The 46,379-nt window shown below is 44.7% G+C and carries 39 protein-coding genes, 5 tRNA genes and 1 pseudogene; 27 read left to right on the forward strand and 18 right to left on the reverse strand.

What is annotated here, in order from left to right:
- Positions 1-6 precede the first annotated feature (6 nt).
- On the forward strand, positions 7-357 hold the full coding sequence (locus RTP55_RS02360; protein ID WP_076774942.1) for a septum formation initiator family protein: 351 nt from the start codon (positions 7-9) through the stop codon (positions 355-357).
- Between the two features lie 76 nt (positions 358-433).
- Positions 434-1,228 carry a 2-C-methyl-D-erythritol 4-phosphate cytidylyltransferase gene (ispD, locus tag RTP55_RS02365; protein ID WP_312383903.1) on the forward strand — a complete coding sequence of 265 codons (795 nt, stop codon included), beginning with the start codon at positions 434-436 and terminating at the stop codon, positions 1,226-1,228.
- Between the two features lie 184 nt (positions 1,229-1,412).
- Here ispD and RTP55_RS02370 read toward each other — a convergent pair.
- From RTP55_RS02370 to RTP55_RS02380, 3 genes are all read right to left on the reverse strand, one after another.
- Positions 1,413-1,488, reverse strand: a tRNA-Glu gene (locus RTP55_RS02370).
- Positions 1,489-1,736: 248 nt separating this feature from the next.
- Positions 1,737-1,922, reverse strand: a complete 186-nt coding sequence (locus RTP55_RS02375) for a hypothetical protein (RefSeq protein WP_062333798.1) — start codon at positions 1,920-1,922, stop codon at positions 1,737-1,739.
- Positions 1,923-1,948: 26 nt separating this feature from the next.
- A complete protein-coding gene (locus RTP55_RS02380; protein ID WP_007116099.1) occupies positions 1,949-2,137 on the reverse strand; it encodes a hypothetical protein in 189 nt (62 codons plus the stop codon).
- Positions 2,138-2,360: 223 nt separating this feature from the next.
- Here RTP55_RS02380 and speC point away from each other — a divergent pair, with 223 nt between their 5' ends.
- Together speC and RTP55_RS02390 are read left to right on the forward strand one after the other, a co-directional pair.
- Positions 2,361-4,514 (forward strand): ornithine decarboxylase, encoded by a 2,154-nt coding sequence (gene speC / locus RTP55_RS02385; RefSeq protein ID WP_312383906.1) that lies wholly within the window; start codon positions 2,361-2,363, stop codon positions 4,512-4,514.
- Between the two features lie 199 nt (positions 4,515-4,713).
- On the forward strand, positions 4,714-5,226 hold the full coding sequence (locus tag RTP55_RS02390; RefSeq protein WP_060996244.1) for a hypothetical protein: 513 nt from the start codon (positions 4,714-4,716) through the stop codon (positions 5,224-5,226).
- 1 nt (position 5,227) lies between these two features.
- On the opposite strand, the gene RTP55_RS02395 is transcribed toward RTP55_RS02390, so the two are convergent.
- From RTP55_RS02395 to RTP55_RS02405, 3 genes are all read right to left on the reverse strand, one after another.
- Positions 5,228-5,866, reverse strand: a complete 639-nt coding sequence (locus RTP55_RS02395) for an anthranilate synthase component II (RefSeq protein ID WP_062333807.1) — start codon at positions 5,864-5,866, stop codon at positions 5,228-5,230.
- A 126-nt stretch (positions 5,867-5,992) separates the two neighbouring features.
- Positions 5,993-7,405 (reverse strand): anthranilate synthase component I family protein, encoded by a 1,413-nt coding sequence (locus RTP55_RS02400; protein WP_409418400.1) that lies wholly within the window; start codon positions 7,403-7,405, stop codon positions 5,993-5,995.
- Positions 7,406-7,672: 267 nt separating this feature from the next.
- Positions 7,673-7,969, reverse strand: a complete 297-nt coding sequence (locus RTP55_RS02405) for a Trp family transcriptional regulator (RefSeq protein WP_007116094.1) — start codon at positions 7,967-7,969, stop codon at positions 7,673-7,675.
- Between the two features lie 459 nt (positions 7,970-8,428).
- Between RTP55_RS02405 and RTP55_RS02410 the strand changes: the two genes are divergently transcribed.
- Both RTP55_RS02410 and RTP55_RS02415 read left to right on the forward strand, forming a co-directional pair.
- Positions 8,429-10,405 (forward strand): oleate hydratase, encoded by a 1,977-nt coding sequence (locus RTP55_RS02410; RefSeq protein ID WP_312383909.1) that lies wholly within the window; start codon positions 8,429-8,431, stop codon positions 10,403-10,405.
- Between the two features lie 154 nt (positions 10,406-10,559).
- A complete protein-coding gene (locus RTP55_RS02415) occupies positions 10,560-11,198 on the forward strand; it encodes a glutathione S-transferase family protein (protein ID WP_201664729.1) in 639 nt (212 codons plus the stop codon).
- A 129-nt stretch (positions 11,199-11,327) separates the two neighbouring features.
- On the opposite strand, the gene RTP55_RS02420 is transcribed toward RTP55_RS02415, so the two are convergent.
- Entirely contained in the window at positions 11,328-12,296 is a 969-nt protein-coding gene (locus RTP55_RS02420) for a ketopantoate reductase family protein (protein WP_312383911.1), read from the reverse strand.
- 134 nt (positions 12,297-12,430) lie between these two features.
- Here RTP55_RS02420 and RTP55_RS02425 point away from each other — a divergent pair, with 134 nt between their 5' ends.
- The 4 genes from RTP55_RS02425 (at position 12,431) to rpmG (ending at position 13,982) form a co-directional block, all read left to right on the forward strand.
- Positions 12,431-12,553, forward strand: coding sequence for a hypothetical protein (locus RTP55_RS02425; protein ID WP_257619932.1), 123 nt, complete (start codon positions 12,431-12,433; stop codon positions 12,551-12,553).
- A complete protein-coding gene (bioD, locus tag RTP55_RS02430; RefSeq protein WP_312383913.1) occupies positions 12,553-13,254 on the forward strand; it encodes a dethiobiotin synthase in 702 nt (233 codons plus the stop codon). Before RTP55_RS02425 ends, bioD begins: the two co-directional genes overlap by 1 nt.
- 300 nt (positions 13,255-13,554) lie before the next feature.
- Positions 13,555-13,791: a 50S ribosomal protein L28 gene (gene rpmB, locus RTP55_RS02435; RefSeq protein ID WP_007116088.1), complete on the forward strand. Its 237-nt coding sequence runs from the start codon at positions 13,555-13,557 to the stop codon at positions 13,789-13,791.
- A gap of 35 nt (positions 13,792-13,826) precedes the next feature.
- Positions 13,827-13,982, forward strand: coding sequence for a 50S ribosomal protein L33 (gene rpmG / locus RTP55_RS02440; protein WP_007116087.1), 156 nt, complete (start codon positions 13,827-13,829; stop codon positions 13,980-13,982).
- A 213-nt stretch (positions 13,983-14,195) separates the two neighbouring features.
- On the opposite strand, the gene RTP55_RS02445 is transcribed toward rpmG, so the two are convergent.
- Positions 14,196-15,653 (reverse strand): C13 family peptidase, encoded by a 1,458-nt coding sequence (locus RTP55_RS02445; protein ID WP_312383916.1) that lies wholly within the window; start codon positions 15,651-15,653, stop codon positions 14,196-14,198.
- Between the two features lie 347 nt (positions 15,654-16,000).
- Here RTP55_RS02445 and nhaA point away from each other — a divergent pair, with 347 nt between their 5' ends.
- A complete protein-coding gene (gene nhaA / locus RTP55_RS02450; protein WP_409418404.1) occupies positions 16,001-17,218 on the forward strand; it encodes a Na+/H+ antiporter NhaA in 1,218 nt (405 codons plus the stop codon).
- A gap of 113 nt (positions 17,219-17,331) precedes the next feature.
- Positions 17,332-17,736 (forward strand): tellurite resistance TerB family protein, encoded by a 405-nt coding sequence (locus tag RTP55_RS02455; protein WP_157819355.1) that lies wholly within the window; start codon positions 17,332-17,334, stop codon positions 17,734-17,736.
- Between the two features lie 35 nt (positions 17,737-17,771).
- On the opposite strand, the gene RTP55_RS02460 is transcribed toward RTP55_RS02455, so the two are convergent.
- Positions 17,772-18,809 carry a LysR family transcriptional regulator gene (locus RTP55_RS02460; RefSeq protein ID WP_007116083.1) on the reverse strand — a complete coding sequence of 346 codons (1,038 nt, stop codon included), beginning with the start codon at positions 18,807-18,809 and terminating at the stop codon, positions 17,772-17,774.
- Positions 18,810-19,260: 451 nt separating this feature from the next.
- Between RTP55_RS02460 and RTP55_RS02465 the strand changes: the two genes are divergently transcribed.
- The gene (locus RTP55_RS02465) at positions 19,261-20,850 is read left to right on the forward strand and encodes an isocitrate lyase (protein ID WP_138018803.1); all 1,590 of its coding nucleotides are present in this window, start codon (positions 19,261-19,263) and stop codon (positions 20,848-20,850) included.
- 71 nt (positions 20,851-20,921) lie between these two features.
- Here RTP55_RS02465 and RTP55_RS02470 read toward each other — a convergent pair whose 3' ends face one another.
- From RTP55_RS02470 to uvrA, 3 genes are all read right to left on the reverse strand, one after another.
- On the reverse strand, positions 20,922-22,022 hold the full coding sequence (locus RTP55_RS02470) for a potassium channel family protein (protein ID WP_312383924.1): 1,101 nt from the start codon (positions 22,020-22,022) through the stop codon (positions 20,922-20,924).
- A gap of 394 nt (positions 22,023-22,416) precedes the next feature.
- On the reverse strand, positions 22,417-22,950 hold the full coding sequence (locus tag RTP55_RS02475) for a chalcone isomerase family protein (RefSeq protein WP_312383926.1): 534 nt from the start codon (positions 22,948-22,950) through the stop codon (positions 22,417-22,419).
- 216 nt (positions 22,951-23,166) lie between these two features.
- Positions 23,167-26,121 (reverse strand): excinuclease ABC subunit UvrA, encoded by a 2,955-nt coding sequence (uvrA, locus tag RTP55_RS02480; protein ID WP_312383928.1) that lies wholly within the window; start codon positions 26,119-26,121, stop codon positions 23,167-23,169.
- A gap of 435 nt (positions 26,122-26,556) precedes the next feature.
- Between uvrA and RTP55_RS02485 the strand changes: the two genes are divergently transcribed.
- The 3 genes from RTP55_RS02485 (at position 26,557) to ssb (ending at position 29,900) form a co-directional block, all read left to right on the forward strand.
- A complete protein-coding gene (locus RTP55_RS02485; protein WP_312383930.1) occupies positions 26,557-27,546 on the forward strand; it encodes a hypothetical protein in 990 nt (329 codons plus the stop codon).
- Between the two features lie 180 nt (positions 27,547-27,726).
- Positions 27,727-29,091, forward strand: coding sequence for an MFS transporter (locus RTP55_RS02490; protein ID WP_050325778.1), 1,365 nt, complete (start codon positions 27,727-27,729; stop codon positions 29,089-29,091).
- Positions 29,092-29,228: 137 nt separating this feature from the next.
- Positions 29,229-29,900 (forward strand): single-stranded DNA-binding protein, encoded by a 672-nt coding sequence (ssb, locus tag RTP55_RS02495; protein WP_050325777.1) that lies wholly within the window; start codon positions 29,229-29,231, stop codon positions 29,898-29,900.
- Positions 29,901-30,049: 149 nt separating this feature from the next.
- Here the strand turns inward: ssb and RTP55_RS02500 are convergent, their stop codons facing one another.
- On the reverse strand, positions 30,050-31,090 hold the full coding sequence (locus RTP55_RS02500) for an NADP(H)-dependent aldo-keto reductase (RefSeq protein WP_312383932.1): 1,041 nt from the start codon (positions 31,088-31,090) through the stop codon (positions 30,050-30,052).
- A gap of 384 nt (positions 31,091-31,474) precedes the next feature.
- Between RTP55_RS02500 and gspN the strand changes: the two genes are divergently transcribed.
- The 10 genes from gspN (at position 31,475) to rimI (ending at position 39,404) form a co-directional block, all read left to right on the forward strand.
- Positions 31,475-32,296 carry a type II secretion system protein N gene (gene gspN, locus RTP55_RS02505; RefSeq protein WP_312383934.1) on the forward strand — a complete coding sequence of 274 codons (822 nt, stop codon included), beginning with the start codon at positions 31,475-31,477 and terminating at the stop codon, positions 32,294-32,296.
- Between the two features lie 22 nt (positions 32,297-32,318).
- Complete coding sequence (locus tag RTP55_RS02510; RefSeq protein WP_312383936.1) at positions 32,319-33,332, forward strand: type II secretion system protein N; 1,014 nt, start codon at positions 32,319-32,321, stop codon at positions 33,330-33,332.
- A 134-nt stretch (positions 33,333-33,466) separates the two neighbouring features.
- Positions 33,467-35,857: a type II secretion system secretin GspD gene (gene gspD / locus RTP55_RS02515; RefSeq protein ID WP_409418405.1), complete on the forward strand. Its 2,391-nt coding sequence runs from the start codon at positions 33,467-33,469 to the stop codon at positions 35,855-35,857.
- 63 nt (positions 35,858-35,920) lie between these two features.
- Positions 35,921-36,772 carry an FHA domain-containing protein gene (locus RTP55_RS02520; protein WP_312383940.1) on the forward strand — a complete coding sequence of 284 codons (852 nt, stop codon included), beginning with the start codon at positions 35,921-35,923 and terminating at the stop codon, positions 36,770-36,772.
- A gap of 151 nt (positions 36,773-36,923) precedes the next feature.
- Positions 36,924-36,999 (forward strand) — tRNA-Thr (locus RTP55_RS02525).
- A 43-nt stretch (positions 37,000-37,042) separates the two neighbouring features.
- Positions 37,043-37,126, forward strand: a tRNA-Tyr gene (locus tag RTP55_RS02530).
- A gap of 75 nt (positions 37,127-37,201) precedes the next feature.
- Positions 37,202-37,275: transfer RNA gene (locus tag RTP55_RS02535), tRNA-Gly, on the forward strand.
- Positions 37,276-37,295: 20 nt separating this feature from the next.
- A tRNA-Thr gene (locus RTP55_RS02540) sits at positions 37,296-37,370 on the forward strand.
- A gap of 266 nt (positions 37,371-37,636) precedes the next feature.
- Positions 37,637-38,827 (forward strand): elongation factor Tu, encoded by a 1,191-nt coding sequence (gene tuf, locus RTP55_RS02545; RefSeq protein ID WP_007117403.1) that lies wholly within the window; start codon positions 37,637-37,639, stop codon positions 38,825-38,827.
- Positions 38,828-38,894: 67 nt separating this feature from the next.
- Positions 38,895-39,404 carry a ribosomal protein S18-alanine N-acetyltransferase gene (rimI, locus tag RTP55_RS02550; protein ID WP_312383942.1) on the forward strand — a complete coding sequence of 170 codons (510 nt, stop codon included), beginning with the start codon at positions 38,895-38,897 and terminating at the stop codon, positions 39,402-39,404.
- Here rimI and RTP55_RS02555 read toward each other — a convergent pair.
- The 3 genes from RTP55_RS02555 to trxB are packed head-to-tail and all read right to left on the reverse strand — an operon-like array spanning position 39,397 to position 42,048.
- Positions 39,397-40,215 carry an arginyltransferase gene (locus RTP55_RS02555; protein ID WP_312383946.1) on the reverse strand — a complete coding sequence of 273 codons (819 nt, stop codon included), beginning with the start codon at positions 40,213-40,215 and terminating at the stop codon, positions 39,397-39,399. The genes rimI and RTP55_RS02555 overlap by 8 nt on opposite strands.
- Positions 40,216-40,242: 27 nt before the next feature.
- A complete protein-coding gene (gene aat, locus RTP55_RS02560; RefSeq protein ID WP_282850297.1) occupies positions 40,243-41,034 on the reverse strand; it encodes a leucyl/phenylalanyl-tRNA--protein transferase in 792 nt (263 codons plus the stop codon).
- A 15-nt stretch (positions 41,035-41,049) separates the two neighbouring features.
- Positions 41,050-42,048 (reverse strand): thioredoxin-disulfide reductase, encoded by a 999-nt coding sequence (gene trxB, locus RTP55_RS02565; RefSeq protein ID WP_060996059.1) that lies wholly within the window; start codon positions 42,046-42,048, stop codon positions 41,050-41,052.
- A 453-nt stretch (positions 42,049-42,501) separates the two neighbouring features.
- Between trxB and RTP55_RS02570 the strand changes: the two genes are divergently transcribed.
- Positions 42,502-45,579, forward strand: coding sequence for a DNA translocase FtsK (locus RTP55_RS02570; RefSeq protein ID WP_312383952.1), 3,078 nt, complete (start codon positions 42,502-42,504; stop codon positions 45,577-45,579).
- A 72-nt stretch (positions 45,580-45,651) separates the two neighbouring features.
- Here RTP55_RS02570 and RTP55_RS02575 read toward each other — a convergent pair whose 3' ends face one another.
- Complete coding sequence (locus RTP55_RS02575; protein WP_312383954.1) at positions 45,652-46,017, reverse strand: RidA family protein; 366 nt, start codon at positions 46,015-46,017, stop codon at positions 45,652-45,654.
- 73 nt (positions 46,018-46,090) lie between these two features.
- A pseudogene (locus RTP55_RS02580) lies at positions 46,091-46,327 on the reverse strand (FAD-dependent oxidoreductase); the annotation flags it as partial.
- Between the last annotated feature and the right edge of the window lie 52 nt (positions 46,328-46,379).

Below are 46,379 nucleotides of genomic sequence, written 5' to 3' on the forward strand. Positions count from 1 at the left end.
GCTGTCATGACTTATTTGCGTCAACTGTTTATGATTATTTTTGCGGTGATTGTGTTGGTATGTCTACAATACCAGTATTGGTTTGGCACCAATGGTCGTGGCGATTTGGCAGCATTAAATAAACAAATCAGCGAACAGCAATCCATCAATACCGATCAGCAAAAAGCCAATGAGGTATTGCTTGCCGATGTCAAAGACTTAAAAAACGGACTTGAAGCAGTGGAAGAACATGCTCGCTCCGATTTAGGTTTAATCAAACAAGGTGAAACTTTTGTGCAAATGTCGACTGCTAGCAGTGTGTATAGTACCGATGTGGTCACACCGAATGCCCACAATACCGCCACGTCTCACCCATAAAAGCATAAAAACTGCCAAAGTTATATTTGTCTCAATTTTTACTGTCAACTGTTTACTTTATTGTTGAAAAGACGCCATGTCAGAACTTAACGCAATACCTGCCAATTTATCTAACAACTTTACGATTGACACCGTGGTCGTCGCTGCAGGCGTTGGCAAACGCTTTGGTAATCAGATGCCAAAACAGTACACCCATATTGGCAGTCAGACGGTGCTCCAACACAGCATAGCGGCGCTAAGCAAAGTCCACCAGCTAAGCAGTTGCTATTTGGTGATTTCTGAAGAAGATACGATTGCCAAAACACTTAACTTTAGCATGCCAATCGAGTGGGTGATAGGTGGCAAAGAGCGGATGAATTCGGTGTTTAACGCCGTGCAAACGATTTGGCGACAATATCAAAATCCGCTCAGTGACAAAGACTTCAGTGAAAAAGCTAGTCATCATGCGTATGATAATCATTGGGTGCTGATTCATGATGCTGCGCGTCCTTGTGTCAATCCGAGCGATATAGAAAAATTGATCACACAGACCACACAGCAATTTTCGCAACAGTCGGCGGGTGGCTTATTAGCAGTACCGGTGCGTGATACGGTCAAACAAATCATCCATTCACAAGACCAAGTGTTGGCACAAAAAACGCTTGATCGCAGTCAGTTGTGGCTAGCACAAACCCCGCAGATTTTTCCATTGCCAACACTGTATGATTATCTAATCCAAGCCATTGAGCAAACGATTGCGTTTACCGATGAAGCCAGTTTATTTGAGCATTTTGGCAAACAGCCGTTATTGGTGGAAGGCAGTCATAGCAATATCAAATTGACGTTTCCAGAGGATTTGCAGTTTGCGCAGGTGTATTTGGCAAAACCTTAGCAAAAATGGCTTTGCAACAAATTGAGGTTACCGCTAAAAACCGCATAAGAAAAGAAGCCCATAACAAAAAAAGCGCACGAGCAAAAAACGGCAATGAGAATTTATAAAGCCACAAAAACAAAAAAGCCATACTAAATTAGTATGGCTTTTTAACTGTATTTTCTAGTGGTAACACTAAAAAAATTGGCGTCCCCACGGGGATTCGAACCCCGGTTACCGCCGTGAAAGGGCGATGTCCTAGGCCTCTAGACGATGGGGACACTAGCACGCTTAGTTTATAGCGTGACCTCGACCGCTTTCACCGTTAATGTCGAAGTGGAGCGTATAATATATATTTTTATTTTTGCCGTCAACTGTTTTTTATGTATTTTTTTATATTTTTAACAATTAGCCCATCATACGTTGACCCATGATACTTGGTAAAGCGGCATGAAAAGCGCATTAGCCAACTAATGCGCTTAATTACAGTGTTTTCTAAAAAGTGTTGTCTAAAAATTTCACACCGTGCTTATGAGTGATTTTTCTGATGCGACTTAGGTGTTGTATGAGCACGCGTCGTATGAGATTGCGGCGGCAGCTTAGCGGCTTTATTTTTTAAGTGATAGCGAATCCAAAAATGGGTTACGATGCTAATCACAATCGATAAACTGATAAAACCTAAAATGGTCATCCAGATTTGACTATCTACTTGCATACTTGATCCTTGTGAGACAATCTAAGTTAACGCTGATTATCGATGCGCTGGCTATCAATACTTTGATTAGCTCCCATTGTTTGATTACGAATCGCATCATCGCGCTGTTTTTTCTTGAGTCGGAACGTTAGCCATAAATATGTTAATATGCCTAAGATTACGGCAGCAATCATATACATAATAATAGTAGTCCAAATACTGTTATCTACGCCCATGAAAGAGTCCTTTTTATTATTGTTAGCATTAGTGTAACAGGTTTTAACAGCTATTTTACGTCATTCACGTAATGATGTGTGGTAGCGATGTTACTGGCTATTTTCAAACACTGTAATAAGCGTCTACAAAAGTACTTTTTTTCACTTTTTCATATTTTTACGTTAAGATAATTGTCTAAAAAACGCTTTGGCAACTGACACGGTTGCAGCAAGGAAAATAATTATGAAAGTAGTCATCAGTGACGGCATCGAATACGCCCTAAATCTTAATTATCGTACCATCGATATTGAATCGACCGACTATACCAATATTGCAGCAATTGTGGTCACGATGACAGACTTGCCTCGTGTGTATCAAGATATTGAAGATTTGGGGTTTGCTATTCCGATATTTGTGGCGATTGAATATGGTGATGTAGTGCCTGATGAATGGCTACCCAATGTGTATGGTGTGCTAGAGCTGGCAGATGATCAAAAGTTTTATAACGGACAATTGGTCAATGCGGCGGCGGCGGATTACATCGCCACGCTCGATCCGCCTTTTTTCCAAGCCTTGATGGACTATACCGACTATGGCAATGCGGCGTTTGACTGTCCTGGGCACCAAGGCGGACAGTTTTTTCGTAAGCATCCTTCGGGCAGACGTTTTTATTTATACTTTGGGGAAACGCTGTTTCGTGCCGATTCCTGTAATGCCGATGTCCGTCTTGGCGATTTGCTAATTCATGAAGGCCCAGCGTTTGAGGCACAAGCGCATGCGGCGAAAGTTTTTAATGCGGATAAAACCTACTTTGTGCTCAACGGTACTTCCTCTTCCAATAAAATTGCGATTGGTGCCTTAGTGGCGCATGGTGATTTGGTGCTGTTTGACCGTAACAATCACAAATCTGTGTACCAAGGTGCCTTAACCATGGCAGGTGGTACGCCTGTGTATTTAGAGACCGACCGCAATGCTTATGGTTTGATTGGCGGCATTCCTGCCCATTGTTTTGAGGAAGCCGAAATCCGTGAGCGTATTCGTGAAGTTGCGCCCGATAAAGCCGATGATGCCCGCCCATTTCGCTTGGCGGTAATTCAGCTGGGCACGTATGATGGCACTATTTATAACGCCCGCCAAGTGGTGGATCGCATCGGGCATCTGTGTGACTATATTTTGTTTGACAGTGCCTGGGTGGGTTATGAGCAGTTTATCCCGATGATGCGTGATTGCTCGCCTCTGCTGCTTGAGCTCGGTGAAAATGATCCTGGAATTTTGGTCACCCAATCGGTACACAAGCAACAAGCAGGCTTTTCTCAAGCCTCACAAATCCATAAAAAAGATAACCATATCAGCGGGCAAGCCCGTTATGTCAATCATAAACGCTTTAACAACTCGTTTATGATGCACGTATCGACCTCGCCGTTTTACCCGTTGTTTGCCTCACTTGATGTCAATGCCAAAATGCATGAAGGTAAAGCCGGTCAGCGCATGTGGCATGAGTGTGTCATCGGCGGTATCGAAGCTCGTAAAATGCTGCTAGACACTTGTAGCATGATTTTGCCATTTGTCCCGCCTACAGTAGATGGGCAAGCTTGGCAAAACTACGATACCGAAACCATTGCCCATGATATTCGCTTTTTCCGCTTTGAGGCAGGGGCGCGTTGGCATGATTTTCAGCATTATGCCGATGACCAATACTTTATCGACCCCTGTAAATTGCTACTGACCACGCCAGGCATTGATATGCAAACCGGCGAGTATGAAGCGACAGGGATTCCTGCCGCGATTTTGGCGCATTATCTGCGTGAAAGCTCGGTCATTCCAGAAAAAGCCGATTTAAACTCGATTTTATTCTTACTGACGCCTGCCGAAACCTTGGCAAAATTCCAGCACTTGGTCGCCCGTATCGTCAGTTTTGAAAAGCACATTCGCGAAAACAGCCCCGTCACCCAAGTGTTGCCGACACTGGCTAAGGCATATCCGCAGTACCGCAAACTGACCATCAATGAACTATGCCAACTCATGCATAACTTCTATGCCAAACATCAGCTCAACAAACGACAAAAACAAATGTTTGAGCGCGAACATCGCCCCAAGGTTGCTATAAGCGCGTTTGATGCCCATAACGCCTTTATCCGTAATGATGTCGAGCTGGTATCGCTGCATGACATCAAAGGCAGAATCGCCATGGAAGGTGCACTACCGTATCCACCAGGGGTGTACTGTATTGTACCTGGGGAAGTGTGGGATGGGGCTGTGCTGGACTACTTCTTGGCATTGCAAGAAGGGGTTAATCGCTTGCCAGGCTTTGAACCAGAAGTGCAGGGCGTGTACTGGGAGTATGACGACCAAGGTAAAAAGATTGCCTACGCCTATGTGTTAAAACAGTCTCACTAAATTTGATTGACGGTTTTTGATTCATAGGCTTTCTCTTTGAGGTCTATATTTGGCGCGTTTGCAGCAGTAACCAATGGCGCAAAAATTGGTCTGTGTAGATGGGTGCGATGCTATCTAATTAAATGATAATCATTATTATTTACATTATCAATCTATTATTGGATAATGACGGCTCAATTTTTTAAGAGGCAGTCAAACAATGACAATGAAAGATTTGCGTATCTACATGAGGCTTGGGCACCGCTATGTTGGATTCTTTATGGTTGGCATTATGCTGGTCTATTCGCTAAGTGGCATGTTGCTGGTATTTCGCGACACTGATTTTTTAAAATCTTCAAAAACTGTCAAGCAAGTCGTGGCAACCAATCTTGATGAGAAAAATTTAGCCAAAACCCTAAAAATGAAAAACATCGATTTTAGGGAGCAGCAGGGTGATATACAGCTTTTTAAAGATGGACAGTACAATACTAAAACAGGTGAGGTGACTTATACCAGCAAAAAGCTGCCTGTGGTATTAGATAAAATGGTGAATTTTCATAAAGCCCCGTCAAAGGGCAGTATGGGCGGATTGAATACATTATTTGGGTTGTCGTTACTATTTTTTGTGCTATCGAGTTTGTTTTTATTCACCCCAAGTTCCAAAATCTTTAAACGTGGTTTGGCGTTTGTTGCCGTTGGGGTGGTGTTGTCGGTGATTTTGTTGATGTTGTAAATTATCCTAACAAAAAGTTTTTCAGCAGCGTTTTGGCGCCTTCGGTGGCGAAGGATTCTGGGTGATATTGCACCCCTTGAATCGGATAGTCACGGTGGCGAATACCCATGATTTCATCGCCTGCTAGGCTGGCATCTTTGAGGTTTTTATCACTATGTTGCTCACTAGATACCAGGCTGGTCACTACCAAACACTCGGGGAGTGAGGCGGCATCGACCATCAGTGAATGATAACGCATGATGTCAAGCTGCTGTGGCAAACCTTGATACACGCCTTGACCATCATGACGAATCGGTGACGTTTTGCCATGCATGGGCACATTGGCGCGCACCACTTGACCACCAAAAAAATGCGCAATGCCTTGCATGCCAAGACACACGCCTAGCAGCGGTGTGGTTTTGCCAAGCTCAGTAATGACGTCACCACACACACCAAAATAAGCAGGGTCATCGGGCGAACCTGGACCAGGCGAGATGATAATGCGGTCAGGATTCATGGCTTGGATATCCGCTAAGCTAATCTCATTATTGCGTTTGACAACCACGTTAAAAGGTTGATTGTCTGCGGCTAAAATCTCACCAATATATTGGTATAAGTTAAAGGTAAAAGAATCGTAGTTATCAATAATTAACACTTGCATAGTCAACTCTAAAAATAGGTTTGGCGGTAGTTCTAAATGTTTAAAATACTGCTATATATCTTGCTATCATGCCAATCTATCATCACTCTTGTCTGTCTTAAGCTATCGTTATGATTAAAAACTAGCTTACGACACTGGCGCAAAATTGGACAGTACAACTTTCATCGCAGACAGTTTTCGCACAATTTCTTCATACTCATCTTCAGGATTGGAGTCATACACATTGCCACCGCAAGTTTGCGCATACGCTTTTTCGCCATTGATAAACAGCGAGCGAATCGGAATAGCAAAAATACAATCCCCATTAAAACAAAACTGACCGAGTGCGCCACCGTAAGCGCCGCGGCCATCGGGCTCTAGTGTATTTATAATTTTCATTGCTTCAATTTTGGGTGCGCCTGATAGCGTACCTGCGGGAAAATTACTGGCAAGCGCGGTGAACATATCATGATTAGGGTCAAGAATACCGACGATTTCACTGGAGATGTGCTGGACATGTGAAAAGCGCTTGATATCCATTAAGTTACGCACTTTTACCGTCCCAAAGCGTGCCACCCGCCCGATATCATTACGATGTAAGTCCACCAACATATTATGTTCGGCGATTTCTTTGGGGTCATTGAGCAAGGCGCGCGCTAATTGGCGATCTTCGGTCTCATCCTTGCCGCGTTTGGTGGTGCCCGCCAGTGGGAAGGTTTCCATCTCACCATTGCGCAATCGGAACAACAACTCAGGCGATGCGCCGATGATTTTTTGGGCGCCAAATTTGACATAGTACATATGCGGTGACGGGTTGACTTCGCGCAGTTTACTATAAATTGGCATGCTATCGCCTTGGATGCGATAATGCGACTTGAAACCCACTTCACACTGGAAAATCAGCCCAGCTTTAATGTCTTCTTTGACTTTCATCACTGCTGCCGCATGTTGCTCGCGGTTCATGCCATCGCCCAAATGCTCAGCAGTGGGCTGGGTATAGTCAGGCGAAATAGCGTTCAATAATGACTTAATTTCGTCAATACGATTGCTTTGGTGGTCGGTATCGTAATAATAATAAAAAATTTCACCGGTCATCTTATCAAGGCTTAACCCATCTAAGTACATACCGAATTTGAACGGCTCGAAATCATCACTGGTTTGAATATTCAGGGTCGGCTCAAAAAAATTGACACTATCAAATCCCAAAAAACCGACCAATCCGCCGGTATGGCTACGTGAAATCACATGCTGTGGGGTGATTTCGCGCAGTAGTTGGTAAGGATTGTCACAGGTATAATCCGTGCTTTCCCCCGTGCGATTGTTGGTGATAGTCAAAGTATGGCGGTCTTTTGCCAACACTGTCATCGCAGGGTCAAAGCCGATGGCATGATGACGTGAAATATAGCTTTCTTCGCCCAACGATTCCAGTAAAAAACAAGTAGCGTATTTGGCTTCGATGCGTTTAAAGAGTTCAAAAAAATCAATGTCTTGTGCAAGTTTAATCAGGCTTGGTTTGCTGGCAAGGGCGATTTTGGGCGGTTTGGCGTGTGTAGTCATCATGGTGTCTTAAATTTATAGTGTCCTAAATTTACATTATCTTAAATTTATAGCGGCTTAAATTTACCCTATCTTAAATTTTAATCAATGTTTCAGTGTTCTAGTATGATGATACATTGTAATCAGATTAACCCCTGCTTGCAACTCTTTTATGGCATGCCAGTTATTTTCTCACGGATTTTCATCGCCCTTCTACTCACCCCAAAGTATGTCACCCCAAAGTATGCTACTGTGAGGGGCTTATTTACGCTTGAAGCCATTATCACAAATTTATAGGTTCAAATGACTCAGATTTGGCAATAATTGGTTGATATCGTGTTGACCATATGCTTTGGCGCCCCGTGATACGGTTGCAATGCCCACCCCCAAGCGCTCCGCAATTTCGCGTTGTGGTAGCGCTTGCTGAAACAAGGCAAAAATTTGAATACGATTGGCGATTTCTTTTTGTTCTTTTTCAGTCAGTAGCGCTGCCAAAATTTCGCGGATAAAGTCACTATCATCGGTTTGGCTCAGTAGCTCAACCAAATAATCATAGGCGGGTAGGAATGATGGCGAAGTGTGCGGCATAGTAGGTTTTGTTTGAGTAAAAGAGGACAAGTAAAGCATTTCAGTGTTCTAGTATAGTGATACATTTTACGGCGTTTAGCAACTGAACTCAATCGATTTTTATCCCTTTAGAAAACTCAATAGGTGCGATAACTGGTTACGTTTGATTACAAAAGCGCAAATAACTGAATATTTAATCAAAGGTTATTCGACACAAAGTCGCTTTAGCGAGGTTCTATAATGTGGTTATAATAAAATTGCTTAGTTAAAAATCTAAGTGAGTTTATTAATTATAAATAATGATTATCAATCATAATTATTATAACCGCGCCGTTGTCTTTGGTTATTGTGTAGCAGTCTTAATGGGCAATTAAGAATGGGCAGTTAAGGTCAATGTCAAAAGGTAGCAGCGCGGTTTAAAGAGTTAGCTAACGCTAATGTTATTCAATACTAATCTTATGCAAAATAGGGCACTTCATTATGACAACCAACGCTAAAAACAACAGTGAATTTTTGAAAAATATGGCTTTTAAAAAGGTCGATCACCAACCACAGCGGGCGGATTATCAATCTAATCAACCTGGCAGTTCGATGCCTTTTAGCGATGCCCGTGGTAACTATCAGCGTAATATCGGTTTTGATACCGGGCGTTTTAAAGACAGTAAAGTCTATATCGTCGGCGGCGGTATTGGCGGGTTGGCAGCGGCGTATTATTTTATCCGAGATGCCCATATCCCAGGCGAGAACATTACTTTTTTAGAAGAATTAGCGGTGCAAGGCGGCTCACTTGATGGCGCTGGTAATGCCAAAGACGGTTATATCATGCGCGGCGGTCGTGAGATGATTACCACCTACGAGAATTTTTGGGATATGTTCCAAGATATACCTGCGCTAGAGCTACCAGATCCTTATTCAGTGCTTGATGAATACCGCCTGATCAATGACAATGACCCCAACTATTCTAAAGCACGGTTGATTCATAACAAAGGCGACATCAAAGATTTTCACAAGTTTAATCTCAACAAAGCCGACCAACTTGCCATCGTCCGTTTATTACTAAAAAATCAAGATGAACTCGATAATCTCACCATTGAAGATTACTTTAGCCAGAGTTTTTTGGACAGTAATTTTTGGACGCTATGGCGTAGTATGTTTGCTTTTGAAAATTGGCACAGCTTACTTGAGTGCAAGCTTTATATGCACCGGTTTTTGGAAGCCTTAGATGGCATCAAAGATATGTCGACCCTGTTATTTGCCAAATACAACCAATACGACAGCTTTGTGGTACCTGCGCAAAAATTTTTAATCAATAAAGGCGTCAAACTACAAAGTGACACGTTAGTGACAGCGGTTGATTTTGAGCAGCAAGGCGACAAAAAAATCGTTAAAGGGCTGACAACCACCCAACAAGGTCAACAAGTCCATATCCCTGTACGAGACAATGATTTTGTGATTATTACCACAGGGTCAATGACGGAAGATACGCGCTATGGCACCAGTGACACTGCACCTGATATCCGTCTCACTGATGATGAAATGGGAAAAACGAAAGGCTGGGTACTATGGAATGACCTTGCCAAACAATCTGCTGTGTTTGGTCGTCCAGAAAAATTTAACCGTCGTGTACCCAAATCTGCCTGGATGTCAGCAACATTAACTTGCAAAGACTCGGCGCTTTTGCGCAAAATCAGCGAAAAATACTGTGTCAATCCGCCGCTATCAGGCAAAACAGTCACAGGCGGTATTGTTACCATCACCGATTCCAACTGGCTTATGAGCTTTACTATTAACCGCCAACCGCAATTTCTTGACCAACCTAAAGACGTGGTGGTGATATGGGTGTATGGGCTATTGATGGATAAAAAAGGCAACTATGTGCCAAAAACCATGCCAGAATGTACGGGGCATGAAATTGTGATGGAGCTGCTATACCACCTAGATTTGCTTGAGCAAAAAGATGATATTTTAGCCAATACCATCGCCAACACCGCCTATATGCCCTATATCACTTCGATGTTTATGCCACGTGCCAAAGGCGACCGTCCGCAAATTGTACCCGAAGGCTGCACCAATTTAGGTCTCATCGGTCAATTTGTTGAGACCAACAATGATGTGGTGTTCACCGTTGAAACTTCGGTACGCTCGGCGCGGGTCGCGGTGTACACGCTAACAGATTGTAATAAGCAAGTGCCTGATATCGTACCAACCCAATACGATATTCGCAACATACTCCGCTCTGCCAGTACACTCAACGATGACCAAGGCTTCATCGGGGAGGGCATACTGCGCCGAGTGCTCGCCAATACCTATTATGAGCACATCTTGCCACCCGTCGCCAAAAAAGCGCACAAAGACAGCTCCTTGATGCAGTCGCTTGCCGAGCAATTTGAAGTAGTCAAAGCCTTTTGGCATAAAGAAGGGCAAAAAGATGAGCAAAAAGCGCAGGATAAAAAATAAGCTTCGATAAACATTTGTCCTCAAACTGAAAATCCTCCTGCTGTCAGGGGGATTTTTTATCAGCAAAATTTCCTTTGCGCCTAAAAACCCTATTTCGTAAAACGGTGGTTTCAAGTATATTAAAGGTAAAATCACACATCATAAGGAACAAGTGATGAAACTATACACCATGAATGCCCCGCCAAACCCGCGCAAGGTCGACTTATTGTTAAAAGTCAAAGAACTTGATATCAATGATATTCATAATTTACAAGTCATCAACGTGGATATTGGCAAAAATGAGCAAAACTCACCGGAGTTTTTGGCGGTCAATCCACTCGGGCTGTTGCCTGTATTAGTGCTTGATGATGGCACTGTGCTCAATGATTCACATGCCATTTGTGAATATCTGGATATTCGACTTGCAGGCAATGGTAAGCAAGTGATGGGCTCAGACCCTATACAACGCGCCAAAATCACCGCAATGTCACGCAATGCGGAGTTTCACGTGCTGTATAACATGATGCTGGCTTTCCAGCATGGGCATCCATCTCGCGCATTGATGGGAAACCAAGTGCCTGGTATGGCAGAAGAGAGCATCAACCGTGTCAAAAAAGCATTGCCGTACTTTGACGAGCTATTATCGAGTCACAAATACTTGCTCGGTGATCGACTCACCTTCGCTGATATCGTGTTGTATGTTGGCTTGGATTTTGGGCGAGTAATGAAGTTTAATCCCAAAGATGCCAGTGTAGTGGGTGAACATGTGGCACGTTTTTATGCGCAAATGAGTGAGCGTTTTGGTAAAAAATAACGGTTGTTGATATAAAAAAGGGCAAGCTAGATGCCCTTTTTTATTTGTAGTGGTTATTCATTGCTTTTATCCACCGTTTCTATTTACTGCTTTTATGCCTAGTTTTTTTCAATAGCGCTAGGGTTGTCATCATGACTGATTGTTAGCCATTAATGCACTGATGCCATCATATAGGGTGTCGTTGACCGGGGTGTCAATGCCATGCTTATCCCCCAATTCGCGAATCGTCCCTGCAAACAAATCAAGCTCACAGCGTCGCCCTGCTTTTAAATCCTGTCGCATTGATGGCATGCCTTTGGGATCCAGCGCATCCATAATCGCCAACCATTTTTTGAAATCTTCCTCAGTTAAGGTTACGCCTTCAGCGTGTGCCACTGCCATCACTTCACGCATCGCGGCTTTGAACATGTCGCGCGCTTCACCCGCTTGTTGCACGGTATCAAAGGTACCTTGATACAATGCCACGGTTTGATTGACGCCGGTATTTAACATCAATTTGCCCCACAGCTGGCGCGGCATGTCATCGCTTACTGAGTGCGGGAAATTGACTTGATTAAAGAGGGCATCGACTTGTTGCACGCGTGCGCGTTCAGCGTTATCAGTTGTCATCGCGCCAATGACCAATTGTCCATGATCGCGATAAATCAGTTGGCTAGCATTTTCCCCATTTTTTTCATGCGGCTCATTTTTCATGGCGTCCATTTGCTGCGCCACACAATACACAATGCGCTCGTCACCAAAGGCGTTTGCCAATACTTTTTCGCTGGCGATACCGTTTAGGGCAGAAACAATCAGCGTATTGGCGCCAAGTTGACTTTTGATGAGCGGTAATACCTCATGTAACTGATAAAATTTGGTACACACCATCACCAAATCGGCAGGACTTAGGTTTGAATGAGGGCTTTCATTTGGTGTGACATAGTTGAGTGTTAATGGCTCGCCATTTACCAATAAACCTTGCTGTTGGTAGCGGTTGACACGGTCAGTATCGGCGACGATACGCAAGTTCTCAAAAGGCATGTTTGGGGCTAATATACTGGCAAATAACGCCCCTAATGAGCCAAATCCAACAATGGCAATAATCGGTGAATCGTTCATCTTTTTTCCTGTTATTTTGCGACATTGATTAGAGTTGTGATAAAGTTTAGCAGATTTTTGCACGTATTTTAAAAAAGGAATCACAATGAAATTATTAAAAATGGCTGTGTTCATGGGTTGTTTATAGACTGCTTATGAAAAATCAGCAACAAACTTTGCAAGAACTAATGCCAGCGTTTGAGCAAAAAATTGAAAAAATTACCCAATCAGCTCAAAAAACCACCCAAACCATTAACCATAAAGCAAGTAAGAAATAATGAATTTATCTAATGTTAACGATGCTGCATCTTCACTAAACGGCGCATATTTTGTCACAGGTACCGACACAGAAATCGGTAAAACCACCACCACCGCGCAACTGGTCAAGAATATAGCTGAAAAAGGCAAAAGTGTATATGCTATCAAGCCCGTTACGGCAGGCATGGAAACCGATGACAACGGTCAAACATATAGCGATGATGCAAGGCGCATCAATCAATTTGCCAATGTCAAACCACCGCTGTCTGTCATTGCGCCTATCCAGCTAGCGACGCCTTGCTCACCGCATATCGCCGCGCAGCTTGATAACGTGACACTCACCAAAACCCAATTAGTCGATACCATCCATAAGTCCATCGCAGCCTATCCTGCCGATGTGATTTTAGTTGAAGGGGCAGGCGGCTGGTTTACCCCTATTAATGAGCAAGAAACGCTTGCTGATGTGGCAGCCGCGCTCAAATGCCCTGTCATCCTGGTCGTCGGTATCAAGCTTGGCAGCCTTAATCACGCCATGCTAACCCTACAAGCAATTTGGCAAGCAGGGCTAAAAGTCGCTTTGGTTATTTTTAACCAATTACAGACCGACACGCCTTTTGTCGATGCGCAAATTGACTGGTTAAGTCAGCAAATTTTACGCAAGTATCCTGGGTATCAAAACCCGCCACCCTTGATGGTCAAACAAGGCGTTTTAACCCATTAAATTTTTATCCAATCACATTGCATTTTGGCATAAGTTATGGTATAAATAGCGGCTTTAAATTTACTAGCGATTTTTTGACGCTTGCTTAAAATGGTTTTGATTGACGCAAGTCAAGTGACTAGCCGTGAGTAGCTAATTTTAAGTGCGCCGCCAAAAGATTAATTATTGATTCAAACTGAGATACTCAACACTAGAATCGTTGAAACCCTAGCTTTTTTAGCTTCAATGATATGCGAGATGTGCGAGTATCAGTTGTGACAGGCATGAGCAGCCCTCATGCACACCGATTAGGAGTAAGCCATGTCTCGAGTATGCCAAGTGACTGGAAAACGCCCAGCGGTAGGTAACAATGTTTCTCACGCAAACAACAAAACCCGCCGTCGTTTTCTACCAAATCTACACACCCATCGTTTTTGGGTAGAGAGCGAAAACCGCTTTGTTAAGCTTCGCTTGACTACCAAAGGTATGCGTATCATTGATAAAGTTGGTATTGACCAAGTTTTAACTGATATGCGTGCTCGTGGCGAAAAAATCTAATTTTTGCCTTTTCATATTCTTAGGGAGCAATTGCGATGCGTGATAAAATCAAATTAGTTTCAACTGCAGGTACGGGTTATTTTTACACCACGACCAAAAATAAACGTACCATGCCAAACAAAATGGAAATCAAAAAATTTGATCCAGTGGTACGTCAACATGTTGTATTCAAAGAAGCTAAAATCAAATAATTGACTGACACAGTCTATTTGACGCGCTATTTGATAAAAAAGTGGGTAACTCAGGTTAACCCACTTTTTTATGTCCAAAAGTTTTATGTGCAAAAATTATAAAATCGCTAAAAAATTGGCAGAAAATATCAATTGTTCCTAATCGCTACCGCGATGGATGGTAAGACGAGTGGCAAGGCATCTTGGCAGCTAAAACAGCCGAAACGGTCTACGTTATTTGTGCAGTTGGTGGCTACTTAAGGTATGGGCATCGCTAGTAGCACTGGCGGCAGTCGATGGCGCTATCACAACCGCAGGTAAGGGTTTAAGACTGTTTTCAAATTCTGGCAATATCGCTTTAATAGCATCACCCATCACCAATTGTGGCTCAGACGGTTCAAACCCCATCATTTTTTCCCGTTCAGCAATGCGTTTACTGGCGGCTTCAAACGCAGGTTGAAAACGGCGAAGCTTGGGTAAGCTTTCAGCAAAAAATGCTTGTCCAAAGTATGTATATTCGGCTTCATTAGAACAGCCAAACGATGATTTGTTCGCAGCTGAGGCGGTAATCACGAGGGTATCTGGTGATTTTAACTCATTGATAAATGAGCCAGAATAACAGGCGGATACCACAATGACGCGCCATTTAATGCCAGATTTATCCAATGATTGGCGTAGCCATTTGGCATCGACATTATCGAGCGCTAGCGGTGGGTTGGACATCTCAATCACCTTGTCACCCCCATGCGAGGTCAAGGTCAAAAATAGCACATCTTCATTGACATCCATTTTTTTGGCGATACTTTGCAAAGCGCGTTCAATACTGGTTTTACTGGCAATCGGTAGCGCAGACAGGGTATTGGCATTGTTAATGAGTTCAACCGAGCGTCCTGCTGTGCCAAATTGATGGTCAAAGTATTCTTTGGTTAGCTCAATTTCTGACCGGAAAACATCTTGCTCGCCATGACCTGCGACACCCATAAAGTACCAATCATGTATAGTCGGGCGTTGCGGCTGCACGTTATTTAGCATATGAGCCAGAAGCTCAGGCTGCGCATAAAATGCCGCTTCAGTGACCACGGGTTCGACGGGGTCAGATTGAAAAATCGGCTCAGATTGCACGTTTTTTTGCCATACACTGAGTACGGCAAACGCACCTAGCATAATCAGGACACGCTCAATCCATGACCAGCGTAATTGATTGCCAAAAATCCACAGCAGCGATAATGACTGCCAGACAAACGCCAATACGAACACAATACCAATCGTATCAAACGTCCATTCAGGTAGCCAGCCCAAGTCTGAGATAAACTGAATCAGGCTTTGCACCAGCATCATAAAAGTGTCAGCACACAGCCACAAAATCGCCGGCACAAAAATCAGCATGGCATTAAAATGACGTTTGGCAAGAATCAATCCTGCCACCAACATCACCATCGGCCACACCAAATAACTAATCAGCCCTTGTGGATTAAAATGGGTGGCATCTTCAGCCACCAACCACGAAAACAGCAAATTACTCGCCAGTGCCGTCAATCCAAACAATAAAAACTGCCATACGGTGGGCTTGACCCAATAAAACGCACGTTTGGAACCTATTAGCATGTGACCCGTGGCACGGATATTGGCGATAACGTTATGAGAAAAACGTTTGAGCGGGGTTAAATCAAGATCGGTAAGAGAAGTTGGCAAAATATCCACACTATTGAAAGGCTGATTCTAAATCGGTAGGCAAGTAGCGATAAAATAATAATACAAAATAGGCATGGGGTGTTAACAACTTTATTAATCATTCATGTTTAGAATCTTAACTATCAACACCAAAAAATCATACGGCTAAAAAATTAATTTATCTAAAATAGTGAATAAATGAATAAAATTTTCTATTAATGTAGAATTATGAAATTATTTATCATAAAAATAGATTATATGATATAATAAAATATATGGTATGATGGTATTGTAGGCTATTTTGCTTGGTTTAAGTGTGGTATATTTCATAAATAAAAGATGGTATTAAAAAGAGTTTTAGACAGATGATAGTATTTAACCAATTTAAAAAATTTTTGGCACACGATATGGCTGCGGGTATCGTGTTGGCGTTTGCCGCTGTGTTGGCGATGGTGGTAGCAAACTCTCCGATGAGTGACATATACGAGCACTTTTTGCATCTGCCTATTTCGATAAAAATCGGCTCTTTTAGTATCGATCATCATTTACTACATTGGATTAACGATGGCTTGATGGTGGTGTTTTTCTTTTTAGTGGGACTTGAGCTTAAGCGGGAAATGCTAGTGGGTGAGCTATCAGAGGTCAAAAAAGTCGTCTTGCCTGCGATTGCTGCGGTCGGTGGTATGATGGTACCTGCGATTTTTTATGCCGCATTCAATTATCAGCACGCAGAGTTGATGAAAGGTTGGGCGATTCCGGCGGCGACAGATATCGCGTTTGCCTTAGGTGTGCTGACGTTACTGGGCAATCGCGTGCCCGCCGCGCTCAAAGTATTCTTGGCATCGATTGCTATTTTTGATGATATCGGTGCGATTATCATTATTGCGTTATTTTACTCATCGGGTTTGTCGATGGCGGCACTGGCTTGGGTCGGGGTATGTTTGGTGATATTGTGGCTCATGAATCGCTTTAACGTCACCCGCACCACCGCTTATATAATGATTGGCGTTTTGCTATGGGCAGCCATGTTAAAGTCGGGGCTACATGCGACGCTTGCCGGTGTGCTGCTTGCGCTATTCATCCCAATGACAGACAACAAGCACCCTGAGCATTCACCCCTCGAATCGGTTGAACATGACTTGCAGGACACAGTCAGTTTTATTATTTTACCGATTTTTGCGTTTGCTAATGCGGGCATTTATCTCGGAGGTACGGGGATATCCTCGCTATTGCATACGGTACCGCTCGGTATCGCACTAGGACTGCTGCTAGGCAAGCCGATTGGGGTGATGCTATTTAGTTGGCTTGGCGTCAAGCTTGGGTTAGCTAGCTTGCCTACCAATGTTGACTGGCGACAAGTATTTGGCGTGGGGATTTTATGTGGTATTGGCTTTACCATGAGTTTGTTTATTGGTGGGCTTGCCTTTGCGGGACTTGAGGTCAAACCGTTTGACGAACGACTTGGCATTATTTTAGGGTCATTATTGGCAGGTATGCTAGGGTATTTTTATCTTAAGAAAGTCTTACCAACCCAAGCGCTGACACAGCCGGTGACTAATCCTGAAGACCATACCTATATTCGCTAAGCTATTTACCCAAGGGTAGTGTAACGATAAATAAAACCTACAAATGATAGCAACGAATATTGCTATCATTTTTTTATACCAATGAGTTTGTGATCAATGATAAGGAAAACACCATGCTAACTAACAAGATAAAGGGTAAAAAAGCCGCATGGTTGGGCGGTGGTGTGGCAATAATTGGCTTATTGGCAAGTTGCGCCGGCGTGGCGTACCAATCGCTGCAAAATGGTAAATTAAGCGATATCAAAGAAAGCATTGATAGTGTGCCCAAAAAAACGCTGACGTTAAAAGGCACATTTACTCAAAGCTTAGAGCAATCTGAATTTAATGACGGTACCACCAAATACCATGTATTTGACCCAAACAATCTATTAGCCGAGTATGCCAAAGCGCAAGGTCAAACGGGCGTCTCGATTAGTTTACCTGTCTGTATTGAAGGGCGAGTGACTGAAAAAGGACGTTACGGACATTTAGGAAAATATCCGTATGAGCTATGGGTGGATAAAATTTGCCAGTCCTAGACCAGTGCTAGATAAGCAGGTTGTCTGACCCTCCCTCATTGACGGTCAGGATCAATTTCAACCAAATCAATAGGCTGGGTATGCAGCGAACCGTCTTGAATCGCAGTCTGTAGCGGATACTTGATGCGCTCTTCGGCGATGATTTGTCGCGACACATGTTGAATCAACTGACGTAACCAACGATGCGCAGGGTGATGCTGTAATAGTGGCGACCATGCCATCGTCAATTCAAACTCTGGAATAAAAAATGGCGGCTCTTTAATCACGATATCATCATTATTTGCTTGCATGCGCGCCACCCGAGTCGGTAGTGTAGCAATTAAGTCTTTATTGGCGGTGAGCATCGCAGGCATCTGATAATGACGGGTAAAGACACTGATTTGACGTTTTTGACCGAGACGTTGTAACGCCGCATCAATTGAGCCAAGTCCGCCAGATTTTTCGGGATTCACCCCAAAACCCACACCCATGCCTGTTTTAGAAACCCAAACGTGCTGAGCTTTAAGATAATTTTTGAGGTTAAAGCGATTGACATATGGACTATCAGCCGACAACAAACAACTAAATGTATCACGCCAAATCAGCACTTGGTGAAAGCTTTGCGGTACCTCGTTAAAACGATTAATCGCCAAATCAACACGACCTTGTTCCATATCTCGATACGACACATCCGATGGCGTCAAGAAGTCCAAAATCACATTTGGGGCTTCACTGCGCAGCGCTTTAACTAGCCTAGGCACCAGCGTCGCTTCGGCATAATCTGACGTCATAATCCGAAACACACGACTTGAGGTATAAGGACGAAACTCAGTACGCGGCTCTAATAACTGAGTTAAATCCGCTAACAATTCGCGTACGCGCGGCTGTAATTCAAGCGCCCGCTCCGTCGGCGTCATGCCTTCAGATGAGCGAATCAACAAGGGATCATTAAACAACTTACGCAAACGACGTAAAATATTACTCATGGCGGGCTGGGTAATGCCGAGTTGCTCAGAGGCTCTGGTGACGTTTTTTTCTCGAAGTAACACATCAAGATGCACCAAAAGGTTCAAATCCACACGTTGTAAATCCATAAATTATTGTTTGTCTAGTTAAAAGTTAAGAAAAAAGGCTAAAACAGCTAGTTTTAACAGGGCTAAAACCTAGCAATAAAACTTAAGTTATTGATTGTATTATACTATATTTTAAATAAATACTAAAGATACGAATCATTAAATAGCTAAATTATGAATTAAAGGGTATAGTGCATTCATTCCATTATTTAAGCCAACTTAAAGCTTTATTAGTGCCAAAATAGAATTCTTAATTTTAACAGACTATTTAATATCACTGTAAGAAATATCACGTATTTTGTTAAAAAAATTGTTAGCCTATTTTGGATATTTAGTTTGTGTCTTAAACATTATTCATATTTTCGGTGTTTAACGCTCACTAAATATTGGCTTATTTAAGACTTTTACTTTTATCACAACACAACTATCATCCTAAGTTTTTTTATCCCACCGTCCTCAACAGGAGACTGCTATGTCAACTTACGTTTCAGCGATTGACCATATCCGCGAACTAAAAGCCAAATATGGTAACTGGAAAAACATCAGCGAAAATGATGCTGCGCGTTTGGTTATCCAAAACCGTTTCAAAACAGGTTTAGAAATCGCTCAATACACTGCCGACATCATGCGTCGTGATATGGCAGCTTATGATGCTGACAAATCAAAATACACCCAGTCTCTTGGTGCATGGCATGGCTTTATCGGTCAACAAACCATGTATGCGGTAAAAAAATACTTCGGTACTACTGAACGTAAATATATCTACCTTTCAGGTTGGATGGTTGCTGCGCTTCGCTCAGAATTTGGTCCACTACCTGACCAATCTATGCACGAAAAAACCGCTGTGCCAAAATTAATCGAAGAAATCTACACTTTCTTACGTCAAGCGGACGAAAAAGTATTAAACGATTACTTCCGTGAATTAAATGCGGCGCAAGAAGCAGGTCAAGACACTAAAGCTATCTTAGACAAAATTAACAACTTTGAATCACACATCGTGCCAATCATCGCTGACATCGATGCAGGTTTTGGTAACGAAGAAGCGACTTACTTGCTCACCAAACAAATGATCCAAGCCGGTGCTTGTGCTATCCAAGTTGAAAACCAAGTATCAGATGCTAAACAATGTGGTCACCAAGATGGTAAAGTCACCGTACCACACGAAGACTTCATCGCAAAACTTAACGCGATTCGTTATGCGTTTTTAGAGCTTGGCATTGACAATGGTGTAATCGTTGCTCGTACTGACTCTGAAGGTGCATCATTAACGCAAAAACTTCCTGTGTCACGTGAGCCAGGCGACCTTGCTTCACAATACTTAGACTTCTTAGAAGTTGAAGAAGTGACGTTAGAAAATGCAAGCGAGTACGATGTGCTATTAAAACGTGATGGCAAATTGGTTCGCCCAACTCGTATGCCAAACGGCTTGTACTCATTCCGCGAAGGCACCAACATTGACCGCGTGGTACTTGACTGTGTGACTGCCCTTGAAAACGGTGCTGATCTACTATGGATTGAAACGCCAACACCAGACGTCGCGCATATCAAATCAATGACTGACCGTATCGCTGCGCAAGTGCCAGATGCTAAGCTTGTTTACAACAACAGCCCATCATTCAACTGGACGCTTAACTTCCGTAAACAAGTCATCGCAAAATGGGAAAAAGAAGGCAAAGACATCTCAGCTTACGACAAAGCGAACTTAATGTCTGCTGACTACGACAACACTGAGTTGAATACCGCTGCAGATGAACTAGCGCGCACCTTCCAAGCTGATGCATCACGTGAAGCCTGTGTATTCCACCACTTGATCACCCTACCTACTTTCCACACTGCGGCATTAAGTACGCACCAGTTGGCAAAAGGTTACTTCGGTGATAAAGGTATGCTAGCTTACGTTGAAGAAGTACAACGTAAAGAACTTCGCGAAGGCGTTGCGGCAGTTAAACACCAAGCCATGGCAGGTTCTGACATCGGTGATGACCACAAAGAAATCTTCTCGGGTGAGAACGCCTTGAAAGCGGGCGGCGCCAAAAATACTGCCAACCAATTTGGTCACTAATTCTTCATTGACTGATTGAGTAAAAAAAACACCTCACGGTATGTGGGGTGTTTTTTTATGAGCCGATAAAATTAAATGGTTTGCATAATTTCTTGATAGCGAAGTTGGAATTTTTTGATAAAATCAATGGTGGTTTGAATACCCATAAACAAAATAATATACGGGTTTAAGCTATTTTCGTTCGACAGCTCAACCGCTTTATCACTTGGATATTCGCTGATAAGTAACATGTCTTGCTGGCGCTGGGCTTGGATATCCGCAAGCTGCTTTTCAAAATTCGGCTCTGCCAAAATATAGCTGCTAGAGTCATAGGATTTGATATCACTTAAATATTGAATACAAATCGACTCCAAATCTGCCCAGCGATAGGTTTCGGTTTCACGCACCAAATTCTCAATACTATTGACCAATTCATCCAAGGCTTGATAATAGTACCAAATCAACGGCTTGCGCGGGTCATCGGTCAAGCGCGCCGAGGCATTAAATAAGTGCTGTAAATTAGTAAAGGCTAGCGTTTCGGGAATAGGCTCATGAATACCAATAAGCTGCTGAGGGACTTTGGCGTCAGGCGCCGCGGGCAAATCAGGCGAGCGGTTTAAATTAGCGCGACCCTCACGGTCAGATTGCGCTACCGGGGTTTGCTCTGATTCTATGCCCAGCAGTTGATTAACGCGGTTTAGATAAGTATTCATGTTAAGCGTAATTAAACTATCATGACTGTGCAGGCGCGCGAAGGCATAAGAGATTTCTTTTCTCGCTTCATAGGCGTCCATCAGATTGCTCATGTTTTCTTCACGCTGATAGGTAATCGCATTTAAAAACAAACCTGCAGACACCACACCAATGGTCGCTTCAATCATCACAAACGCCCGTGTAAAGGTATTGGTTGGGGTAATATCGCCAAACCCAGTGGTGGTCACCGTGATGGTACTAAAATACATGGCTTCCAAAAAGCCCACGTTTTCATGGTTAAACTGCATATTTGGCAAGGTACTGTACAAAAAGCCAAATAGCGGAATTAGCGTCAAATAGATAGTGCCATACACAGCAGGCGGCAACGAAAAAATATCATCGCGCACGATAGGTTTGGCAAGCTTATTGAGGGTAAAGGTTTGCGGCGTGTTACGGGTTGATAGGATTGGTTTAGTGGGCTTTTGCGCAAGTGGTTTCATAAGCTGCCTGATTTTTTTTGTTTTAGACTAGCATACCCATTCAAAAAGAAACATAGTATTGTAGTAACCCTTGATGGACGATAGGGTAAAAGAATCAAAGCAAAAAAATTGCCGCTATTGGGATAAAAAATTGGGATAAAAATGAAAAACACCAACTTACTTGTTATCGAATCAAAGAAAACTAGGCGGGTAAGGGATGAATACCCAGTTATCCTAGTGAATGACGCCAAACATATCAATAACGCCGCTATTCATCTTTAAAATAGGGTTGCAATAAATACAACCCTAGTAACACTAGTAAAAAAGTTACTGGCACTATCAATTAGCTAGATTCACTTCCGATGCTTGATGGGAAGTCTAAAACATGGGAAGTGTAAAAATAAGCAGTGTAACATTAGTGCTGACCTAGCAAATCCTTTTTCATCTCAAGTGATATAGGCTTATCGCCTAACCAAGCACGAAGAATAGCTTGGTCAAAGCCTTCTTCTTTGATATAAGGAAGATCGCCAACCTCATCATAATTTAAACGAACGCCATGCTCTGGCGAAAACTCAATCGTAAACATTGCCCCTTCTTTGATGGTGTTGGTTTTGAACAACTCACCGAACACGTCATCAATCACTGAGGCGATTTTCTGATATTCTTCTTCGCTACTATTCGCTCTAATGCCGTCTTTGAAGGCGTTTTCCAGTAACGAGCCTTTGATATTGCGGCGAGACACCATGCGCAATTGCTTGGCATAGCGTGCAGTAATGGCTGTTTCGGCATCTTCAGTCATTTCACCCAAGTATAGGGCAATATCATAGATACCAATCATAAATTTACTGCGAATGCTCATACCATTTCGCACGCAGATTTGACCATCTAGTTTTAGGGTAGGGGGAAATAGGGTTTCAAGATCGTTGGTTTTTCCTTTAAATAAAATCATCCTAGCATCCTTATCGTTCTATAACGGTTTTTTCCTTGGATAATATCGAAGTGTCCTTATCTCGCTTCATTGTGTAAATATTAGGTCAACATGTAAAGTATTATCAATGAATATCAAGTCACAGAATGATGAGCAGTTAAAAAAAGGGTTAGACGACAACGTACTAACCCTTACCGCTAAACTTAAGCTTGTAACAAACCTACGCTGGTAACAAACTTAGGCTTGCAACATCGGCTTCAAAAACCGCCCCGTATGCGAGCGCGCGTTTTCCGCCACGTCCTCTGGCGTACCCTCAGCGATAATCTCACCACCGCCCGAACCGCCTTCAGGACCCAAATCTACAATCCAATCCGCCGTCTTAATCACATCGAGATTATGCTCAATCACCACCACGGTATTGCCTCGATCACGTAGCGTATGCAAGATGTCTAGGAGCTTGGCGATATCATGGAAATGCAAACCTGTCGTCGGCTCATCGAGCACATACAAGGTCTGACCGGTATCACGTTTGGATAGCTCTTTGGCAAGTTTCACCCGTTGCGCCTCACCACCCGACAAGGTTGGTGCAGACTGACCTAAACGAATATAACCTAAGCCGACTTCTTGTAGGGCTTGCAAACGGCGGTAAATTGCCGGAATCGCCTCAAAAAATTCTGCCGCATCCTCCACCGTCATATTGAGCACGTCATTGATATTTTTGCCCTTATAGGTGATTTCAAGGGTTTCACGGTTGTAGCGTTTGCCTTGACACGCATCGCAAGGCACATACATATCAGGCAAAAAGTGCATCTCAACCTTAATCAAACCATCGCCTTGGCAGGTTTCACAGCGCCCGCCTTTCACGTTGAAGCTAAAGCGTCCTGCTTGATAGCCACGAGCTTTGGACTCCGGCACTTGGGCGAATAGGTCACGAATCGGACTAAATACCCCCGTATAGGTGGCAGGATTGGAGCGTGGGGTGCGCCCAATCGGACTTTGGTCGATATCGACGACTTTATCCAGATGTTCTAGCCCAGTAATACTGTCAAACTCTTCGGCAACGTGCGTGGTAGCGTTATTGAGCTGTGTGGTCGCTAGTGGCAATAAGGTGCGGTTGATTAAGGTCGATTTACCCGAACCCGACACACCTGTGATGGCAGTAAATACACCAATCGGCAAGTTTAAGGTCACGTTTTTAAGGTTATTACCTTTTGCCCCTGTTAAAGTCAGCATCAAGGGTTTGGCTTCGACTTTACCTTTTTTGGCTTTTTCTTTTTTCTCGCTTTCCGCTTTTTTCGCTTGGTTTTTGGTTAAGGGAATGGCGGAGTCTTGCATTTTTTCATATTTATCGTCATTGGCGATTTTGGCTCGGTGACGCACGGTTGGCACGGCGATTTTCTTTTTGCCTGATAAATATTGACCCGTTAATGATTCGGGATTTTTGGCAATGTCTTCTGCCGTCCCTTCTGCAATAATACTGCCACCATGCACACCAGCACCCATGCCCACATCGATGATATGGTCGGCTAGGCGAATGGCATCTTCGTCATGCTCGACGACAATCACGGTATTGCCCAAATCTCTGAGCCGAGTCAACGTTTGCAGCAAGCGATCATTGTCACGTTGGTGCAAGCCAATTGATGGCTCATCGAGTACATACATCACGCCCATCAAGCCCGCCCCGATTTGGCTAGCAAGGCGTATCCGCTGAGCTTCACCGCCCGATAGGGTTTCGGCAGAGCGGGCAAGAGTAAGATAATCCAAGCCCACACTCACCAAAAATTCCAAGCGCTCACGGATTTCTTTGATAATTTTGGCGGCGATTTCGCCCTTTGCGCCCTCGAGTTTTAATTGCTCATAATATGCCATCGCTTCGCCAATCGATAGCTTGACCATTTCGGCAACGGTACGGTCGCTGACTTCGACATGGCGAGCGATTTCGTTTAAACGTGAGCCGTGACAGGCATCGCAGGTGGCATCGGCAAGGTATTTGGCAAGCTCGTCTCGCACGATGCTGCTTTGCGTGCTGCGGTAACGGCGCTCCATATACGGCAACACCCCTTCAAATGGCACGGTTTTGGTAGATTTGCGACCCCGTTCATCGACAAAGTTAAAAGTCATTTTGTCTTTACCAGAGCCGTGTAAAATGACATCTTTGTGCTTTTTATCCAGTTGTTGCCAAGGCGCTTCCATGTCAATGCCATAATGCTCGGCAACGGTGGTCAGCAAGCCAAAATAATAGGCATGGCGTTTATCCCAGCCTTGAATCGCCCCTTGGTTGAGCGATTTTTCAGGATGCCCGATGATTTTTTCGGCAGCAAAATATTGGCGTTTGCCCAAGCCATCACACACGGGACACGCGCCATAGGGGTTGTTAAAACTAAACAATTTTGGTTCAAGCTCAGCAACCGAGCGATCGCAGACAGGGCAGCTATGTTTGGCGGACAAAATTTTATCCTCAAACTCAGCGTCCATGTCATGCAAGATGGCAATGTCGCTACCGAGTCGTAATGCGGTCTCCAAACTTTCGGCAACCCGATTACCCAAGTCATCCCGTACTTTGAAGCGGTCAACCACCACATCAATGGTGTGTTTAAAGGTTTTGGCAAGCGGTGGCACATCGTCAATATCATAAATTTCGCCATCGACCCGTAGCCGCACAAAGCCTTGCCCTTTTAGCTGTTCCATCAACTGGATATGCTCGCCTTTGCGGTCATCGACGACGCGCGCGAGAATCATCAACTTGGTATCTTCGGGCAATGCCATGACGGTATCGACCATTTCGGTGACGGTTTGCGCGACCATCGGCAGGTGGTGTTCTGGGCACATGGGCGTACCGACACGGGCGTACAGCAGACGCAAATAGTCATAAATCTCGGTAATGGTACCTACCGTGGAGCGGGGATTATGGTTGGTGGATTTTTGCTCGATGGCGATGGCAGGTGACAGCCCTTCGATGCTATCGACTTCGGGCTTTTCCATTTGTGATAAAAACTGGCGAGCGTAAGCCGATAAGCTCTCGACGTAGCGGCGTTGTCCTTCGGCGTATAAGGTATCAAAGGCTAGGCTAGACTTGCCCGAGCCTGATAATCCTGTGATGACGACGAGTTTGTCGCGGGGGATGTCGATGTCGATGTTTTTGAGATTGTGGGTGCGTGCGCCACGAATTTTGATTGCGTCGTGCTGTGCCATATTGAGCTTCTTATTGTGTGTTTTTAAGTGGGAAATTTGGGTAAAAAGATGGGGTTTTAATGGGGGAAATGGGTGGGGGTTTCAAGTTTAATTTTGAAACCTATTTCAACAAATTTGACCAAATATTACGAGAAACTATCAACTGATTAAGTTATCAATTCTGTTAATCATAAATTGCTTTTGGCTCACTGTCATACTTTTTTCATACTCGTAAAATTAACATAACTAGATAAAACATAGCGTTTATTGCAAGCGGTTGTAAACGTGCGGACAATGAAGCTGATGACACTATTAACACAAGTGTTGGAAATATCTTAAATAAAATCATCACTCACATGAGCGATTTTTTATTTTTTATAAAACCCTCAAACCTTGCTATACTTTATTGAATCAAGGAACTAGAAAATTTGTGACTGCAAAATTTGAGACAATAACATGGCAACGTTAACCCAAGAACAAACCGACTTCTTAAAAAGCCACCATATCCCAATGGACAAAACCTTTGACGCCAGCGGACTATCGAGCAAAGAATACAAAGCCAAAATGAAAGAAAATGGCGCGCTCGTTGCTTACGGTGTACCGCCATGCCCAAAAGGTCACACACTCAAAAACAAACAAGCCAACTGCCTACAATGCAACCCCCAAGCCATTGCATCGCTCAAACGCCAAGCCACCCCAGGTGAGGTTTATATCGCCGTCTCACCCGGTCAGCTGCTTGCTAAAATCAGCCTTGTTGAAGACGCGAGCGATATCATCCAGCAATTAAATAGCGAAAATCATGCCGAAATCAATGATTGGGCATTAGCGATGACAGGTCGCACCGACTCCATCGGACAAATGGAAAACCACTTGCAGCAGCGCCTTGCCGATTACCAAGTACCCAGAAAACTCACTGCCGATGGCAAAACTACCAAAGCCTCGGGCGTGTACGACGTTGATGTGCATGATGCGCTTGAAGTAATAAATGAAATGCCTTTCACCTTAAGCGAAATTGATAACGCCGTGATGGATGATTTTCACGCCCGCTATAGCGATAAACAGCTCCGCGAGCAGCAGCAAGCTGAGCAGTTAGCCATCGAAGAAGCAGCACGTAAACAAGCAGAACTTGCCGAACAAGCGCGACAAAAACAGGCTAAGCTTGAAGAACAACGCCAACTACAACAACAAGCCAAACAGCAAAAATTGGCACAAAAACAACAACGCCAACAGCAACTTGACGCCAAAAAAGCGCAAAAACAGCAAAAAATCGCCACCCAAGTGAAGCATAGCCCGTTAGAGGGCGCGCTAGTGGCTACCCCAAAATCATCATCTATCAAGCAGTCACCGCGAGGATTTTTTGACAACCAAAAAAATGTGATGTGGCTGATGATTGCTATCGCAGTGATTTTAGCCATCATGGTAACCGCTTACGCAATGCTAAAATAATGGGGCTAAAACAATAAAGCCAAAATAATAAGGCTAAAATAATTTTTATTGCCAATAAATTCTCTGGGATAAAAATTAGGCATATAATAAGCCGTTTTTGGCAAAATTTTGTGAGCCACCATGTCAGTAAAATCAACGTCAGTAAAATCAACGTCGAGAAATATAAGTCATAACGCCTCCATGAATGCATCGGAAAAGAAAGCGATTGCAGGATTGGGCGGTATCTTTGCTTTGCGAATGCTCGGACTATTTATGATTGTGCCTGTGTTTGCAGTATATGGGACACAATATGCACACGCCACGCCGTTTTTGATTGGATTGGCGATCGGTATCTATGGTTTAGGGCAGGCGATTTTTCAGATTCCCATGAGTTTTTTGGCGGACAAATATCCGCGTAAACCGATTATCATTGCAGGGTTATTGGTGTTTGCGCTTGGGGGAGCGATTTGCGCCTTATCAACAGATATTTATATGGTGATATTGGGGCGTTTGATTGCAGGCAGTGGTGCGGTTTCAGCGGTAGTGATGGCACTGCTTGCGGATGTGACCCGTGAAGAGCATCGTACCAAAGCGATGGCAACCATGGGGCTGACCATTGCCATGTCGGTGATGGTCGCATTTGGGCTCGGTCCGATTTTGACGCATGTGCTCGATATCTCAGGCTTGTTTTGGGTGACAGTGGCGTCCGCGATTTTCGCCATTGGCTTACTGTGGATCGTGCCCACCCCAAATCGGGTGCTAAAGCACAATCTCAATAATCACTCAGTTAAAGCACAGTTTGCTGACGTATTAAAAATTGGCGATATTAACCGGTTGCATTTGGCGATTTTTGCGCTGCATCTGTCAATGACAGCGATGTTTACCTTATTGCCGCACCAGTTTCATGATGTGCTCGGTTTGACGGTGGCGCAGCAAGGTTTTGTGTATTTGCCGCTACTATTATTGGGTTTTATCATTGCGGTTCCACTGATTATCATCGCAGAAAAAAAACGGCAAATGCGCGCCGTGTTTTTGGCGTCTTTAGCGACCTTGGTGGCGGGATTGGTATTTTTGGCGGTGGCTAGTCAGACCATTGTGGGTTTAATTATTGGGCTTGCGGTTTATTACATTGGCTTTAATAGCCTTGAGGCGACCATTCCGTCTTGGATTTCCAAACGCGCGCCCGTTGCCAACAAAGCGACGGCAATGGGTATTAACTCATCTGCACAGTTTTTGGGTGCTTTTGTGGGCGGTGCCATGGGCGGTATTTTGCTCACCAAACCGATGTGGCTGTCATGGACAGTGCTCGCCATCGTGACGGTTATTGCGCTATTGTTTATTCTGCCGATTGCATCCCCCCCGTATTTGACCAGCCTAACGATTACCCTGCCAACAGGTATTGACACAACTGCATGGTCACAGAAAATTTTGGCGATTGACGGTGTGGATGAGATAGTGATGATGCCAAAAGAAAACATTGCTTATCTCAAACTGGATAAAGAAAAATTGACCGATGACACGCGACAGCATTTGTCACATCTTACCGGTCAGACGCTAGCAATTTGATGCAAAGTTTAGTAAAGTAATGGCATTGTAGTTGCGCTAAATCCGCAAAGATTTGGCTAAAAATACTAGAAAACTATTAAGAAAGGCATCAAGAAAGTTATCAAAAAATTCATCAAAAAAGTTATCAAGGAAATTCTATGCGCGGCGTAAATAAAGTAATTATTGTAGGCAACCTTGGTTCAGATCCTGAAGTCAAACAATTTGCCAATGGCGGTAGCGTGACGCGTATCGCCGTGGCGACAAGTGAGCAGTGGAACGACAAACAAACAGGTGAGCGCCGTGAGCAAACCGAATGGCACCGTATTTCATTGTTTAATAAACTCGGTGAAATTGCAGCGCAATACCTGCGTAAAGGTAGCCAAGTCTATATCGAAGGTAGCCTTCGCACCAGTAAATACACCGATCAAAATGGCGTAGAGCGTTACGCCACAGAGATTCGTGCCGACCAAATGCAAATGCTTGGCACAGCAGGCGGCGTTCAAGGCGGTATTGCTAATAACAACACTGCCGGCACAACCTACCAAAACCAGCCCCAAGGTGGTTATAATCAAGTTGGCTACAACCAAGGTGGCAACCAAGCACCCAATCATTTTGGTGGCTATCCAAACCAAAATAATGCCCAAACTAATAACCAAGTTGCGCCCCAAGCGGGTCAAAATGCAGGATTTGGCAATAACCCATTTATGAATGGCAACCAAGCGCCACAAGGGGCAAATACAGGCAATAATCAGCCTGCCCAAAATCCCCAACAAAACCCAGCCATGGCAATGCCAAAACCAGGCGCAGTTGATGATGATATCCCGTTCTAGACTTTAAATTTTACTAGCTTTAAAAAAAATCCTTGCACAGTCACACTGTTGCAAGGATTTTTTATGCCGTTTTTTCTGATAGTAGCCTGCTAGTAAGGTGCAGGGTCTAAGATGCAGATTTAAGTTACAGGGTTTAAGGGTTACAAGGTCTAAGGCGCAGGGTTCGGGTATAAGGTCTGCACCGCTTCGATATCAGCCAATACCTCTTGAGATAATACCAAGTCTACGGACGCGATATTGCTGGCTAGTTGCTGAGTGGTGGTTGCCCCAATGATGTTGGCAGTCACAAACGAGCGGCTATTGACAAACGCCAGTGCCATTTGTGCCATATCTAGATGATGTTTTTTGGCGACCTCGGCATAGGCTTGGGTGGCTTGTTGCGCTTGCGCATTCAAATAACGGGTAAAATGGTTATAAAGGCTCAAGCGACTGTTGGCAGGCTTGTTACCGCCCAAATATTTGCCTGATAACACACCAAATGCTAGCGGTGAGTAGGCAAGTAGCCCAATTTGCTCGCGGTGACTAATTTCTGCCAGTCCCACTTCATACAAGCGATTGAGTAAACTATACGGATTTTGTATGGTGATAGGTCTAGCAAGCCCATGTTTATCGGCTTCTGCTAAGTAGCGCATGACCCCCCAAGGGGTGTCATTGGATAACCCATAAGCGCGGATTCGACCTTTGGTGATTTCATCATTGAGGGCTTCGATGGTTTCCAAAAATGGCGTCAATTCTTTGGTGTCTTGCTGCGCCATACTTTCTGTATAGCCGCGTTGACCAAAAAAGTTGGTCTGACGCTCTGGCCAGTGTAGCTGATAAATATCGATATGGTCGGTTTGCAAACGCTGTAGATTGCTATCTAATGCCGCACGAATGGTTTTTTTATCAAACTTGGTATTGCCATCGCGCAAAAAGTAATTGCGAGAGATTTTACTCGCCAATACGACACCATTTCTTTTGCCTGTCTTGGCAAACCAGCTACCCATAAAGCGCTCGGTATCACCCTGTTTGTCTTTATCAGGGGGTGACGGATACATCTCAGCGGTATCCCAAAAGTTCACACCTTGGGCAAGGGCATAATCCATTTGTTCATGGGCATCCTGCTCGCTGTTTTGCTGTCCCCAGGTCATGGTGCCTAAGCAAATTTTGGAGACGCTATCGCCCAGTTGTGGCAATGTATCAAATTGCATGCTATTTTCCTTGTGTTTTGCATTATAGTTTTAACCGGCTTGGTGAGGTGATTGTAGCAAACTCATGGTGATAAAGTCGGTTGCAAATTGTAGTGAGTATGGCAGGTAGCCGCAATAAACAGTCTGCCCAAAACAAGCCTGACAAAATTTTGATTTTTTATGGATTGACATTACAACGCAATAAAAATCAGTTATGATAAAGCGTTTGATTTTAGTTAGAAAAATATTCGAGCGTTGGCGCAGAGTGGGTTCAAAATTTTGCGCTAATGGCAATTTTTATCCTGCATGAATTATTTGATTGTTGGTTAAGCTGCTTGTGGATTGTGTCACTTTATTGATGTCAAAAATATTGGTGTCAAAAATCATTGTAAAAGGTATTCAAGTTTGGCAAGTGTCAATTCATTACGTCCGACAAAACTATGGTGGCTGGTAGGTCTGGTTTTGCTTTGCTTAAGCTTGTTGATTCAGCTACCTGCAGCGTGGTTGCTGCAAAAATTTGCCCCAAACAACCCTTACTTGCAGCAAATATCCGGCAACCTTTGGCAAGGTCAAGCCAATTGGCAAATCAATGCGCGCCCCAATACGCCGCTGGCGGGTAGTGTCGATTGGCGCTGGCAACCGTGGCATTTATTGATGGGCAAACTGGGTATGGCAGTCGATATCCGCTCTGGCAAAACCGACTTGCAAGGGGTGGTCAAATTCAATAAAACCAGCTGGCAAGCCAATGATTTCAACGGCAAAATCAGCCCTGATACATTGGCGCAGTTGGTCAGTTGGCAATTACCCGACACACCGATTACCATCAAAGAAATGTCGATTGAAAAAAATAAGCAAGGCTATCAAACCGCCAAAGGCAACATGAACTGGGCAGGCGGTGATTTGGGGTATCCCACAGGCGGCAAAAACTACCTCATCAAACTCCCGACCATGCAAGGCAACTTAAGCGCAGATAAAGCCAGTGTGCAGCCAGCAGACAACAATGGTGCCAATAGTAGCAACAAGGCAGCGCAAGGTAAAAGCTTGCATTTAGCCCTTACTACACCGCAAGGTGAGCGATTGGGGGATTTTTATCTTGACCAAGATAATATGATAGATGTGTCATTGACCCAGCGGCTGCTCAAAAATATGCCAGCGTACCAAGGCAAAGGGGCTGATGACAGTGTGGTGGTGTCCATTCGCCAACCTTTGACCAGTATGGGTAATTAGAGACTCAGCGATGATAGCAGATATGATAAAAGCCACCCAGCGCCCCTCGTTGAGCCGTAAAACAACGACTGGTAAATTTGTGCCGATGGCGGTGGTGGAAAAACTGTATCCTTGGTTGCTACTGGCAGCTATTTTTTGGTTGGTGTGGCAATTAAGCCAAGCGATTTGGCTATTGGTTGCCCCGCCCAAACCCCCCGCACTCACCCCAATCCCCTTGCAGACGAACTTGGTCGCACAATCTGCCAATAGCAATGCATTAGATTTTTTTGCTCAGCCAACTGCCCCGCAAGCGCCGGCAGCGACACCCCCAGATATTAAAGTGGTGGGCGTGACCATTGCCACCCCAGAGAGTCAATCGTATGCAATTTTGACCGCCAATGGTAAAACCTTAAGCTATCGTATCAACGACATGATTGATGGCAGTGGTTATAAATTGGTCAAAGTCGCAGCCGATTTTGTAATAGTGGCAGATGCCAGTGGTCAAACCAGTAAAGTGCCATTTGGGCAACCGTTTTTTCTTGACCAAAGCGAGGCTATCAGAGCCAAAGCGCAAGCCAACGGTGCAGCAGGCGTGGGCAACGGCTCAAATATGGGACAAACCCCCACACCGAGCTTAGGCGGCGCTGCGCCACAAGCGATTGGCGGCGCGCCAGTGGCTACAGGCGACCCCCATGATCGAGAGGATTCTGCGCCCAGTATGGCGACGTCAAATGGTGCCAATACCTCGCCAAGCGGTGCATCGTCAGCCATTGGTGGGGCGATTCAAGGGCTTCAGCAAAATGCATCAGGGTATCTAAGCCAAATGGGTGTGGCAGCGACAGGGCAGGGCTATTTGGTGACCGACGCCATGTCCGCAGGACTAAAAAACCGATTGGGGCTACAAACAGGGGATAAAGTCCTCTCCGTCAATGGACAAAACGTGGGTCAAAACCCAACACAAGATGCCCAGCTACTACGTCAAGTACAACAAGCAGGACAAGCGCAAATCCAAGTTCAGCGCGGCGACCAAGTCGTGACAGTACGCCAGTCATTTTGATAAAAGATAGTAAAAAGTTACAGACGTCATCGCTACGTGAGACACAAGTCGGTGACATGCGTTAAAAATTGATAAGGTAAATTATGAAATACCCAACCATGCTAAAGCCACTATTTTTGAGCACGACACTGGCTATGAGTATCAGTTTGCTTAGCAGTGGTCTGTCAGCTGCGCATGCAGCCACTGGCTATAAAGTGCATTTGCAAGACGCTGATATCAAGGCGTTTATCGACCAAATTGCCACCATCACGCAAAAGAACTTTGTGCTAGACCCACGCATTAATGGCAATGTGACGGTGATTTCAAACAAACCCTTATCTCGTCAAGAAGTATATGACTTGTTTTTAGCCGTGATGAAAGTCAATGGCATTGTAGCGATTGATCGCGGGCTGACCACAGAGCTGGTCCCTGATACCGTTGCCAAGCAAGCAGGGGTGGATGTGGACTTGCGGGGTAATACCGCAGGTAGCCAAATGGCGACCCGCATCTATTATCTCACCAACACCAATGCCAATGATATCTTAAACGTCATCCGTCCGATGATGCCGCCGTATGCCAATGCCGCTGTGGTGCCAAATGTCAATGCGATTATCCTCTCTGACCGCGCCGACAGCCTCAATCAATACGCAAAATTGATTAGCGATCTTGATAGCAATATGAATGACAAGCTGACCATTATTCCGCTGCGTCATGTAGATGCCAAGCGCATGATGGATTTATTAAGCTCACTGACAGGGACGGGCAGTGGTACAGCGCCAGCTGCTACGGGTCAATCAGGGCAGGCTGCTGTGGCATCAACCGGTGGCAGCCTGATCAATATTATTGCTGACCCGATTTCTGATAGGCTGCTCGTCAAAGGTAGTGCCGAGATGACAGCCAAAGTACAGCGAATGGTAGAGCAGTTAGACACCGTGCCAACGCAACGTCTCAGTGGGCTTCGCGTGTTTCGTCTAAAATATGCCAGTGCCACCCATATTGCAGAAATGCTGCGCGGACTGCTTGCCTATCAATCCATCAATAGCTCAGGTGACCAAACCACCTTGCAAGCAAGCTCAATGTTTCAATCTGCTAGCAATACCAGTAATAACAGTGCATTGACCACCAGCAATACTGCAGCGTCACCGACAGGCTCACCGCTAAATACCTCCTCCACTAGCAACACAACGACTACGCAAAACAACGGCTATCAAGGTAGACCTTTTAGCATTATCGCTGACCAAACCCAAAATTCCGTCATTGTCAATGCCAACCCAGAGTTAATGGTAGAAATCGAAAATGCTATTAATGAGCTAGATACTCGCCGTGACCAAGTGTTGATTCAAGCAGCGATCATGGAAATCTCAGGCAATGATACCCAGCAACTTGGCGTGCAATGGGCAATGGGCAACGCCAACAGCGGCGTAGGGGTGATTAACTTTAATAATATCGGTGCATCCGCAGTAGGTCTGGCATCTGAGATATTAAGCAAAACCCCAGGTACGGCGGCAGCATCCGTGGCAGGCGCGCTGTTGGGGATTGGCAATAGTAAAACCGATAGTAACGGTAATCGTGAGTTTTATGGTGCGATTTTGCAAGCCATCAATAAAACCAACAATGCCAATCTGTTATCCATGCCCTCTATTTTGACGTTGGATAACGAAAAAGCCAATATTTTGGTAGGACAGAACGTCCCATTTGTGACCGGCTCTTATACCACGGCAAGTAACTCATCAACCACGCCGTTTCAAACCGTGAGCCGTCAAGATGTCGGTATCAATCTTAATGTCATTCCGCATATTGGCGATAATGGTTCAGTGCGACTTGAGATTTCGCAGGAAGTGTCCTCCATTGTCGACGGTACCCTCAATAACGTGAGCGGTGTCGTCACCAACAAGAATTTAATCAAAACCACCATTTTAGCGGATAACCAACAAACCGTGGCATTGGGTGGTTTGATGCGTGATAACAGCACCTATGGTCAGCAAAAAGTCCCAGGATTGGGTGATGCGCCGATTATTGGTAATTTATTTCGCTCAAAAAGCAAAAACTCGGACAAAACCAATCTGATTGTATTTTTACAGCCGACCATTTTGCGAAATGGTAGCGCGGTGGCAAGCGTGACAGAAAAAAGCTTAGACGGTATTCGTACCATGCAACTGGTAATTGACAAAAACGGTACGCTCAAACAAATCCCACTTAATATCAATGCCATGTTCCCCAATACCAACAGGGTGCAAAATGGCATCAAATTGCCAACAGACGACTTGGTTACCCCAGCCGCGCAAAGTTTATCAAACACGCCAAGAGTGTATGCCAATGGTGTCGATATCGTCACGCCGGCGTCATCAAACGTGTCTCGCACAGGTAGTTCATCGACCACAACCGTGAGTCGCCCAGCGAGCAACACCGTCACCCAATCTACCGTTACCCAATCTACCGTTACCCAATCTAAAGCGCAGACAGGGCAGGGCGCAAAGATGGCTCAAACGCCTGTGGTGATTGCGACCCCGCCTGCGGTGCAGACCATCACCGTGACAAATCCCTAAAAATGTCCCATAATGCCAAGCATAATGATACTATTAAATACCCCTTAGGAGTAGGAGACTTGCATGGATAATCAGCAAACTAATGCAGTAAATACGATGAACCTCACCGACAACTCGCAAGGCACTTCATGGCAACTCATTGGGCTGTCACCAGCGTTGGCGGATTTAACCATAGATATTGATAAAAGCTTAAGCATCGGGCGTAGCGATAGCAATGATTTGGTATTAGCAACCTCACAAATCTCTCGCCAACACGCCAAGATTAACCGTATTGGTGAGCAGCTGTATGTGCAAGACTTAGGCTCAAGCAATGGTACCTTTATCAATGGTGAGCGTATCGCTACAGACGCCCATGCTTTGCAAGCCACCGATGAACTTGCCTTTGCTGACTTGGTATTTTTGGTAGTAAATGCCCCAGTCGACGCACTGGATGATGATAGTTTTCTCGGTAGTTTACAAGATATTGAGAATTTCACACCCACCACTGACATTCATACCCAAACTGAATCGACTGCATCGGTTGAGCCCATATCACCGAACGCTGCATCCAACGCCTCGCCTGTGATAGATGTCGTTACCACGCAAGATTTTTTACCTAGCGAGCAGATGAGCAACACTCACGTCGAAAAATCCGTACCTTCTACACCGACAACAGTGGATGTAGCAAGCGTTGATAACTCACCATCGCCGCTACTCAATACGCCGGCTCAGACGCCTGTCGTCACTGAGGCAATACCATCACAGCCCGTTGTCCCATCGGTTCAGGTCTCAGCCGTTCAGCCAGCGCAACCATCGCCAGTTAGTACAGTAGAAGCTGATGCAATCAAACCTGCAGCAAAGAAAAACGCCACAGTCGCGATAATAATCGTGGTAATTATTGCGCTGATTATTGCATCCGTGTTGTTGATGTATTAGCGTTTAGGTAGCAAATAAGCGGTGCACAGCGCCTAAAATGGGGATTTGAATCATTAAATTTACGTTTTAGCAAAAAAAATGAAAAAAAACTAAAAAAACGCTTGCAAGATTAAAAATATTTGCTAAAATGCTCACCACTTTCAAGCGATACGCCGGCTTAGCTCAGTTGGTAGAGCAACTGACTTGTAATCAGTAGGTCGCCAGTTCGACTCCGGCAGCCGGCACCATCCTTTAACACATCGTGTTAAGCGTACCTTGAAAGACAACTATGGTGGGGTTCCCGAGCGGTCAAAGGGGACGGACTGTAAATCCGTTGCGAGAGCTTCGAAGGTTCGAATCCTTCCCCCACCACCATTTGCCTGCTATTGTTATCTGAATATTCCCTAATCACGTTAACAGTAAGTCCAGTATGCTTGGGCGGGTCGCATTGCGGGTGTAGTTTAGTGGTAGAACTTCAGCCTTCCAAGCTGATCGTGCGGGTTCGATTCCCGCCACCCGCTCCATTATTCTAAACCAAAGTTTTGCTCATATAGCTCAGAGGTAGAGCACTCCCTTGGTAAGGGAGAGGTCCCGAGTTCAACTCTCGGTATGAGCTCCAGTTTCATAGAAAATACATTGATAGAAACCAAAAATAGTTGAGGCAGCACAGATGTGTTGCCTTTTGTTTTAGCAATAACAAAAAAGTTTAACCATAAAGATGAAGGCTATGGAAAAAACTTGAAATTTATGTTAAATTTGCTATTTTAGCGACCTAGCAACACTCAAATTGGCAACACCAGCACTGGCAATACAGATATACCAGTTGGTTTATAGCTTTGAGCTAGGGTATTGCTAACAGTTTAACAATGATCAGAGGATTAAATTATGGCAAAGGCCAAGTTTGAACGTACTAAACCACACGTTAACGTAGGCACCATTGGACACGTTGACCATGGTAAAACAACCCTAACAGCTGCGATTGCGACCGTAGCAGCAAAACACAACGGTGGTGAAGCCAAAGACTACGCGTCAATTGACTCAGCCCCTGAAGAAAAAGCCCGTGGTATCACCATCAACACCTCACACATTGAATATGACACCCAAGCACGTCACTACGCACACGTAGACTGTCCTGGCCACGCTGACTATGTTAAAAACATGATCACCGGTGCCGCACAGATGGACGGCGCTATCCTAGTTGTATCAGCCACTGACGGTCCAATGCCACAAACACGTGAACACATCCTACTATCACGCCAAGTAGGTGTACCATACATCATGGTATTCATGAACAAATGTGACATGGTTGATGACGAAGAACTACTAGAACTCGTCGAAATGGAAGTACGTGAACTACTATCAAGCTACGACTTCCCTGGCGATGACACCCCAATCATCAAAGGTTCTGCCCTAGAAGCCCTAAACGGTGGCGAAGGCAAATACGGTGAACCAGCCGTACTAGAACTACTTGACACCCTAGACAGCTACATCCCAGAACCAGAACGTGCGATTGACAAACCATTCTTGATGCCAATCGAAGACGTATTCTCAATCTCTGGCCGTGGTACAGTCGTAACCGGTCGTGTAGAATCAGGCGTCATCAAAGTTGGTGAAGAAATTGAAATCGTTGGTATCAAACCAACCGCAAAAACCACCTGTACTGGCGTTGAAATGTTCCGTAAACTGCTAGACGAAGGTCGTGCAGGCGAGAACTGTGGTGTCCTACTACGTGGTACCAAACGTGAAGACGTACAACGTGGTCAAGTATTGGCTAAACCAGGTTCAATCAAACCACACACCAAATTTGACGCAGAAGTATATGTACTATCAAAAGAAGAAGGTGGTCGTCACACCCCATTCTTAAATGGTTACCGTCCACAATTCTACTTCCGTACCACTGACGTAACTGGCGCAATCCAATTACCAGAAGGTACAGAGATGGTAATGCCTGGCGATAACGTTGAAATGAACGTAGAGCTAATCCACCCAATCGCAATGGACCAAGGCTTACGCTTTGCAATCCGTGAAGGTGGCCGTACTGTAGGTGCGGGTGTTGTTGCTAAAGTTAACGACTAATCGTTAGCTAGCACATAAACACATAAAAAGAGTCACTCCGGTGGCTCTTTTTTTATGGAAATAAATTATGACGGTGATGTCGATATATAACTTAGATAAAACGAGTACACAAGATAATGCTTCGGAGCAGGTACTGGCGCAGCTGGCACAAATTGAATCCGAGCTGTTTGTCCACGATGCTTGGTCGGCCGCGCAAATCAATTCACTGCTCGCGCAGCCATTTAACCATATAATTTATGCGACAGACGAGCTGAATCAGCAATTGATTGGCTATTGCATTTACAGCCACATATTTGAAGATAGTGAAATTTTAAGAATCGGAACTTGTCTTGATTATCAACAGCAAGGTATTGCAAGCCAATTGTTAACGGCTATGGCGCAAATGAGCCAAGCAACGGGTGCCGAGCGGATGCTATTAGAGGTAAGAGAAGATAATCATGCTGCCATTGCATTTTATCAAAAACATGGGTTTGAACAGGTTGCCGTTCGCAAAAATTACTACGATAATCATGACATGACCAAAACCCATGCGTTAATTATGCAGCGCAAATTCAATGCTAAATTAAATGCTAAGTAGTATTCCACATGTTTAGGTAATGCGCTTTTATCGCCTGCTGAAGCAGTGGCTCAACTTGCGCGGCTGTGACAGCCTCATCGAAGCGATGCCACTGTTGATTGATTAATAATTCACTGGGATAAAAACGCGATTTATATGCCATCTTATCCGAATCTGGTACCCAAAAACCTAAATATAAATACGGTAATCCAAGACGTTTAACATAGTCAATTTGGGTAAGTATCGCAAGGGTGCCCAAACTATTTATGGTTGCATCGGGATCATAGAAAGTATAGACCGCGGATATGCCGTCATCTAATTGGTCGCAAACTGCCACCATGACTAATTCATCATGAAGCCAAAACTCCATAAAAAATGACTGGGTAAAGCTATATTGTAGAAACTGTTTAAACCCTTGTAAATTGGGTGGATACATATCGCCATCACTATGGCGAGCGCAGATATAGCGAGCATATAGCATAAAATGCGATTCATCGGCATCATCACAAGCCGTAATTACCACATCCATCTCGTGCGATTTTTGCCATAGTTTGCGCTGGGTACGATTGGGTTCAAACTCGTTAACTACTAAACGTGTAGAGATACAGCGTTGACAATGGAAGCATACAGGGCGGTATAGATGTTGTCCACTACGCCGATACCCGAGCCGTGAAAACTGAGAAAAAAGAGGTGTACTTAAACGTTCATCCTTTGCTAATTCAATCAGCTCTAAACGTGCTGCACGATCCGGCAAATAACTACATTGATGCAGCGGCGTCAATTGGCTGGCCAGTGCCAGACTGGTCGGGGGGTGGGGTGGTTTTAACGTCATTGGTGCTTTTAAATACCCTTAACTTACCTAAGCTTGCGTAGTTGGAGGTAGGTAATAAGTCATCAAATCCTCATTTAACAGTTGATTAAGTGGCAATTTTTGACCGCAAATCGATGACCAATCAATACTCGGTAGCGATAATTGTTGCGCAAGCCCAGCTAAAAATTCCGCTCTGGGTAGGATGGATGCCCCTAAACGCAGCAAATGTGGGTTAGGCAACTGACAGTCCACCCAAGCAAATTGGGAATGCGCACACAGCTGCATTAACACAAAAAAAGCCGCTTTAGACGCATCTGTGACTCGGTGAAACATACTTTCACCAAAAAATGCTTGTCCTAGCTTTAGCCCGTAGAGACCACCAATCAGCTCATCATCATCCCAAATCTCGACACTGTAAGCCACTTGCTCGGCATGTAGCGCCGTATACGCTTCAATCATAGCGGGACTGATCCAAGTGGCTGATGTAGAAGCTTGGGCATAGGCACGGGTGTCGGCACAGGCGGCAATAACCTTAGCAAAGGCAAGGTTGAGGGAAAACGTCCAACCTGCATTTTTGATTCGCCGTTTTAGGGTTTTACTGGCGCAAAAATCGCTAGGATAAATAATACAGCGCGGGTCAGGCGACCACCAAGCGATGGGCTCGCCTTCATTAAACCAAGGAAACATGCCTTGGCGATAAGCACACACTAAGGTATCAGCCGCCAAATCACCTCCCAGCGCAATTAACCCTTCACCGTCAGGGTCTGCCGCCATCGGGTCGGGAAATTGATAACGGCAAACGAAAGGGCGTTGTAAGGGGTGGTGATTTGGCAATGGCATCGTTCAAGACATTAGCTAAACAGCAGAGGTGTTGGCTGATACCGTGGTATCGGCATTCGCTAGATTAACGATATCTAAATATTTTTCTGCATCCAATGCCGCCATACAACCCGTGCCTGCCGAGGTAATCGCTTGGCGATAGATATGGTCTGCCACATCCCCACAGGCAAACACGCCTTCGACACTTGTCGCTGTCGCATTGCCATCTAGACCGCTTTTGACCACGATATAGCCATTATTCATTTCAAGCTGATCTTGGAAAATATCGGTGTTGGGTTTGTGTCCAATCGCCACGAACATACCAGGGGCGTTGATGGTTTTGGTAGACTGGTCTTGGAGGTTTTCAATCACCACACCGGTCACGCCTGCGTCATCACCCACCACTTCTTTGACTTGGCTGTTCCATTCGATGGTCACATTGCCATTTTTTTGTTTTTCAAATAATTGGTCTTGCAGAATTTTTTCTGATTTTAATTTATCACGTCGATGCACTAAGGTGACGTGGCTTGCAATGTTTGATAGATACAAGGCTTCTTCAACCGCTGTGTTGCCACCGCCAATCACCACCACAGGTTTGCCGCGATAGAAGAACCCATCACAAGTCGCACAGGCAGAAACGCCAAGCCCCATAAATTTTTGTTCAGAGGCGAGACCCAAGTATTGGGCTGATGCCCCTGTCGCTACAATGAGTGCGTCACACGTGTAAGTCGCGCTATTGCCGACTAAGGTGAAGGGTCGCTGAGTTAGGTTCACTTGGTTGATATGGTCATACACCAATTGGGTGCCAAAACGCTCGGCATGGGCTTGCATGCGTACCATCAAATCAGGTCCCGTCAAGCCTTGTGGGTCGCCAGGCCAGTTATCAACTTCCGTGGTGGTAGTCAACTGCCCGCCAGTCTGCATACCTGTGATAATGACCGGTTTTAAATTGGCGCGCGCTGCATACACGGCGGCAGAATAACCCGCTGGACCTGAACCCAAAATAATAAGCTGGTGATGGATAATTTCTGACATACGTCTTTCCTAACAATCGCTGAATAATAAACTAAATAATAAAATAGGCTAATTTTTGATTCATAAGTAAGATAGGGGCTAACATCGAAAATAGCAAGTAAATGTTATTTTTATAACAGATTCATCGCGAAATCAACGCTCAAGCAAAGCTCAATCAACGCTCAAAAATGGCGTCAGTTTGTTATCAAAAAAATACCCTACTATCCGGCTTTGTTGGCACAAACCGCATTTATCATAGGGCTTGAATTGGCTGATTTAACAAAGCAATTTTTCGCAAAAAAAGCTCAGCAACTCACCACTTAGATTTGATATGATAGTCGATTAAAAGGGTGATTGTAACCAACGTTTTCCCAAAATCATTGTTTTTTCACAATCATTATCAGTCAGTCATGGCTGAACAAAGCGTTGGCTACGGCTTATCCAAAGCAGGTTCAAATTCAAAGGTAAATTGCGTTGTCTTATTATATTCGTCAAAGTGTGCTTACGATTATCTGGCTAATCGTGGCATTGTTGTTAGTCATGTCCCTCATCAGTTATTCTGCCAATGATCCTAGTTGGTCGCATATCAGTAGTGCGGCAAATGAAGTCAGTAACTTGGCAGGCACAGGTGGTGCGTGGCTGGCTGATATTTTGTATGCGTTTTTGGGTGCGGCGAGCTGGTGGCTGATTGTCATTGCCTGTTATGAAGCTTGGAATGTATGGCGCCATGATGTAGAGCCTAATGGCTTGTTACGTTTTTTGGGTTATATCTTTTTAATCATTGCCACCGCAGGGCTGACAGGGGTGTTATCGTTTGGCTGGTTGGCGCAAGGCATGATCGGGCAAATCGTCGGCAATGGGCTTAGTAGTTTATTAACCTACTGGGGGACTTTGTTGTTTTTATTGGTGTTTATTGCGATCACCGTGACATTTACCTTTGATTTACATTGGCATGAGATTTTATCAGGTCAAGCTATTCGCAGCCGCCTACACGCTGAAGCTACAGATGAAGAAACCAATACTGAGCTGAAGGCGACTGCTCAAGAAGCAAGTCAAGCAAAACCAAACGACACCGCGCAACTGCCTTTGCCATTAGCCTCCCATGACACTGAACAAGCCGCTTATGACAGTAGTCATCTAGCGGATAATGAGGCGTTTGTCGGTAGTCCACTCGATGCGTTTTTGGATGAAACGGGTTTTAGTGAAATCAAAGATTATGAATGGCTCGAAGAAAACGATGCTACCAATCCATTTAAACCCGTCAGCTCCACCTATGTGGCAAATACCAAGCTGACCAAAAAACTCGATGAAAAACTGCAAAGTGAAATCATTAAAAAACCGTTTAAAATGCCTACCTTGAACAGACCGCATTCGATACAGGTAGAATCGCAAATCACTCAACCAACTCAGACAAAGCAGCCTAGTGTAGACACATCGTCAACTATGACAAACATGGATGAAGCCTCTATGATGTTTGCCGCAGGTACAGGGGAGCTAGCGGATAAACAAATTTCTGAGCCTATGACTAGTCGAGAGATGGCTGGACAGGAAAAGACTATTGACTTGTCAGATTTGGATCATTTAGCAGATAGCGTAGATGCTGGATATGACTTATCACAAAATCCTGTGCTAGAGCCACTGTTCGAGGGCATTAAAACAGAAGGCATTGAAGCAGAAGGTATTGAAACACCAACCCCCTCAGTCGCATCGTTATTGGGTATGCGACAAGTCCCAGCGCAAGCTAGGGCTAATCCATCAGATGAAAATGCCGCCGCATCTGTGGGAGCGGAATTTTCAACCCCTGCAGCAAGTCCGATGCCAACCCAAATAGCACGTCCAGCGCAAGCCGTCACCCAGATTACTGGTAACGAGATTGCTGCCACCGAGATTAATAGCAACGAGATAACCCCTTCAATACCGACTCACAGCCGTTCGGTGGAATCTGAGCTACTCGACCAAATCGAACAGCCCGCAGCGCCTCAGGTCAATCAGCCGCTTGATATCAATGACGATAGCCTATTTAGTCAGAAATCGCGTGCCATGCAAACCGCAGCTTATCGTGCCAATTTAAGCCCGTTACCTGAGTTATCGCTGCTTGATTTGCCAGACCCTGACCGCAAGCCAAGCTACAGCCGCGAACAGTTGCAGCAGTTGTCAGCGCTGTTAGAAATCAAGCTACAAGAGTTTAATATCAAAGCAGAAGTGGTCAATGCGCAAATGGGTCCAGTGGTGACGCGCTTTGAAGTCTCGCTGGCGCCAGGACTTAAAGCAAGCAAGGTGACGGGCATTGCCAAAGACTTGGCTCGGTCGCTATCCATGGCATCGGTGCGTGTGGTAGAAGTCATTCCAGGTAAACCTTATATCGGTATCGAAGTACCCAATCCGCAGCGCCAAATGGTACGACTCATCGAACTACTGAAAACAGAGGCTTATCAAGACCCTGATGGCTTAATCAGCATGGCAATGGGCAAAGATATTGCAGGTAGACCGATTATTGCGGATTTAGCCAAAGCCCCACACATGCTAGTAGCAGGTACCACAGGCTCGGGTAAATCAGTATTGGTGAATTCGCTGTTATTGTCAATGCTGCTCAAATACACACCAGAACAGCTGCGATTGATTTTGATTGACCCCAAACAGCTCGAGCTTGCCAACTATGGCGATATTCCGCATCTGCTCACTCCCGTAGTCACCGATATGACCGAAGCAGCCAGTGCCTTGGCGTGGAGTGTGGCTGAGATGGAGCGTCGTTATCAGCTGATGTCATTATTCAAAGTGCGTAAACTTGATGAATTCAACAAAAAAGTCATGGCAGCCGAACAAAGTGGTGAGCCGTTACTGGATCCACTTTGGCGACCCAATGACAGTGTCAGCCAAGATAGAGCGCCAAAATTAAAACCGTTACCACAAATTGTGATTGTGGCGGATGAGTTTGCCGACATGATTATGCAGGTGGGCAAACAAGCCGAGGAGTTGATTACCCGTTTGGCGCAAAAATCGCGTGCCGCAGGGATTCATTTGATTTTGGCGACCCAGCGCCCCTCAGTGGATGTGATTACTGGTTTGATTAAAGCCAATATTCCCGTCCGTGCCGCACTTCGCGTCAACTCAAAAGTCGACTCGCGTACCATTTTGGATGCCGGTGGCGCAGAGGATATGCTTGGGCATGGGGATATGCTGTTTTTAGGACCTGGTCAAATCGAGCCTAACCGTGTACATGGTGCTTTTATCAGCGATGCGGAAGTCAACCGTGTATGTGATGCATGGCGCGAGCGAGGCGCACCTAATTATATTGATAATATGTTTGATAACTTTGAGTTAAGCTCAGCGCCAAGCGGTGGTGATGCTAGTGGGTCTAGCAATGGCGAAGAAGACCCACTGTATGATGACGTGGTGGCGTTTTTGCTCGAAACCCGTAAAGTCTCTGCATCAAGTATTCAGCGCAAATTTAGTATCGGCTATAACCGCGCAGCACGAATCGTTGATGCCATGGAAGAGGCGGGCTTGGTGAGCGGCATGACCAAAAGTGGTAAACGTGAGCTATTAATGTAGAGGTTAGACAAATAAAAAAGGTGCGATTCATGCACCTTTTTTATTTAACCTTTTGAGCGGTTATGTGTTCATTTAGTCTATGGTATTTTGCGCTGCGACTACCACAATTTCTAATTTCCATAAAGGATTAACCAATTCAGCTTTGACTGTCGCACGGGTAGGCTTTGGGCAATCGGTTAACCAATCGCTCCACATGCTATTCACCACCGCAAAATCCGCCAAATCCTTGATAAAAATCTGAGCGGTTAGCAGACGTGATTTGTCGCTATTGGCTTTGGCGAGCATGGCGTCGATATTGTCTAGTACCTCTTGGGTTTGTGTGCGAATATCGGCAGTGTCGGTATTTGGCACTTGTCCTGCGAGGTACACCACTTGGTTAAAAATGGTAATTTCACTTAGATAGTCATTGCTATCAAATCGTTGAATGTGTGCGGTCATGGTGTTTTCCTTGTAAACGGATAAATGTTATTTATGCATAGTCTTTACAAATATTTCTGATAGAAAATAGATGCTAGGAATAACGCTGTAATGATAAGCCGTCAATGCGAATGTCAGGCGTTTTGCCGAGCACCAAATCGCTGATTAATTTGCCAGAGCCACACGCCATTGTCCAACCCAATGTGCCATGTCCTGTGTTCAAAAATAAATTGCGATACCGAGTCGCGCCAATGATAGGGGTGCTATCGGGGGTCATCGGACGTAGCCCTGTCCAAAAACTTGCGTTTGGCAAATCACCGCCCGCAAATAATACCAAACCCAATAATTAAAGCACTGCCCAATGACGAGCAGTGAGCGACTTA

The organism is Moraxella sp. CTOTU47579, assembly GCF_032004885.1.
GTDB lineage: Bacteria > Pseudomonadota > Gammaproteobacteria > Pseudomonadales > Moraxellaceae > Faucicola > Faucicola tetraodonis.

Excerpts from the sequence above, each read along its gene's own strand:
- RTP55_RS02420 (WP_312383911.1), bottom strand. The coding sequence starts at position 12,296 with ATGAACGATTCACCGATTATTGCCATTGTTGGATTTGGCTCATTAGGG.
- RTP55_RS02475 (WP_312383926.1), bottom strand. The coding sequence starts at position 22,950 with ATGATTTTATTTAAAGGAAAAACCAACGATCTTGAAACCCTATTTCCC.
- RTP55_RS02390 (WP_060996244.1), top strand. The coding sequence starts at position 4,714 with ATGACAATGAAAGATTTGCGTATCTACATGAGGCTTGGGCACCGCTAT.
- uvrA (WP_312383928.1), bottom strand. The coding sequence starts at position 26,121 with ATGGCACAGCACGACGCAATCAAAATTCGTGGCGCACGCACCCACAAT.
- RTP55_RS02400 (WP_409418400.1), bottom strand. The coding sequence starts at position 7,405 with ATGATGACTACACACGCCAAACCGCCCAAAATCGCCCTTGCCAGCAAA.
- trxB (WP_060996059.1), bottom strand. The coding sequence starts at position 42,048 with ATGTCAGAAATTATCCATCACCAGCTTATTATTTTGGGTTCAGGTCCA.
- RTP55_RS02510 (WP_312383936.1), top strand. The coding sequence starts at position 32,319 with ATGATAAAAGCCACCCAGCGCCCCTCGTTGAGCCGTAAAACAACGACT.
- RTP55_RS02470 (WP_312383924.1), bottom strand. The coding sequence starts at position 22,022 with ATGAAACCACTTGCGCAAAAGCCCACTAAACCAATCCTATCAACCCGT.
- RTP55_RS02555 (WP_312383946.1), bottom strand. The coding sequence starts at position 40,215 with ATGACGTTAAAACCACCCCACCCCCCGACCAGTCTGGCACTGGCCAGC.
- RTP55_RS02490 (WP_050325778.1), top strand. The coding sequence starts at position 27,727 with ATGAATGCATCGGAAAAGAAAGCGATTGCAGGATTGGGCGGTATCTTT.
- RTP55_RS02455 (WP_157819355.1), top strand. The coding sequence starts at position 17,332 with ATGCTAACTAACAAGATAAAGGGTAAAAAAGCCGCATGGTTGGGCGGT.
- RTP55_RS02460 (WP_007116083.1), bottom strand. The coding sequence starts at position 18,809 with ATGGATTTACAACGTGTGGATTTGAACCTTTTGGTGCATCTTGATGTG.
- RTP55_RS02575 (WP_312383954.1), bottom strand. The coding sequence starts at position 46,017 with ATGACCGCACACATTCAACGATTTGATAGCAATGACTATCTAAGTGAA.
- RTP55_RS02375 (WP_062333798.1), bottom strand. The coding sequence starts at position 1,922 with ATGCAAGTAGATAGTCAAATCTGGATGACCATTTTAGGTTTTATCAGT.
- gspD (WP_409418405.1), top strand. The coding sequence starts at position 33,467 with ATGAGTATCAGTTTGCTTAGCAGTGGTCTGTCAGCTGCGCATGCAGCC.
- RTP55_RS02500 (WP_312383932.1), bottom strand. The coding sequence starts at position 31,090 with ATGCAATTTGATACATTGCCACAACTGGGCGATAGCGTCTCCAAAATT.
- rpmG (WP_007116087.1), top strand. The coding sequence starts at position 13,827 with ATGCGTGATAAAATCAAATTAGTTTCAACTGCAGGTACGGGTTATTTT.
- RTP55_RS02520 (WP_312383940.1), top strand. The coding sequence starts at position 35,921 with ATGGATAATCAGCAAACTAATGCAGTAAATACGATGAACCTCACCGAC.
- RTP55_RS02360 (WP_076774942.1), top strand. The coding sequence starts at position 7 with ATGACTTATTTGCGTCAACTGTTTATGATTATTTTTGCGGTGATTGTG.
- RTP55_RS02485 (WP_312383930.1), top strand. The coding sequence starts at position 26,557 with ATGGCAACGTTAACCCAAGAACAAACCGACTTCTTAAAAAGCCACCAT.
- RTP55_RS02410 (WP_312383909.1), top strand. The coding sequence starts at position 8,429 with ATGACAACCAACGCTAAAAACAACAGTGAATTTTTGAAAAATATGGCT.
- aat (WP_282850297.1), bottom strand. The coding sequence starts at position 41,034 with ATGCCATTGCCAAATCACCACCCCTTACAACGCCCTTTCGTTTGCCGT.
- tuf (WP_007117403.1), top strand. The coding sequence starts at position 37,637 with ATGGCAAAGGCCAAGTTTGAACGTACTAAACCACACGTTAACGTAGGC.
- ispD (WP_312383903.1), top strand. The coding sequence starts at position 434 with ATGTCAGAACTTAACGCAATACCTGCCAATTTATCTAACAACTTTACG.
- rimI (WP_312383942.1), top strand. The coding sequence starts at position 38,895 with ATGACGGTGATGTCGATATATAACTTAGATAAAACGAGTACACAAGAT.
- rpmB (WP_007116088.1), top strand. The coding sequence starts at position 13,555 with ATGTCTCGAGTATGCCAAGTGACTGGAAAACGCCCAGCGGTAGGTAAC.
- RTP55_RS02380 (WP_007116099.1), bottom strand. The coding sequence starts at position 2,137 with ATGGGCGTAGATAACAGTATTTGGACTACTATTATTATGTATATGATT.
- bioD (WP_312383913.1), top strand. The coding sequence starts at position 12,553 with ATGAATTTATCTAATGTTAACGATGCTGCATCTTCACTAAACGGCGCA.
- RTP55_RS02415 (WP_201664729.1), top strand. The coding sequence starts at position 10,560 with ATGAAACTATACACCATGAATGCCCCGCCAAACCCGCGCAAGGTCGAC.
- speC (WP_312383906.1), top strand. The coding sequence starts at position 2,361 with ATGAAAGTAGTCATCAGTGACGGCATCGAATACGCCCTAAATCTTAAT.
- RTP55_RS02425 (WP_257619932.1), top strand. The coding sequence starts at position 12,431 with ATGAAAAATCAGCAACAAACTTTGCAAGAACTAATGCCAGCGTTTGAG.
- ssb (WP_050325777.1), top strand. The coding sequence starts at position 29,229 with ATGCGCGGCGTAAATAAAGTAATTATTGTAGGCAACCTTGGTTCAGAT.
- RTP55_RS02395 (WP_062333807.1), bottom strand. The coding sequence starts at position 5,866 with ATGCAAGTGTTAATTATTGATAACTACGATTCTTTTACCTTTAACTTA.
- RTP55_RS02405 (WP_007116094.1), bottom strand. The coding sequence starts at position 7,969 with ATGCCGCACACTTCGCCATCATTCCTACCCGCCTATGATTATTTGGTT.
- RTP55_RS02465 (WP_138018803.1), top strand. The coding sequence starts at position 19,261 with ATGTCAACTTACGTTTCAGCGATTGACCATATCCGCGAACTAAAAGCC.